Raw genomic sequence first — 56,355 nt, 5'->3', positions numbered from 1 at the left:
CCAGGACGGTGTCGGCGGGGGCGGGCGTGCCCGCCCAGTCGGCGGCCGTGCCGGCGCCGGCGACCCGGAGCGTGCCGGGGTGGTCGAGGACGGCGTCGCGGAGCTCGTCAACGGTGGTGGGCGTGACGGTCTTGACCGCTGGGGTGCTCACAGTCGCTCGATCACTCCGGCTTCCTCGAGGGGGTGGGGCTGGTACTTGCCGGGACGCTCGCCGCACAGCCGGGGCGTCGGGAAGAGCTTGCCGGGGTTGCAGCGCGAGCCCGGGTCGAAGGCGAGCCGCACGCGGTGCATGACCGCGAGGTCGTCCTCCGAGAACATCGCCGGCATCGAGCACGCCTTGTCGGTGCCGATGCCGTGCTCGCCCGAGAGCGACCCGCCGAGCTCGACGCACAGCTCGGCGATGTCGGTGGAGAGCTTCTCGGCGGCGTCGTGCTCGCCCGCGGCCTCCGAGTAGAGCACCAGCGGGTGCAGGTTGCCGTCGCCCGCGTGGAAGACGTTGGCGACGCGCAGGCCGGCGTCGCGGCCCATGTCGGCGATGCGCGTGAGCACCTCGGCCAGCCGTGTCCGAGGGACGACGCCGTCCTGGACGATGTAGTCGGGGCTGATCCGCCCGACCGCGGCGAACGCGGCCTTGCGCCCCTTCCACACCTTCTGGCGCTCCTCGGCCTCCTGCGGCACGTGCAGCCGCGTGGCGCCGTGGCGCTCGCAGATGGCCGTGAGCTGCTCGAACTCGGCCTCGACCTCGTCGGACGGCCCGTCCAGCTCGATGATCAGCGCCGCGGGGGAGTCGACGGTGAGGCCCGCGCCGGTGGCGGCCTCGGAGGCCTCCATCGCCAGCGAGTCCATCATCTCCACCGCGGCCGGGATGATCGCGGCGTCGACGATGTCGCCGACGGTGTCGCCCGCGGCCTCGATCGACGGGAAGTCGGCGAGGACGGTGCGCACCGACTGCGGGGTCTGCAGCAGCCGGACCGTGACCTTGGTGCAGACGCCGAGCGTCCCCTCCGAGCCGATGAACAGCCCGCGCAGATCCGGCCCGGCCTGCTCGCCGGTCGGCCCCCCGAGCGTCACCACCGAGCCGTCGGCGAGCACGACCTCCATCTCCAGCACGTGGTTGGTGGTGAAGCCGTACTTCAGGCAGTGCGCGCCGCCGGAGTTCTCCGCGACGTTGCCGCCGATGGTGCAGACCTGCTGGCTGGACGGGTCGGGCGCGTAGTAGAGCCCGTGCGGGGCGGCGGCCTTCGAGATCTCGAGGTTGTAGACGCCGGGCTCGAGCACCGCGCGCCGGTTCTCGACGTCGATCTCGAGGATGCGGCGCAGCTTCTGCAGCGAGATCACGACGCCGTCGGCGACGGGCATCGCGCCGCCCGACAGGCCGGTGCCCGCCCCGCGCGCCACGAACGGCATCCCGTACTTCGCGCACAGCCGGACCGCGCCCGCGACCTCCTCGGCGTCGCGGGGGAGCACGACGAGCGCCGGCACCTGCCGGAACCCGGTGAGGCCGTCGCACTCGTAGCTGCGCAGACCCACCTCGTCGGTGATCACGCCGTTCTCCGACAACAGATCCGTGAACTCCCGGACCATCTGGGCGTCGACCATCAGCCACCTCCCCGACTCGCTGTCCGACGATCCTCGCGCGCCGACCGCACGATCGCCACCAGACGTCCGGGGTCGGCGAGGTCGGCGACGACGTGCTCGGCGCCCGACGCGTGCAGCTCCGCGAGGGTGGCCCCGCCCGTGGCCACCCCGACCGCGATCGCGCCCGCCCGGTGCGCGGCCTCGACGTCGAGCGGGGTGTCGCCCACGACGACCAGCGTCGGCGAGCTCCCGTACCGGGCCGCGAGCGCGTCGCGGGCCTGCTCGACGACCCGGACCCGCTCGCCCGGTCCCTCGCCGTAGCCGCCGAGCGCGAGGTCGATCGGGCCGTCGGTGAGCCCGACGGCGGCGAGCTTGGCCCGGGCGCCGGCGCGGACGTTGCCGGTCGTGAGCGTCTGCACGACGCCCGGCTCGGCGGCGAGCGCGGCGATCGTCTCGGGGATGCCGGGCAGGGTGTGCGCGACGGCCGCGAGGTCGGGCTCGCGGCGTCCCCACTCGGCGCCGACCTCGGCGATCATGTCGTGGCCGAAGGCGTCGCCGCGCCCGCGCAGGGTCGTGGCGTGCTCGTCGGGCAGGGCATCGCGCAGCGCCTCGCCGATCAGCCAGTCGGTGCGCCCCGGCATGACGACCTGGTCCTCGGGCGCCGGGTGCCCGGTGACGGTGGTGAACGCCTGCTCGAGGACCTCGCGGCCCACGACGCCGCCGCGCAGCAGCGTCCCGTCGACGTCCCAGCAGACGGCCACCTCGGGCGGGGTCTCGGGCGGGGTCTCGGGCGGGGTCATCGCAGCTCCTCGTCCGGCAGTCCGGCCAGCTCCTCGCCCAGGCGCGCGGCCGCGGCCACGACCGCCGGGCCGGCGTCGGCGGCCTCGCCGGGCCCGAAGCGCGCCGCCGGGCCGGACACCGACACCGCGCACGGCGTGGGCGCGCCGGGCACGGGCGCCGCCACGCAGCGCACGCCGACCTCCTGCTCGCCCTCGTCGAGCACCCAGCCGCGCGTGCGGGCGACGTCGAGCTCGGCGCGCAGGCGGCCGGCGTCGGTGAGGGTGGCCGGGGTGCGTGCGGGCATGCCGGTGCGGACCAGCGCGGCCTCGACGTCGTCGGGCGACATCGCGGCCAGCAGCGCCTTGCCGACGCCCGTGGCGTGCAGGGGCACCCGGCGGCCGACCTCGGTGAACATGCGCATCGGGTGCGGCGACGAGGCCTGGGCGAGGTACACGGCGGCGTCGCCGTCGAGACCCGCGAGGTTCGCCGACTCGCCCGTCGTGGCCACCAGCTCGCGCAGCACCGGGCCGACGCCCTCGCCGAGCACGTGGCCCGCGACGTCGCCGAGACGCACGAGCCGCGGCCCGAGGGCGTAGCGCCGGCCCGCCTCGCGGCGCACGTGGCCCTGCACGACGAGCGTCGCGAGCAGGCGGTGGACGCTCGCGGCCGGCAGACCCGAGGCGGCGGCGAGCTCCGAGAGCGTCGCGCGCCCACCGGCGTCGGCGAGGTGGTCGAGCAGGTCGAGCGCCCGTGTCAGGGACTGCACCGACGGCATCGCGCTCCTCCTCCCCGGGTACGCCTGTGACATGGAGCGCAGCCACTCCATCATTCCGCATTGCGGAAGTCAACTTCCATGATGTAGAAAAGCGCCCAAGCACCATCGTCTCGTCTGAGGAGCGTTCAACCATGGCCACCGGTGTCGAGGTGTCGGGTTACACCGTCGATCGCCAGGAGGAGGTGCTCACCGACGACGCGCTCGCGTTCCTGGGCGAGCTGCACCGGCACGCGCAGCCCACCCGGCTGCAGCTGCTGGAGCGCCGCAAGGAGCGCCGCGAGGAGATCGCGCGCACCGGGACGCTGGACTTCCTGGCGGACACGAAGGACGTCCGCGACGGCGACTGGACCGTCGCCGAGGCGCCGGCCGATCTGCGCGACCGCCGCGTCGAGATGACGGGCCCCACCGACCGCAAGATGACCATCAACGCGCTGAACTCCGGCGCGAAGGTCTGGCTGGCCGACCTCGAGGACTCGCACAGCCCCACGTGGGAGCTCGTGGTCTCGGGCCAGGTCAACCTCATCGACGCCCAGTCCGGCGACGGCAAGCTGACCTACGACAGCCCCGAGGGCAAGCACTACGAGGTCACCGCCGACGAGCAGCCCACCGTCGTCGTGCGCCCCCGCGGGTGGCACCTCGACGAGAAGCACATCACGGTCGACGGCGAGAAGATCGCCGGCGGCCTCGTCGACTTCGGGCTCTACTTCTTCCACAACGCCCGCACGCTGGTCGAGCGCGGCAGCGGGCCGTACTACTACCTGCCGAAGATGGAGTCGCACCTCGAGGCGCGGCTCTGGAACGACGTCTTCGTCAAGGCCCAGGACCTGCTCGGCATCCCGCAGGGCAGCGTGCGTGCCACGGTGCTCATCGAGACGATCACCGCGGCGTTCGAGATGGACGAGATCCTCTACGAGCTGCGCGACCACGCCTCGGGCCTCAACGCCGGCCGGTGGGACTACCTGTTCTCGGTGATCAAGAACTTCCGGGCCCAGGGCCGCGACTTCGTGCTGCCCGACCGCAACTCGGTCGGCATGACGGTGCCGTTCATGCGCGCCTACTCCGAGCTGCTCGTGCGCACCTGCCACAAGCGCGGCGCGTTCGCGATCGGCGGGATGGCGGCGCAGATCCCGTCGCGCAAGGACCCCGAGGCCAACGACAAGGCCATGGCGAAGGTCCACGAGGACAAGGCCCGCGAGGCCGGCGACGGCTACGACGGCTCCTGGGTCGCGCACCCGGACCTGGTGGAGATCTGCCGCGAGGAGTTCACCAAGGTCCTCGGCGACCGGCCCAACCAGCTCGACAAGACCCGCGAGGACGTGTCGGTGGGCGCCGCCGAGCTGCTCGACGTGAAGTCGACGCCGGGCGACGAGACCGAGGAGGGCCTGCGCAACGACGTGTCGGTGGGCCTGCAGTACATCCAGTCCTGGCTCTCGGGCACCGGCGCGGCCGGCATCTTCAACATGATGGAGGACGCCGCCACCGCCGAGATCTCGCGCTCGCAGATCTGGCAGTGGCTGCACAACGACATCGAGCTCGACAACGGGCAGAAGGTCACGGCCGACTACGTCCGCCAGGTCGTCGGCGAGGAGCTCGACAAGATCAAGGACGCCGTCGGCGAGGAGACCTTCGAGAAGGGCCGCTGGCAGGAGGCGCGCGACGTGTTCGAGTCGGTGGCCCTGGCCGACGACTACGTCGAGTTCCTGACCCTCCCGGCCTACGAGCTGATCGACTGAGCCGGCCGACGTTCCGGGTCGCGGCCTACGACGACCCGGAGAGCGTGCGCTTCGTCGACGCCGTCCAGGCGTTCTACGTGGAGCGCTACGGCGGGGCCGACCGGACGCCGGTCGACCCCGCCGAGTTCGCGCCACCGCGCGGGCTGTTCCTGCTCGGGAGCCTGCCGGGCACGGGTCCCGTGTGCTGTGGGGGCTGGCGTCGCCACGACGCGTCGACGATCGACGTCGCCGACCGGGGCGTGCTGCGCCCGGGCGACGCCGAGATCAAGCGCATGTGGGTCGATCCCGCGCACCGACGGCGGGGGCTGGCCGGCACCCTGCTCGACGCGCTCGAGCGGGCCGCGGCGAGCGCGGGGTGCCCGCGCACCGTGCTCGAGACCGGCACCGAGCAGCCCGAGGCGCTGGCGTTCTACCGCGCCCGCGGCTACGTCGCGATCCCGCGGTTCGGCGTCTACCGCGACGAGCCGAACAGCCTCTGCTTCGCACGCGTGCTCGCCCGACGCTGATCCCCGGGTGGGTGCGGGCCGGCGGCGGTCGGGCGTTAGCGTCGGTCGACCGTCCGCCCGCCCGTTCCGGAGGCTCCCCGCGTGGCCCGTTCCCTGTCCGAATCCGTCGAGGCCGGATGGGCCGAGGCGCTCGAGCCGGTCGCCGACACCGTCGCGGCGATGGGCGACTTCCTGCGCGCCGAGGTCGCCGCGGGCCGCACGTACCTGCCGGCGGGCGCGAACGTGCTGCGGGCGTTCCAGCAGCCCTTCGCCGACGTGCGGGTGCTGGTGATGGGCCAGGACCCGTATCCGACGCCCGGCCACGCCGTCGGACTGTCGTTCTCGGTGGCCCCGGACGTGCGCCCGCTGCCGAAGAGCCTGCAGAACATCTTCCGTGAGTACCAGAGCGACCTCGGCCATCCCGCGCCGAGCACCGGTGACCTCACGCCGTGGGCCCGGGCGGGGGTCCTGATGCTCAACCGGGTGCTCACGGTGGAGCCCGGCGCGCCCGGCTCGCACCGGAACAAGGGCTGGGAGAAGGTCACCGAGGCCGCCGTGCAGGCGCTCGTGCTGCGCCCGGACCAGCCACTGGTCGCGGTGCTGTGGGGGAAGGACGCGCAGACGGTGAAGCCGCTGCTCGGGGACGAGGTGCCGACGGTCGAGTCGGCGCACCCGAGCCCCATGTCGGCCGACCGCGGGTTCTTCGGGTCGAAGCCGTTCAGCCGCGTCGACGAGTACCTCACCGAGCTCGGTGACGACCCGCTGGACTGGCGACTGCCCTAGACCCCGAGGGTCCGGCCGTCAGCGTCGTCCCCAGCGCCGCGTGGTGCGGCGGCCCGGGGGGCGCTGCGGCGCGAACATGCTCCACCCCTGCGGCGGGGTGGTCTCCGGACGGTGACGTCCGGCGCGGCGGCGGGCGAACACGAGGCGCCAGAGCTCGCCGAACCGGCGGCGCGGGCGCGGGGCGACGACCGGCAGGGACGGGCGGGCGACGACCGGCGCGGACGGAGACATCCGCTGGTCAGGAGCGGGCCGGTCGGGAGCAGGCCGGTCGGGGGCCGGCCGGTCGGGAGCGGGCGGCGGCACGGGGACCGGCCCCGTGGGCGCGATCGTGGCGGCGGCACTCGCCGTGGAGGCGGCACTCGCCGTGGAGGCGGCGCGGGCCTCGTCGTCCGTGAGCCGCTCGGAGGTGACACGGAGCGGGGCAGGGGTCTGTCCGGGAGCGTTCCGGTATCCCGGCTGGCTCACGCGGACCTCCGTTCGTCGCTCCACCCGACGTCGGCGACGACCCCCACCCTGACCGACGTACTGTGCAGATGCAAGAACATCTGCACCGCGGATCTGCACCGCAGAGCGCTGTTGCAGGACCGGGGGGAGACCGCATGCCCGAGTTCGTCGACGCGCACGCCGCGTTCGAGGACGACGTCGCGTGGCGCAAGAGCCGGCGCAGCAACCCGAAGGGGAACTGCGTCGAGGTGGCGCCGCTGCCGGACGGGGGAGTGGCCGTGCGCCACTCGCGACACCGTGACGGACCCGTGATCGTCTACACGCGCGCGGAGATGACCGCCTTCATCCTCGGGGCGAAGGACGGCGACTTCGACGACCTGTTGGCCGAGGGCGCCTAGCGTCGCCGGACGGCCCGGATGCGCCGTCCGGGCCATGGCCTGCTGCTACGGTCGTGCGCAGTTCGGGCGCGCTCCGGCGTGCTGCCGACGCCAGGCTGAGGGAGGTCCCGCCGTGGCACCGGAGGGGGAGGCCACGGCGTCGGACCCGGCGTCGGACCCGGGGACCGCGGAGGTCCGGAACATCCGTGACGTCCCCGGCGGCGGCCCGACGGTCCTGCGCATCGTGCTCGGTCAGCAGCTGCGCGCCCTGCGCGAGCGGGCCGGTGTCACGCGCGAGGCCGCGGGCGACCGCATCCGCGGCTCGCACGCGAAGATCAGTCGGCTGGAGAACGGGCGCACCGGGTTCAAGGAGCGCGACGTCGCCGACCTGCTCAGCCTCTACGGCGTCCACGACGTCGACGAGCGCGCGCAGATGTTCGCGCTGACGCAGCGCGCGAACGCCCCCGGGTGGTGGCACCGGTACTCCGACCTGCTCCCGCCCTGGTTCGAGACCTACGTGGGCCTCGAGCAGGCGGCCGCCCAGATCCGCACCTACGAGCCCCAGTTCGTCCCCGGGCTGCTGCAGACCGAGGCGATGGTGCGGCACGTGACCGCCCTCGGGCACGGGTCGATGTCCGACGAGGAGCTGGAGCGTCGCGTCGAGCTCCGCCTCCGTCGCCAGCGGGTGCTGGACGCCGAGGACCCCCCGACGTTGTGGGCGGTGGTCGACGAGGCGGCGCTGCGCCGCCTGACCGGCGGCGCCGAGGTGATGCGCGCCCAGGTCGACCACCTGCTGGAGGTCTCCGACCGTCGTCACGTGATCGTGCAGATGGTGCCGTTCCACCTCGGCGGCCACGCGGGCGCCGGCGGACCGTTCAGCATCCTGCGGTTCGCGCCCCGGTCCGAGGTGCCCGACGTGGTGTACCTCGAGCAGCTCACGAGCGCGCTGTACCTCGACAAGCGCAGCGACGTCGACGACTACCTCGCCACGATGGAGCTGCTCTGCGTGCAGGCGCTCCCGCCGCACGCCACGCGCGACGCCCTGGTCGCGCTGCGGGACGACCTCGGGGGTGGGCGGGGGACGAGCCGGGGACTCAGCCCCGGCTGACCTTGCCGGCCTTGAGGCAGGAGGTGCAGACGTTCATCCGCTTGCGGTTGCCACCGGCCACGCGGGCGTGCACGGTCTGCACGTTCGGGTTCCAGCGACGATTCGTCCGCACGTGCGAGTGCGACACCGACTTCCCGAACCCCGGGCCCTTCGCGCACACGTCACAGACGGCACTCACGGCTGAACTCCTCATTCGTCCTGGCGATGCGGCGCACTCCCACCGCGGACGGCGGTGCGCTCCTGTCGCCAGGGTAGCCGAGGCGTGACCGCCGCGATCCCGGCGGGGTGCGCCCGCGGCCGGCCGATGGGTCGCGCGGTGTCGCTGTCGGGGTGGGATGACATCGTGGTCCCCGTGGTGGGGATGGAGACGCCGCTGCCCACGGCCCTGGGCGACAAGACCGCGAAGCCGCTCGCCCGCCAGCTCGAGCTGCACACCGTGGGCGACCTGCTGCGCCACTACCCCCGTCGCTACATCGCGCACACCCAGGTGACGCACTCCTCCGACCGCGAGGACCAGCGGTTCCGCGACAAGGAGCACGTCACGCTGCTCGGCACCGTCCACAGCGTCTCCGGGCGGCGGATGCGCCACCGCAAGGGCCACATCACCGAGGCGACGGTGGCGGTCGGCGCCCAGCGCCTCACCTGCACCTTCTTCAACCAGCCCTACCGCGAGCGCGACCTGCAGCCCGGCACGCGCGCCCTGTTCTCCGGCGACCTCAGCCGCTACAAGGGCGGCTGGCAGCTCGCCGCTCCCGAGTTCATCGTGCTCGGCGCCGGTGTCAGCGCCGACCTGCCGGGGCTCATCCCGATCTACCCGGCCACCAAGAAGCTGCGCTCCTGGGTGGTGATGATGGCCGTGCGCCAGGTGCTCGACCTCCTCGACGACCCCGAGGACCCGCTGCCCGAGGTGCTGCGCGCCGCCCACGGGCTCGCGACGCTCGGCGACGCCCTGCGCCGGGTGCACCTGCCCGACACCTGGGAGGAGCAGAGGGCGGCCCGGCGGCGGCTGGTGTGGGACGAGGCGTTCGGCCTGCAGCTCGCGATGGCCGGGCGCCGGGCGAGCGCCACCAGCCGCCCGGCGCCCGCGTGCCCCCGCCGCGAGGAGGGCCTGGCCGCGGCGTTCGACGCCCGCCTCCCGTTCGCCCTCACCGGCGCCCAGATCACGGTCGGTGAGTCGCTCGCCGAGGTGCTCGCCGGCACGGAGCCGCTCAACCGCCTGCTGCAGGGCGACGTCGGCTCGGGCAAGACGATCGTCGCGCTGCGGGCGATGCTCCAGGTCGTCGACTCCGGACGGCAGGCGGTGCTCCTCGCCCCGACGGAGGTCCTCGCCGCGCAGCACGCCCGCTCGTTGCGCGCGATGCTCGGGTCGCTCGGACGGGCGGGCGAGCTCCCCGACGATCCCACGGCCGATCCCGACGGGCACGCCACGCGGGTCACGCTGCTCACCGGGTCGCTGGGCGCCAAGGCCCGTCGCGAGGCGCTGCTCGACGCCCAGTCCGGGGCCGCGGGCATCGTCGTCGGCACCCACGCGGTGATCCAGCAGGGCGTCGGCTTCGCCGATCTCGGGCTCGTCGTCGTCGACGAGCAGCACCGGTTCGGGGTGCACCAGCGTGACGAGCTGCGCTCGCGCCCGGGCACCACGACGCCGCACGTGCTGGTGATGACGGCGACGCCGATCCCGCGCACGGTCGCTCTCACCCTCTACGGCGACCTCGACACCTCGGTGCTCGACGAGCTCCCGGCCGGCCGGCAGCCGATCGCCACCACCGCGGTGCCCGCGGGCGTGAAGCCCCGCTGGCTCGAGCGGGCGTGGGAGCGCGTGCACGAGGAGGTCGCGGCGGGCCACCAGGTGTACGTCGTCTGCCCGCGCATCGGCGAGGAGGGCGGCGAGCCGGGCACCGAGGACGACGAGCCGGCCCGCGCCGCCGACGACCTGCTCGACCCCGAGGCGGACGCCGACGAGGAGCCCGGCCCCGAGGCGCGCCCGCCGCTCGCGGTGGCCGAGGTCGCGCCGATGCTCGCCGCGGGACCGCTCGCCGGGCTGCGGCTCGAGGTGCTGCACGGCCGGATGCCCACCGACGAGAAGGACGCCGTGATGCGCGCGTTCTCCGAGGGTCGGGTCGACGTGCTGGTGGCGACGACGGTCATCGAGGTCGGCGTGGACGTCCCGAACGCCACGATGATGATCATCCTGGACGCCGACCGGTTCGGTGTCTCGCAGCTCCACCAGCTGCGGGGGCGGGTGGGCCGCGGGTCGGCGTCCTCGTCGTGCCTGTTCGTCACCGAGGCGCTCGAGGGCTCGCCGGCCCTGACGCGCCTCGAGCGCCTCGCGGCGACGCCCGACGGCTTCGAGGTCTCGCGGCTCGACCTCGAGGTGCGCGACGAGGGCGACGTGCTCGGCGCGCAGCAGTCGGGGCGTCGCTCGGGGCTGCACATGCTCTCGGTGCTCAAGCACGCCGACCTCGTCGCGGAGGCCCGTGACGAGGCTCGCGAGGTGGTCGGCGCCGACCCCACGCTCGCCCGTCACCCGGGTCTCGCCGGGCTGGTGCGCTCAGTTGTCGACGAGGCCTCGGCGGCGTTCCTCGACCGGCTGTGACCCCCGTCCGCACCCACCCCGACCGGCCGCACTCCGGCGACCGGGGGTGAGTGGGGCCGTTCGTCGTCACCGTTTCGGGTGTACGTCGCGGCGAGCGGTCCCGGGTTCCGGGCGCAAACCGATGAGCGCGGTGCAACGACCGCAGAGCGCGCTGTGACGGCGTGGTGTGGCGTCGTGGGGTCACGGATCGGTTACGTTTCGGTGGTCGCTGAGCATCAGCCCGGCGGCGCGCTCGGCCGCAACGTCCGACTCCCCGTCCGGCGGCCTCCCCGGAGCGCACGACGTCCCAGGACGGGGCGGGTGACCGACGTCGAGCCGCAGCTCCCCAGCGGCCCGCCGTCCGCGGACCCGGGGTCGTCCCCACGAACCCCGGTCCGTCGAGCGCCGCCCGGCGGGCGATGGAGATCGCGCATGACGGCTGTGCTCCCCGAGATCGCGGACGCCCCCACCACGCGTCCGGCTGGACGTCACCGTGCCCCCGAGGACGCGACGACCGGCTCGATGGGCATCGTCCCCGAGGACCGTCGCGCCCGGTCGGCGCACGGTCGCCACGGTGGCCGACCGGTCACGGACACGGGTGCCCACCCGCTCTCGCGGGCCGCGAAGACCGCCGGGCTGTCGCTGGCCGCCCTCGGCGCGGTCGCCACCGCCGGCGGCATGGCCACGCACGGCCTGATCGGCGAGCAGGAGCCGCCGGCCACCGGCGAGACCGCGCTGTCCCCGCAGCTGGCCTCGGCGAACCTCGCCGTCGCCCCCGCGGCGCACCCCACCGACGCCGCGACCTCCTCGGTGCTGCCGGTCGTCTCGGGTGCCGCCTCCGCCTCGTCGATCAAGCACGACTCGCCCGACTCCCGCGCCGCCGCCCAGCGCACGGCGCAGCAGACGTCGGAGCGCCAGTCGGTGTCGCAGCAGGAGCGCCAGTCGGCGTCCTCGGACGAGCAGGCCTCGGCCTCGTCCGCCGGGTCGACCGTCGCGCGGCAGGCCATCTCCGCGGCGCGCGGCCAGCTGGGCGTCCCCTACGTGTGGGGCGGCACGAGCCCGGACGGCTTCGACTGCTCCGGCCTCACGCAGTTCGCCTTCGAGAAGGCCGGCATCGAGCTGCCGCGCACCTCGCGCGCCCAGGCCCAGGAGGGCCAGGAGGTCGACGCCGGCAGCATGAAGCCGGGCGACCTCATCTTCTTCAACAGCCCGGTCAGCCACGTCGGCATCTACATCGGCGACGGCAAGATGATCGAGGCGCCGCAGTCCGGTTCCGACGTCAAGATCTCGGACGTCGAGCGGCGCATGGACGACATGAACACCATCCGTCGTCTCGCCTGAGACCGGGACCGACCGCGAGGTGGAGAAGTCCGGGCCCGCCGCCCCGAACGGCGGGCCCGGACCATGCGGTGTGCGGAGGCTCCCCAGCTCCCACTCACCATGTCTGCGCACGTCGGATGCCCCGTCGACCGTCGGGCAAACCCCGATCCCGGGGTGATCGGTCGGTTTCCCGGGTCGACCGGTCATGCTCGACGTCGTGGCCCCGCACCTCCGACCGCTCGGCCTGCGCCGAACGGTCGTCACGGCGTTGGTGCTCCTGGTGGCCGGCTGTGCGCCTGTCCGCCTGGCCTCGGCACCCGATCCGTGCGCTCCGGCGGTCGTCGGCGGGGACGTGCTCACCCGGGACCTCGGCGGGACCTCCCTGCAGGTGACGGTCGCCGGTCCGGTCGGCGCGCCGACCGTCGTGCTGCTGCACGGCTTCCCGGAGACCGCGTCGACGTGGCGGGCGGTCGCGACCGACCTGGCCGCCGACCACCGCGTCGTGGTGCCCGACCTGCGCGGCGCCGGGTGCTCGGGCTTCGCCCCGCCGGGCACCGACGCCTACGCCACCGCCGACCTCGCCGCGGACCTCGCGGGCCTCGCCGTCGCCCTGGACCTCCGGCCCGGGACGGTCGTGGGCCACGATCTGGGCGCCATGACGGCCGTGGCCTGGGCGCGCGCCCACCCGGAGCAGGTCGCGTCGCTGGTGCTCTCGGGCGGCGGCGTGCCGGGCTTCGGGCTCGCCGAACGCGGGCCGCCGCACCTGCGGTCCTTCGGCGACGCGCCGCCCGGGGCCGTCGAGGCGGCGCAGCGGGGCCGGGTGCGGGAGTTCCTCGCCGGGTTCACCGGCTCGCCGGCCTTCCCGCTCGACGAGGCCGTCGCCGCCTACGCCCCGCCGGGCCGCCTCGACGCGGCGATGGGCCGGTACCGGGCGCTCGACCGCGACGCCGTCGCCCAGCGCGCCGACCCGCGCGCGCCGGCGATGCCCGTGCTCGTCGTCGCCGGCGGGGCGCCGGACCTGGCCGCCGACACGGTCACGGCGCTGCGCCCGGACCGCCGGGTCGTCGTCGTCCCGGACGCCGGGCACTACGTGCTCGTCGAGCAGCCGGCGGCGTTCGCCGACGCGGTCCGCGCCGCCGGGTGATCAACGGGGAGTTCGCGCGCGTAGAAGCAGCGAACCGCCCGTTCGCTCCGGCGCTCCGGGAGGTCAGGCGCGCAGGCGGTCGCGCAGGTCGCGGGCCCCGCGGGCGGCGGCGCGGCGCACGGCGTCGGCGGCCTGGGTGTACTCGGACCCGGGAGGCGTGACCCGCGGGGGCGCCGGGTCGACGGCGCGGGTCTCGCGGGCGGAAGGGCCGGCAGGGCCGGAAGCGGCCGACCCCGCGTCACCGGGGTACCCGGCCCGCCGGGCCTCGGCGAGACCCTCCGCGACGCGCTGGGCGTCCTCCCACGCCGCGGAGGCGCGGTCGACGGCGGCGGTGAACTCGGCGCGACGGGGCGGCGCGGGCTCGGTCTCGGTGGCCAGGAACTCGGCGTCGCCCAGGGCCTGCACGAAGCGGGCGGTGGCCGGCACCGTGACGTCGGCGAGCGCCGGGCGGGCGGCCACGGCGGCCCGGCTCGCCTCGAAGGCGGCGTACTCGGCCTGCAGCTCGCCGAAGCGCCGACGTGCGAGGTGCCACCGCGCCGCGTCGTGCTCGGCCATGCGGCCCGCCCGGCCCTGCGGGTGGCCGTGGACGACCGTGCGCACGCGGGTGACGCCACGGCGGACGGCGAGGACGGTCGCCGTGATCGCGGCGATCGCCGCGAGGACGAGGTCGGCCACCCCGGCCAGCAGGGCGACACCGATGCCCTCGAGGTCGCCGGCCGCGACCCAGACGGCCAGGAAGATCACCGGCGAGAGCAGCGCGAGCAGCGCCGCCAGGCCGAACAGCCAGGGGGCCGCCGAGCGCTTCTGTCGGTCCACGGTGTCCTCCTCCGGACTCTGCTCCTTGATACCGCACACCGACAACGTCCGTCGCGTCCGCGACGCTCCCGACACCGACGAACAGCGCGGTAACCTGCGCCGTCCCGGTCGCCCGAGTGTGGGGGTTCGATGTTCCGCAAGGTCCTCGTGGCGAATCGCGGCGAGATCGCCATCCGGGCGTTCCGCGCCGCCTACGAGCTCGGCGCCGCCACGGTGGCCGTCTTCCCGCACGAGGACCGCAACTCCGAGCACCGGCTCAAGGCCGACGAGGCGTACCAGATCGGCGAGGTCGGCCACCCCGTCCGCGCCTACCTCTCGGTCGAGGCGGTCATCGACGCGGCCCGCCGGTCGGGCGCGGACGCGATCTATCCCGGCTACGGCTTCATGTCCGAGAACCCGGGGCTCGCCACCGCCTGCGAGGAGGCCGGCATCACGTTCATCGGGCCGCCCCCGCGGGTGCTGGCGATGGCCGGCAACAAGCACAGGGCCGTCTCCGCGGCCCGCGAGGCCGGCGTCCCGGTGCTCGACTCGACCGACCCCTCCGACGACATGGACACGCTCCTCGCCGCGGCCGAGGAGATGACCTACCCGATCTTCGTCAAGGCGGTCGCGGGCGGCGGCGGGCGCGGGATGCGCCTGGTGAAGGAGCCCGCGGCGCTCCGGGAGTCGCTGCAGGCGGCCATGAACGAGGCGTCGAGCGCCTTCGGCGACGCGACGGTGATCCTCGAGCAGGCCGTGATCGACCCGCGGCACATCGAGGTGCAGATCCTCGCCGACGGCGCGGGCCACGTCATGCACCTGTTCGAGCGCGACTGCTCGGTGCAGCGCCGGCACCAGAAGGTCGTCGAGATCGCGCCCGCCCCGCACCTGTCGGCGGAGACCCGCGAGGCGATCTGCGCGGACGCCGTGAAGTTCGCCGAGCAGATCGGCTACGTCAACGCCGGCACCGTGGAGTTCCTGCTCGACGGCGACGGCCACCACCACTTCATCGAGATGAACCCCCGCATCCAGGTGGAGCACACGGTCACCGAGGAGGTCGCCGACGTCGACCTCGTCGCCTGCCAGATGCGCATCGCGTCGGGGGAGACCCTGGAGGACCTGGGCCTGTCGCAGGACTCGGTCGCGCTGCACGGCTTCGCGCTGCAGTGCCGGATCACCACCGAGGATCCGTCCAACGAGTTCCGCCCCGACATCGGGATGATCTCGGCCTACCGGTCGGCGTCGGGCTCGGGCGTGCGGCTCGACGGCGGCACGGCCTACGCCGGGGCCCAGATCAGCGCGCACTTCGACTCGCTGCTGGTCAAGGTCACCTGCCGCGGGCGCGACTTCACCACCGCGGTGCGCCGGGCCCGCCGCGCCCTGGCCGAGTTCCGGGTGCGCGGCGTCTCGACGAACATCCCGTTCCTCATGGCCCTGCTCGACGAGCCGGACTTCCGCGAGGGCCGGGTGACGACGTCGTTCATCGCCGAGCACCCGCACCTGCTCTCCGCCCGCGCCCCCGCCGACCGCGGGACGCGCCTGATGAGCTACCTCGCCGACGTCACCGTCAACAAGCCCAACGGCGGCAAGCCGGACCTCGCCGACCCGCGCGAGAAGCTGCCGATGGTGGACCTGGACGTGGCGCCGCCCGACGGGTCCAAGCAGCGCCTGGGCGAGCTCGGCCCGGAGGGCTTCGCCGCCTGGCTGCGCGAGCAGACCACCGTCGGGGTCACCGACACGACCTTCCGCGACGCCCACCAGTCGCTGCTCGCCACGCGCGTGCGCACCCGCGACCTGCTCGAGGTCGCCCCGCACGTCGCGCGCACCACCCCGGAGCTGCTGTCGCTGGAGTGCTGGGGCGGCGCGACCTACGACGTGGCGCTGCGCTTCCTCGCCGAGGACCCGTGGGAACGGCTGGGCCGGCTGCGCGAGGCGGTCCCGAACATCTGCCTGCAGATGCTGCTGCGCGGGCGCAACACGGTCGGCTACACGCCCTACCCGACCGAGGTCACCGACGCGTTCGTCGCCGAGGCCGCCCGCACCGGCATCGACATCTTCCGGATCTTCGACGCGCTCAACGACATCAGCCAGATGCGCCCGGCGATCGACGCGGTGCGCCAGTCCGGCGGGGCCGTGGCCGAGGTCGCCCTCTGCTACACCGGCGACCTCATGAACCCCGGCGAGAAGCTCTACACGCTGGACTACTACCTCGGTCTTGCCGAGCAGATCGTCGAGGCCGGCGCGCACGTCCTGGCCATCAAGGACATGGCCGGGCTGCTCCGCCCCCCGGCCGCACGCAAGCTCGTCACCGCGCTGCGCGAGCGGTTCGACCTGCCCGTGCACCTGCACACCCACGACACCGCGGGCGGCCAGCTCGCGACGCTCACCGCGGCGATCGACGCCGGGGTCGATGCCGTCGACGGCGCCGTCGCGTCGATGGCCGGGACGACCTCGCAGCCGTCGCTCTCGGCCCTGGTCGCCGCGACCGACCACTCCGAGCGCGAGACCGGCCTGTCGCTCGACGCCGTCAACGCGCTCGAGCCCTACTGGGAGGTCGTGCGCAAGGTCTACGCGCCGTTCGAGGCGGGGCTCGCCTCGCCGACCGGCCGCGTCTACCACCACGAGATCCCCGGTGGGCAGCTCTCCAACCTGCGCCAGCAGGCCGTCGCGCTCGGGCTGGGGGATCGGTTCGAGCAGATCGAGGACGCCTACGCCGCCGCCGACCGGATGCTCGGGCACCTCGTCAAGGTGACGCCCTCGTCCAAGGTCGTCGGCGACCTCGCGCTGCACTTCGTCGGCGCGGGGGTCGACCCCGCGGACTTCGAGGCCGACCCCACGAGGTTCGACATCCCCGACTCGGTCATCGGCTTCCTGCGCGGGGAGCTCGGCGACCCGCCCGGCGGCTGGCCCGAGCCGTTGCGCAGCAAGGCGCTCGAGGGCCGCCCTGTCGGATCGAGTACTGGGCGTCCCGGGCTCGCCGAGCTCACCGACGACGACCGCAAGGGCCTCGAGTCCGACCGCGCGGCCACGCTCAACGAGCTGCTCTTCCCCGGCCCGACCAAGGAGTTCCGCGAGCACCGCACCGCCTACGGCGACACCTCGGTGCTGCGCAGCCAGGAGTTCTTCTACGGCCTGGAGCCCGAGCTCGAGTACGCCGTCGACATCGACACCGGTGTGCAGCTGCTCATCGAGCTCGAGGCGATCAGCGAGCCCGACGAGCGCGCCCTGCGCACGGTCCTGATGTCGCTGAACGGCCAGCTGCGGCCCGTGCAGGTGCGCGACCGCTCGGTGGACACCGACGTCAAGGCGGTCGAGAAGGCGGACAAGAACGAGCCGGGCCACGTCGCCGCACCGTTCGCCGGTGTCGTGACGCTGCAGGTCTCGGAGGGCGACGAGGTCGCCGCCGGCGCCACCGTCGCGACGATCGAGGCCATGAAGATGGAGGCGTCGATCACCGCCCAGAAGGGCGGCACCGTCGAGCGCGTGGCCATCGGGTCGGTCCAGCAGGTCGAGGGCGGTGACCTCGTGGTGGTCCTCGCGTGACGCGGCTGATCGGCGGCGTCGCGGGCGGCCGGCGGATCGCCGTCCCGCCGACCGGCACGCGGCCCACGTCCGACCGGGTGCGCGAGGCCCTGTTCTCCATGCTCGAGGCGCGCGGGGCGCTCGAGGACGCCGAGGTCCTCGACCTCTTCGCCGGCTCCGGCGCGCTGGGGATCGAGGCGCTCTCGCGCGGGGCGTCCACCGCGGTCCTCGTCGAGCGCGACCCCCGCGCCTGCGCGGTGATCACCAGCAACGTGGGTGTCGCCGGTGTGCGGGGAGCGCTCGTGCGGCGCAGCGCGGTGCTCGCCTACCTGAGGCGGACCCCGGGTCCGGTGGACCTCGTCTTCGTCGACCCGCCCTACACCGACGCCGTGGACTACGTGGTCGCCCTCCTGCCGCGCTGGACCCGCACCGACGCGGTGGTGGTGGTCGAGCGCGACGGGCGGTCCCCGGCCCCGACCTGGCCCGAGGGTCTCGAGCCCGAGGATCCGCGGGTCTACGGCGAGACGACGCTGCACGTCGCCACCAGGACGTGAGGCTCCTCCTGGTGGTCGTGCTCGCCCTGCTGGTGGGGTGCACGGTCACGCCCGAGCGCGCGGCGCCGCCCGCCCCGGACCTCGGGCAGGCGCTGCGCTTCGCCGCCCTCGCCCCGCTCCCGGCGGAGGCGGCGGTGCTGCGGCTGGAGTCGCAGGGCGGGATCGACACGCTCGTCACGCTCACCGTGCGGCTCCCGGTGGCGGCCGTGGCGCCCTGGCTCCAGGCCTCGGGAGTGTCGTCGCTCGGCGCCCAGCAGCGGATCGCCAACCCCGACGGCGCGGTCGTCTACCGGACGGCCACCGCCGCCGGCACCGACGTCACGGTCCGGGCGTTCACGACCTGAGCGGGCCGCGCCCCGTGCCGCGAGGGCGCCCTCCGCTGCGTCCCACGCAGTCGGGGTGACCCTCGCTCCCCGCCTGATCGTCGGTCGCAGGCGCACGTCGGCGCAACGACGACACGATCGTCGGCGCACCGCCTCCCGGTGGTGGGGCGTACCGACTGCACCGCCCGGAGTCACTTCGGCCCGAACGTCGCCGACCCCGCATCGCGCACCTCCCGCCCGGGGACACCGGCCTCCCACGCGACGGGCCGACCCCCTCGACCCGCGCCCTGGCACCCCGGGAAGGACCCACCACCCATGACCGATGCGCTCATCGAATCGATCGACCTGCACGGGACCCTCGTCATCGGCGGACGGACCGTCCGCATCGACATCACGACCGACGAGCCCGCCGAGGACGCCGACCAGTTCGCCGACGTCGACGACGAGCTCGACGAGCTCGACGATGACGGCGTCGTCGACCTGGACGACGAGGACGCGGACGCGGATCTGGTCGAGGACGCCGACGCCGACGCCGACGCGGCGGAAGACGCCGCTGACGACGAGGACACGGCCGACGACACCGTTGAGGTCGGCGACGACGAGGTCGAGGACGAGCTCGACGAGGACGACGCCGTTGACGAGGACGACGCCGACGCCGAGGACGACGCCGTCGACGAGGACGACGAGGACGCCGAGGACGCCGAGGACGCCGAGGACGAGGACGCCGGCGACGCGTCCGCGGACACGACGTCCTCGCCGACGTCCCGGCGTCGTCGGGGGTCGGGTTCCGGCTCGCCGGAGTCGGCCCCGGCGCGGCCGCGGAAGCCGCGGTCGCCGAGCCGTCCCGAGACGGGGGAGACCGGGCGGGCCGCGGGCACGCGCCGGCGACGCACGACCGAGTCGGGGAGCTGAGGACCCCGCCCGGGCGGCCGGTCCCCGCACCGGCCGCCCGGGCCGTACTCTCAGGTGGCTACTCGACGGGGTGGCTACTCGGCGGGTGGCTACTCGGCGGGTGGCTCCTCGGCGGGCGGCTCGAGCCAGGACAGCATCGCGTGGTCGATGTGCACGTCCTCGTAGGTCACGTGCCGTTCGACCCGGTCCGGGAGATTGACCCGGTCGCTCCCCGACACCGAGGCGTCGATGCGGACCTCGGGGACCGCCTCGAACCGCAGCCGACGGGCCTGGACCCGGGCGCTGAACTCCACGTCCGGCTCGCGGTCCTCGCTCACGACGTCGCCCGGCGTGCGGGCCGCGCACGTGCCGTCGACGCGCGGCGGCGGGACCGTCCGCCACCCCCGCCCGACCCGTCCTCGGCCTCGGCGGAGGCGTCGGAGGAGTCGGAGGTGTCGGAGGAGCCGGACGCGCCGGAGGTGTCGCCGGTGCTGTCGCCGTCTTCCTCCGAGGACCCGCCGGTGACACTCTCGGCGGCGCCGGTGACGGCGCCGACCGCCTGTCCGCCGACCTGGGTCGCGTCGCCCACGGCCTCCCCGGCGCGGTCGGTGAGCTCGCCGGCGGCCTCGCCGACCTCGCCCGACAGCTGGCCGACGGCGTCCCCGGCCTGCCCCGCGACCTCACCGACGGCGTCGCCGGCCGCGCGCCCGAGCTGGCTCGTCGCCTCGCCGACGCCCGATCCGACCTCCTGCACGGCGTCCTGGGCGGCCCGCGCCACGGTCTCGAGGATCTGCGGGTTGCGGTCGATCGTGGTCAGGACGCGGTCGATGATCCCCGCGACCTCGTCGAGGCGGACCTTGAGCGTCGCCTCGGCCGAGACGCCGTCGATCTCCAGCGCGACGCGGCCGAGCTGGGCGTCGACACCGACGTTGAGCTTGAGCAGGTCGAGCACCTCGGCCTGCAGGGACACCCGCGCCCGGAGGTTCTCCACCTCGAGGCCGATGTGGTCCACCTCGAGCTTCGGCACGTCGAGGTAGACGTCCGGCCGGGACGCCCCCTCGTCGCTGCGGGACGTCCGGCCGCCCCGACGGCCGGTGCCGGGGTCGGGGCGCTCCTCGGCTGTGCTTCCCGACGCGGAGCCTCCCGACGTGGAGCCTCCCGACGAGGCCGATTTCGATGTCCGACGCTCACGGCGCGGAGTTCCTCCTGCGGTCATGGACCCTCCTCCTGGGTGTCGGAGGAGGGTGCTCGGCGATGACCTGCACGGAAACGGGCCCGGTCGGCCGTCGCGGGCCCTCCGGGCGCGACGCGTCGCTGGTCGGACCGGTCCAACCCCGTGCTCGGGCTAGGGCTCCAGCGCCGCGAGGAACGCGTCGACACCGTCGACCTCGACGTCGGGGAGCCGCCGGCGCCGCCAGGCCGCCGGGGTGAGCGAGGCGTGCACCTCGACGACGCCGTCGGCCCCGCGGATCTCCCCGGTCTCGCGGTAGCCCAGACGCTTCGACACCGCACGGGACGCGGCGTTCTCGCGGGCCGCGGCCGTCACCGCCCGCTGGACGCCGAGGTGTGCGAAGGCGAGCTCGAGCAGCATCGCCCGGCAGCGTCGCCCGAGCCCGCGGCCCTGGTCGGTGCGCGCGATCCACGCCCGCGTGTCGACCACCCGCTCGCCGGGCCACCGCGGCGCGCCCAGCCCGACGACGCCGACGGCGCGGCCGCCCGACACCACGGCGAAGGGCACGAGCCAGCCCGCGGGGGAGGGACGCACGCGCAGCGACCAGTGGAAGCGCAGGAAGCGGTCGACGGCGTCCGCGTCCCCGGTGGGCCAGGTGAGGAAGTGCTCCTCACCGTCGTCGACCACCCCGCCCGGCTCGCCGACGATCGCGGCCAGCTCGAAGAGCTCGACGTCGGTGGGCGGGACGAGCACGAGGCCCGCGTGCGCCAGCCGCAGGCCGAACTGCGGGTACACCGCCGCGAGGTCCGCGCGGAGCATCTCGTCGTCCACGCACCCGATCCTGCCGGTTCTGCCATGATCCGCACCCATGGCGATCGCGGTCTGCCCCGGCTCGTTCGACCCCGTCACGCTCGGGCACGCCGACGTCGTGGCGCGCGCGGCCGCGCTGTTCGACGAGGTGGTCGTGGCGGTGGCGATCAACCCCGCGAAGAAGGGCCTGTTCAGCGTCGACGAGCGGCGCGACCTGCTGGCGACGGCCCTGGACGGCCTGGACAACGTGCGCACCGACGCGTTCGAGGGGCTCGTCGTCGATTACTGCCGCAGCATCGGCGCCGCGACGATGGTCAAGGGCCTGCGGTCGGCCACCGACCTCGGGTTCGAGGAGCCGATGGCGCAGATGAACCGTCACCTCACCGGGGTCGACTCGGTCTTCCTCATCACCGACCCCGCCCACTCCTTCGTCTCCAGCTCGCTGGTGAAGGAGGTCGCGCGCGGGGGCGGCGACATCAGCGCGTTCCTGCACCCCGAGGTGCACCGGCGCCTGCTCGAACGCCTGGGCTGAGGCGGGGCCGGCCGCGACGACACGCCGGGCAGGCGGCTGAATTCCGGGCCGCCGGCCCCCGTGGCGGCAGACTCCACGACGTGTACCGCGTGTTCGAAGCTCTCGACGAGCTCGTGACCCTCTGCGAGGAGGCGCGCGGGCTGCCCATGACCACCAGCTGCGTGGTGCCCCGCGGCGACGTGCTCGAGCTGCTCGACGACGTCCGTGAGGCCATCCCCGGGGAGCTCGACGACGCGCAGGATGTCCTCGACCACCGCGACAAGATCATCGCGGAGGCGACCGAGGAGGCCGAGACGGCCCGGGCCGACGCCCGCACCGAGGCCGACCGGATGCTGGCCGAGGCGCGCGAGCAGGCCCAGCAGATGATCGCGGAGGCCGAGCACGAGGCCGAGCGCACCGTCGGACGCGGGCGCCGCGAGTACGCCGAGCTGACCGAGCGCGCCGAGGCCGAGGCCGAGCGCATGAGCGAGGCCGGGCGCCAGAACTACGAGCGCGCGGTGGCCGAGGGCCGCACCGAGCAGGCGCGTCTCGTCGACGCCCACGAGGTGACCCGCGCCGCCCACGTCGAGGCCGAGCGTCTCGTCGACGCGGCCACCGACGAGGCCGATCGCCGCCGCTCCGAGTGCGACCACTACGTCGACGGCACGCTCGCCGACTTCTCCGAGACGCTCGAGTCGGTGCTCGACACCGTCGGGCGCCACCGCCACCAGCTGCGCATGAGCACCCCCGCCGGCTCGGCGGGGAGTGGCCCGTCGCGCGGTCGCGAGGAGGACGAGCCCGAGGTGCGCGACGAGCCCCGCGAGGGCCGGCGCTTCCGGTGGAGCGAGCGGCTGGGCGCCTGATCGCCCTCGCGTAGACTCGTCGGTCGAGATGACAGGCGAGAAGAAGCACCCCGAATCCACCGTCGACGCCGCGAGCCCGTGGGTGGTCGACGTCGCGCGCGAGCTCCTGCGCCGGCCCGGCCAGATGAAGCCGCTGCGCCGGGACGTCGCCGCGCCCGAGGGGTTCGGGCTCGAGATGATCGGCGTGCCCGTGGGCGAGCCGATCCACCTCGACCTGCGCCTGGAGTCGGTGATGGAGGGCGTGCTCGCCTCCGGGACGGTGCAGACCGACGTCGTCGGCGAGTGCTCGCGGTGCCTCGAGTCGTTCACCGACCACGTCGACGTGGATCTCACCGAGCTCTACGCCTACCCGGACTCGGTCACCGACGACACGGCCGACGAGGACGAGGTCAGCCGGATCGTCGACGAGCGCATCGACCTCGAGCCTGCGGTCCGCGACGCGGTCCTGCTCGAGCTGCCGGTGACCCCGCTCTGCCGCGAGGACTGCCCCGGCGTCGAGTCTTCGGACCCGGAGGCGTGGGCCTTCGTCCCGGCCGGAGAGGCTCGTGAGACAATCGATCCTCGCTGGGCCGCGCTTCAGGAGAAGTACGGCGGCGCCGGCCGTAGTACCGAGAACTAGAGGAGAGCTGACCACCGTGGCCGTCCCGAAGCGCCGGATGTCGCGCGCGAACACCCACGCCCGCCGCTCGCAGTGGAAGGCGTCCGTGCCGCAGCTGGTGGCGTGCCAGAACAAGGCGTGCGCGAAGCCGAAGCCGCCGCACGTGGCGTGCCCGAACTGCGGCCAGTACGCCGGTCGCCGGGCCGTCACCCCGGCCTGAGGGCCGCGTACGCGGTGACGGCGATGAGCGCGGAGCCGGTGGAACCCCTGGTCGAGTCCGACACCTCGACGCTCGGTGAGGTCCTGCAGGTCGATCTCAGCCCCGAGCTGGTCGAGCTCGCCCTGACCCACCGCTCGTACGCCTACGAGCACGGTGGGCTGCCCACCAACGAGCGCCTCGAGTTCCTGGGTGACGCCGTGCTCGGCATCATCGTCACCGAGCGGCTCTACCGCGAGCACCCGGATCTGCCCGAGGGTCAGCTCGCGAAGCTGCGTGCCAGCGTCGTCAACATGCACGCGCTCGCCGGCGTGGCCCGCGAGCTGGGCCTCGGCGAACGCCTGTACCTGGGTCGCGGCGAGGAGCTCACCGGCGGCCGCGACAAGCCGAGCATCCTCGGCGACGCCGTCGAGGCCGTGCTCGGCGCGGTGCACCTCCAGCACGGCATCGAGACCTCGCGCACGCTCGTCGAGCGCCTGTTCGGCGAGCTGCTGCGCACGGCGCCGCTGCTGGGCGCCGGCCTCGACTGGAAGACCAGCCTCCAGGAGCTCACCGCGGCCCGGGATCTCGGCGTGCCCGAGTACCGGATGACCGACGAGGGTCCCGACCACCTCAAGGAGTTCACCGCGACGGTCGTCGTGGCGGGCGAGGAGCTGGGCAGCGGGATCGGGCGGACGAAGAAGGACGCCGAGCAGAAGGCCGCACGCACCGCCTACCAGCACCTCGAAGGCGGGGGCGAGCCCTCCAGCGGTGCCTGAGCTCCCCGAGGTCGAGGTCGTCCGGCGGGGTCTCGCCGACCACTTGACCGGCCGGCGGGTGAGCGACGTCGAGGTCTTCCACCCCCGCTCGGTTCGCCGCCAGGCCGGCGGCGCCGCGGAGCTGGTCGACCGACTGAAGGACCGCCGCCTGAACGCGGTGCGGCGGCGCGGCAAGTACCTGTGGATCGAGCTCGGCGATGCCGAGGCGGCGCTGCTCGCGCACCTCGGCATGAGCGGCCAGATGCTGGTCCAGCCCGCCGAGCGGCCCGACGAGAAGCACCTGCGCATCCGGGTGCGCTTCGACGACGACGGGCCTGAGCTACGCTTCGTCGACCAGCGGACCTTCGGCGGCCTCACCGTCACCGACGTCACGGGTCCCGAGGACCTGCCCGTGCCCGTGGCGCACATCGGGCGCGACCCGATGGACCCCGCGTTCGACGCCGAGGCCGCGGTCGGGGGCCTGCGCCGCCGGCGCACCGGTCTCAAGCGCGCGCTGCTGGACCAGACGCTGGTGTCGGGGATCGGCAACATCTACGCCGACGAGTCGCTGTGGCGCGCGAAGCTGCACTACGAGCGCCCCACCGCGACGCTGACGCGTCCCGAGGGCCGGCGCGTGCTGACGGCCGCGCGCGAGGTGATGGACGAGGCGCTGGCCGCCGGCGGCACCTCGTTCGACGCGCTCTACGTCGACGTGCACGGCGACTCCGGCTACTTCGACCGGGCGCTGGCCGTCTACGGGCAGGCCGACCGCCCGTGCCCCCGCTGCGGGACGCCGGTGGCGCGGGCGCCGTTCATGAACCGGTCGTCGTACTGGTGCCCGACCTGCCAGCCGCGTCCGCGTCGCCGGCACGCCTGATCAGGACGGCTCCGTCCGCACGACGTCGAGGTCGTGGAACGTCGGAGGTGCGTCGCAGAGGGCCCGCATCTTCTCGGCGAAGGCCGTGGTCACCGGGTGGTCGGAGTTGCGACGGGCGTCCTCGACACTGTCGAACGCCACGACCTGGAGGTAGGAGTCCGCGCGGTCCCGCTCCCGGCCGAGCACCATCCACCCGGCGGCCCGTTCGGCGCCGATGTCGGCCATCCAGCCGTCCATCAACGCGTCCATCTCGTCGTAGGACCGCGTGTTGAACTCGATGACCTGCACGAACGCTCCCGGTCCGGTCGCCTGCGGCGCGTCGCGCAGGCCACTGCGGAGCCCGCTGCGCAGCTCCTCGCCGTCGGTGTGGCCGTGCACGGCGACGGCGTGGGCGGCGCCGGCCTCGAGGACCTCGTCCGCCTCGCCGGTCAGGGTGAGCGAGCACCCGCTCTCGCTGGGCATCTCGCGGCAATCGAGCATCTTGCGCGGCATGACGGTTCTCCTCGGCTGGACACGAACGGCGGTCGGACCAGTGAAGACCCCTGCGGTGCGCGTCTCGATACGGAAGCTTCCGTAGGCCGGACGAGTGACCCGTGGCCGAACGGTGCTGGTGCGGGGCCGCGAAGCGGTCGACACTCGGTGACCCGCCGACGGGAGCCGAGCCATGACACCGGAGCGCGCGCTGTCCGCGGCCCTCGACCTCGCCGCGGGCGCGGCCGCCGTGCTCTCCGTGCGCGACCTGGACGCGGTCGTGTGGCCCCGGTTGGCGGCGCTGGTCGGGAGCGACGGCCTGGCCGTGACCGGGTTCGACGGCGCTGTGCTGTCCTGGCCGCCGGGCGGGGGGCCGGGCGGGCGCCACCAGATGGCCGCGGTGCTCGGGCACGGTCCCGCGCGGGCCCGCGTCGCGCTCGTCCGCGCCGACCGGGCGTTCACCGACCGCGAGCTCGCCCTGCTCGGCCTCGTACGCCCGCACCTCGCGGACGCCCTCTGGCGCGCCGCCCACGAGCCGGAGCCGTGCCCGCTCACCGCGCGGCAGCGCGCGGTCCTCGCCGGGGTGGCGCGGGGCGCCACGGACCGCGCGATCGCCCACGATCTCGGCATCAGTCGCCGGACCGTCGGCAAGCACCTCGAGAACGCCTACGCGGCTCTCGGCGTGCACGACCGCACGTCGGCGGCTCTGCTCGTGGGGACCCGGTAGCGGATCAGCCCTCGCCGCGCAGCGAGCGCCGGATCTCCTCGAGCTTGTCGCGGGCGTCGCTGTCGTGCTTCGCCTCGCGCTCGGCGCGGTCCTGGCCCTCGGGGCTCTCGGAGACCAGCTCCTCGTAGCCCGCGGCCGTGGTCGCCCGGCGCTCGATCGTCTCGCGGACGTGCTCGAACGTGGGGACGCCGTCCTCGGTGTATCCCGGCTCGGTCACGTCGTCGAGCGTAGCTCCCCCGGACCGCGAGCGGAGACGCATCGGGCCCCGCATCGCAGCGCGACGCGGGGCCCGGACGACGGAGCGGGGAGGCTCAGACGTTCTGCGAGGAACGCTCCATGAGCTGCTTGAACTCCTCGAGCGCCTTCTCGATCTTCTTCTGCGGGTCGGCGAACAGCTTTGCGACGGCGTCGCCCGCGGAGCCGCCGGGGGTCTGCACGTGGAGGCTGACCTCGACGCCGGTGGAGTCACCGTGGGGGTCGAAACGGACCGCACCGCCGGTCTCGACGTGGTTGTTGCTCTCCTCGAGCGACTTCCACGCGATCTTGCGGTCGGTCTCCTCGTCGATGATCTTGGCGTCCCACTCGACGGTCTTGCCGAGGGGGCCGTCGACGACCCAGTGCGTCACGTCCGCCGAGCCGTCCTTGGGGTCGACCGACCTCACGTCGTCCATGATCTGCGGCAGGTTGGTCAGCGGACGCCACCACTGGTAGCACTGGGCAGCCGGGGCGTTGATCTCGAGGTAGTGCGTTGCGGTTGCCATGTCACCCGGGTCACCGATGGTCCTCGCCCGTAAACGGTGGGTGACCGCACTGACCTCCGACGTTTCGGGTGGTCCGTCCCCCTGTCGGGCCCCGCGGGTAGCGTCCCGGCACACCGGCGGGGGAGGGACGTCCGCGTGCACCTGAAGAGCCTGACGCTCAAGGGCTTCAAGTCCTTCGCGTCCTCGACGACGCTGCGCTTCGAGCCGGGCATCACGTGCGTGGTCGGGCCCAACGGGTCGGGCAAGTCCAACGTGGTCGACGCGATCAGCTGGGTGCTCGGCGAGCAGGGGGCCAAGGCGCTGCGCGGCGGCAAGATGGAGGACGTCATCTTCGCCGGCACCTCGGGGCGCGCCCCGCTGGGCCGCGCCGAGGTCACGCTGACCATCGACAACTCCGACGGCGCGCTCCCCATCTCCTACGCCGAGGTGTCGATCACCCGGCGCGTGTTCCGCTCCGGCGCGGGCGAGTACGAGATCAACGGCAGCAGCTGCCGCCTGCTCGACGTCCAGGAGCTCCTCTCGGACTCCGGCATCGGCCGCGAGCTGCACGTGCTCGTCGGCCAGGGCCAGCTCGACGCGATCCTGCAGTCGCGGCCCGAGGAGCGGCGGGCGTTCATCGAGGAGGCCGCGGGCGTCCTCAAGCACCGCAAGCGCAAGGAGAAGGCGCTCCGCAAGCTCGAGGCGATGCAGGCGAACCTCACGCGCCTGTCCGACCTCACCACCGAGCTCCGTCGCCAGCTCAAGCCGCTGGGCCGGCAGGCCGAGATCGCCCGGCGCGCCCAGACCATCCAGGCCGACCTGCGCGACGCCCGCCTGCGCCTGGCCGCCGACGACCTGGTGACCCTGCGCGATCAGATCGAGCGCGAGCAGGCCGACGAGGACGCCGCCCGGGCCCGGCGCGACGAGACCGAGCGCGCGCTGGCCGAGGTGGGCGAGCGGGTCGCGGCGCTCGAGGCCGCGGTCGAGGCCGCGACGCCGGCGCACACCCGTGCCCAGGAGGGCTGGTACCGCCTCTCGGCGCTGCAGGAGCGCCTGCGCGGCACCGTCGCGCTCGCCGCCGAGCGCCACCGTCACGTCGCGACGGCCCAGGACGCGCCCACCGGCCCGGACCCCGACGACCTCGAGCGCCAGGCCGACGAGGCCGCGGGGCACGAGGCGACGCTCGAGGAGGAGGTCGCCGAGGCCCGCGCGATCCTCGAGGGCCATGCGGAGCAGCGCGAGACCGCCGAGGACGCGCTCACCACCGCCGAGCGCCGCCTCGCCGCGGCCACCCGCGCCGCCGCCGACCGCCGCGAGGGCGTGGCGCGCCTGGCCGGGCAGGTCGAGACGCTGCGCGGGCGCCTGGCCTCCTCCACCGAGGAGCTCACGCAGATCGCGTCGTCGCTCACCGAGGCCCACGAGCGCGCCGGGGCCGCCCGCGAGGAGCTCGCCGCGGCCGAGGAGGAGTCCGGTCCGGCGACGGCGGACCACGACGACGAGGCCCCCGGAGCCGTGGTCGACGACCCGGACGCCCCCGACCCCGAGGCCGCGCTCGACGCCGCCGTCGAGCGCCACGAGGCGGCGCGCGCCGAGGTCGACCGCGCCGGCGCGGCCCACCGCGACGCCGAGCGCGACCGCGCGCACTGGCAGGCCCGCACCGACGCCCTCGCGCTCGGCCTCACCCGGCGCGACGGCGCCGGCGCGCTGCTCGGCGCGTCCGACCGGGTGCCCGGGGTGCTCGGGTCGGTGGCCGCGCTGCTGCGGGTGACGCCGGGTCACGAGGACGCGGTCACCGCGGCGCTGGGCCTGGCCGCGGACGCGGTGGCGGTGACGGGCACCGACGCCGCCGCCGACGCGCTCGCCGAGCTGCACGCCGCGGAGGGAGGGCGGGCGGGGCTGCTGGTCGCCGGGAGACGAAGCGAAGCGGGGGTCGACCCGAGAATCGGGGGAGGGGCGGCCGAGGCGTCCCCGGGCGATCCGCCCGCCGGTGCCCGCTGGGCCGCCGACCTCGTCCGCGCCCCCGACGACCTCGCCGGCGCCGTCGCCCGCGTCCTCGCCGGCACGGTGGTCGTCGACGACCTCGCCGCCGCCCGCACGGTCGTCCGCGACCACCCCCACCTGCGGGCGGTGACGCGCGCCGGCGACCTCCTCGGCGCCGACTGGGCGGAGGGCGGCCCGTCGGGCAACCAGAGCCTGCTGGAGATGCAGGCGGCCGCGGACGAGGCGGGCGACCGGCTCGCCGCCGCCGACCGCCGCATCCGCGAGGTCGACGCCGGCCTCGAGGCCGCCAAGGAGGCCGAGTCGGCGGCACGCGCCGAGGTCGGCGTCGCCCGCCAGGTCCGCGACGACCGTCGTCGCGCCGACACCGAGGCCCGCCGGGCCGCCGACGCCCGCCGCGCCGCCGACGACGCCGCCCGCGCCGAGGCCGCTCGGCGCCTGGGCCGGCTCACCGAGACCGTGCGCGGCGCGGAGGCCGAGGCCCAGCGCCTCACCGAGCGTCAGGCGGCCGTCGAGAGGGCCCGTGACGAGCGGCGCGCCGAGCTCGACGAGCTCACCGAGCGCCTGGCGATGGCCCAGGACGAGGCCGCCGACGACGCGGCAGGCGCCGACGCCGACGACCACGCCGCCGAGCGCGACGCGGCGTCCGCCGCCCTGACGGCCGCCCGCTCGGTCGAGGTCGACGCCCGGCTCGCCCTGCGCACCGCCGAGGAGCGGCTGCGCGCGGTCACCGGGCGCGCCGAGGGTCTGCGCCGCCGCGCGGCGGGGAGCGCGAGCAGCGCGCGCGGGCGCAGGAGCGGGCCCGCGCCCGGGCCCGGGCCGCGGCGCTCACCGAGGAGGCGGTGCGGCACGGGCGCGACGCCCTGGAGCGGCTCGAGGTCTCGCTCGCCCGTGCGGCGGAGGCCCGCGACGCGGCGGCCTCGGTGCGCACGGCCCGTGCCGGCGAGCTCGAGACCGCCCGCGAGCGCCAGCGGGAGCTCCAGGCGGGCCTCGAACGTCTCACGAACGCGGTGCACCGCGACGAGGTCGTCCGCGCCGAGCAGCGCACCCGGCTGCAGCAGATGGAGTCCGGGATCGGCGAGCGCTTCGGCATCGGACTCGACGACCTGGTCGGCGAGTACGGCCCGGACGTGCCGATCCCGCCGCCCGCGGGCGAGGTGGCCGAGGTCGAGGCGGCCCGGGAGCGCGGCGAGCAGGTCGTCATGCCGCCGTCCGAGCCCTTCGACCGCGCCACGCAGCAGCGCCGGGCCACCCGTGCGGAGAAGGAGCTGGGCACACTCGGGAAGGTCAACCCGCTCGCCCTGGAGGAGTACGCGGCGCTCGAGGAGCGCTACCGGTTCCTGTCGACGCAGCTCGAGGACGTCAAGAACAGCCGACGCGACCTCCTCGAGGTCGTCTCGCAGGTCGACGCCACGATCCTCGACGTCTTCGCGGGCGCCTTCGCCGACGTCGCCCGCGAGTTCGAGGCCGTGTTCCCGGTGCTGTTCCCGGGCGGCGACGGCCGGCTCGTGCTCACCGATCCCGACGACCTGTTGGCCACCGGCGTCGAGGTCGAGGCCCGCCCGCCCGGCAAGAAGGTCAAGCGGCTCTCGCTGCTCTCCGGCGGGGAGAAGTCCCTGACGGCGGTCGCGATGCTCGTGGCGATCTTCCGCGCCCGACCCTCGCCGTTCTACGTGCTCGACGAGGTCGAGGCCGCGCTGGACGACGCCAACCTCCGCCGGCTGATCGGCCTGCTCGCCGAGCTCCGCCGCAGCTCCCAGCTGGTGATCATCACGCACCAGAAGCCGACGATGGAGATCGCCGACGCCCTGTACGGCGTGAGCATGCGCGGTGACGGCATCACCGCGGTCATCTCGCAGCGCCTGCGTGGGGCCGACGCCCCCGGCCCGTTCGCGGAGACTCCCACTCCGACCTGACCACGTTCTGTGCCTCGAGGTCGCACTGTGTAGTCGAAGACGCCCGGTTCGGGCGAGCGGGACGACGCCCCCGTGGGCTCCCCGCGGGCGCGAGGCGCCTCTACCGTGCTGGTCAGAGGGCTGACGACGGGGGGCGGACATGACGGCGGTGCGACACGGTCCAACCCACCCGGCCCACGCCGCCCCCGCCGGCGCCCCGGTGCTGTCGCCCGTCCCCGAACCCGTGCCGGACGGACCGAGCACCGGCCGGCACGCCCGTGTCGGGTCCGGCGTCCCGTCCGGTCCGCTCGTGCGCCTGCGGACCGTCGTCCCCGCACCCGAGCCGGCGCCGGAGCCCAGCGGCCGCCTGGTGATCGACAGCTCGTACTGCCGCCTCAGCCCGCACCTCGGCGCCCGCAAGGTCGCGGTGAGCGTCGACGGCCTGCCCTGGCGGTTCGCCTGGGGACGCACCCCGATCGACCTGCCGGCGGGACGCCACCTCGTGGAGATCGAGGTCGAGGGCGGGCGGAACGGCTGGGGCCATGTCGCCGACGCCGTGCCGGTCGCCGCCGGCCACACCGTCGAGGTGTTCTACCGGGCGCCCGCGCTGCCGCGGCTCGCCGGCTCGCTCGGCCCGGCCCGGCAGCGCACCGCCGGCCTCCCCGTGTGCGCGGCGCTCCTCGCCCTCGGGGGTCTGGCGGTGCTCGCGCTGCTCGTCGCCGCGCTCGTGCTGCTCGTCGCCTGACCGCGCCGCGGGGAGTCGCGGTCGTCCGCCCCGCGGCAAGTGACCCCGTGCTGGAGACGCTTCGGTTTTCGAAGCGTCCTCAGCGTGGGCGACGACCCTCGGGCCCGGGTGACCCGGCGGCGCGCCGCCACCACGCCCGGCTGGGAGACTGAGCGTCGTGTCGTTCCGGAGCTCGCCGTTGACCTCCCTGCCCGACCCGACCTCGCCCGACCATGTGTCGCACGCGGTGCTCGCGGCCGGGACCGGGACCCTGCCGCCCGGCGTTCTCGCCGCGATCGTGGCCGCGGCCGTGGTCGTGCTCCTGCTCATCGTCCTGGGCATCGGCCTCTACCTGCGCCGACGCCGGCGGGTCTCCCTGGCCGAGCAGGAGGAGGAGGCCGCCAAGCCGAGCAAGGGCACCTACCAGGCCGGCGGCGGGTTCAACTTCAGCGCGGGCAGCGGCACGTCCACCCTCGCCCCGCCCCGTCCCGAGCCGACGCCCGAGCCGACCCCCGAGCCGACCCCCGAGCCGACCCCCGAGCCGACCCCCGAGCCGACCCCCGAGCCGACGCCGGAACCCGCCGACCCCGGGCAACGCCTCGACACCGCGGGCCCCCAGGCCACGGCGCCGGAGGCCGCCCCGGACCTCGACACGGACACGGACACCGACACCGACACCGGCTCGACGGGCCCGGGTGTCACCGTCGAGCCCGGCGTCGCCGGCCCCCAGGCCACCGCGCCCCCGGAGGCCGCCGAGGCCGAGGCCGCCCAGCCGGAGACCCTCGAGCCCGAGACCGTCGGGCCCGTGGCCGTCGAGCCGGCCACGGCCGAGCCCGAGACCGCCGAACCGTCCACCACCACCGCGGACACCACCACCGCGGACACCACCACCGCGGACACCACCACCGCGGACACCACCGAGACCGTCGCGCCGCCCACCGGTGCGACGGTCGCCCCGGCGGCGCCGACCGAGGAGATCCCGTCGGCGGAGGGTCGGCTGGAGCGCCTGCGCGGGCGGCTGGGCCGGTCGCGCTCGACGCTCGGGCAGGGCCTGCTCGGTCTGCTCGGCGCGGGCGACCTGGACGAGGACTCGTGGGAGGAGGTCGAGGACACGCTGCTCATGGCCGACCTCGGCTCGTCGACCACGCAGGAGATCGTCGCCAAGCTGCGCGAGCGCATCGCGTCTCGGGGCGTCCGGACCCCCGACCAGGCCCGCGAGCTGCTCCGCGAGGTCCTCATCGAGTCCCTGGGCCCGGACATGGAGCGCTCGGTGCGCGCGCTGTCCCACGACGGGCGGCCCGCCGTGGTGCTCGTGGCCGGGGTCAACGGCACGGGGAAGACCACGACGACCGGCAAGCTCGCCCGGGTCCTCGTCGGCAGCGGGCACGTCGTGCTCCTCGGCGCCGCCGACACGTTCCGCGCCGCCGCGGCCGAGCAGCTCGCGACCTGGGGCGAGCGCGCCGGTGCGGAGACCGTGCGTGGCAAGGAGGGCGCCGACCCCGCCAGCGTCGCCTTCGACGCCGTCAAGCGCGGCACCGACTCCGGGGTCGACGCCGTCCTGCTGGACACCGCGGGCCGCCTGCACACCAAGACCGGGCTGATGGACGAGCTGGGCAAGGTCAAGCGGGTCGTCGAGCGCCAGGCCGAGGTCGACGAGGTCCTGCTCGTCCTCGACGCGACCACCGGCCAGAACGGGCTGACCCAGGCGCGGGTGTTCGGCGAGGTCGTCGACGTCACCGGCGTCGTGCTGACCAAGCTCGACGGCACCGCGAAGGGCGGCATCGTGTTCCAGGTGCAGCGTGAGCTGGGCGTCCCGGTCAAGCTCGTCGGCCTCGGCGAGGGCCCGGACGACCTCGCGCCCTTCGAGCCCGAGGCGTTCGTGGACGCGCTCCTGCGCTGACGGTCCCCGCCCCTAGCCTCCGGGGGCATGACCGGCATCGCACGCCTGCAGCTGACCGTCCTCGACACCCCCGAGCCGATGGCGCTCGCGCGCTTCTACTCGCGGCTCGTGGGGCTCCCCGTCGCCGAGTCCGAGACCGACCACGACTGGGTGGAGCTCGACGGCGGCGGCGGGCCGTCCCTCGCCTTCCAGCTCGCCCCGGAGAAGAAGGCCCCGGCGTGGCCGCAGGAGGGCGCGCTCCAGTCCCACCTCGACCTCGAGGTCGACGATCTCGACGCGGGCGAGGCGGCCGTGCTCGAGGCGGGTGCGACGAAGCACGAGCACCAGCCGGGGGAGTCGTTCCGCGTCTTCCTCGACCCCGAGGGCAACCCGTTCTGCCTCGTCCGGAGCGCGCAGTAGACCGGTCGGGGACGTCGTGATCGCGGAGCGTCATGACCGAGGTCTCACCGGGACCCGTCACGACGCCCGGGAAACATGAACGTCACATCGAACGGACCCGTGTTAACTGCGGTGAAACGGAACGCGCCGCTGCGCGAAACACGCGCTCTCCATTCTCGCTCTTCGAAACCGGTCTCACCGCGACGAAGGGAATCTGCTGACCGTGGAACTCGACAGCGGAACGATCGCCTGGATGTTGACCAGCACGGCGCTGGTCCTGCTCATGACGCCGGGCCTGGCGCTGTTCTACGGCGGCCAGGCTCGCTCGAAGAGCGTCCTCAACATGATGATGATGGTGTTCAGCACGACCGCCACCGTGGGCGTGCTGTGGGTCATCTTCGGCTACTCGATGTCGTTCGGCGACGACGTGGGTGGCGGCCTCCTCGGCAACCCCGGCCAGTACTTCATGCTCTCGAGCCTGCTGTCCGAGACGGTGCAGACCGACGGCCTGCCCGACATCGCCTTCGTGGCCTTCCAGGCCATGTTCGCGATCCTGACGGTCGGCCTCATCGCCGGTGCCGCCGCGGACCGCATGAAGTTCAACTCGTGGATGGTCTTCTCCATCCTCTGGGCGACGCTGGTCTACTTCCCGGTCGCGCACTGGGTGTTCGACCTCGACGCCGGCTGGATCGCCAACGGCATCGGCGCGGTGGACTTCGCCGGTGGTACGGCCGTCCACATCAACGCCGGTACCGCCGCCCTGGTGCTCTGCATCGTGCTGGGCAGGCGCCGTGGCTGGCCGCGTGAGGCCATGCGCCCGCACAACCTGACGATGGTCATGCTCGGCGCCGGTCTGCTGTGGTTCGGCTGGTTCGGCTTCAACGCCGGCTCGGCCGCCGTGGCGAACTACTCCGCCGCCTACGCGTTCCTGAACACCGTGGTCGCCACCTGCACCGCCATCTGCGGCTGGCTGATCATCGAGCAGATTCGCGACGGCAAGGCCACCTCCCTCGGCGCCGCCTCGGGCATCGTCGCCGGCCTCGTCGCCATCACCCCGGCCTGTGCCGCGGTGACCCCGCTCGGCGCCATGGCCATCGGCTTCATCGCCGGCATCGGCTGCGCCTACGCCGTCGGCCTCAAGTACAAGCTGGGCTTCGACGACTCGTTCGACGTGGTGGGCGTCCACCTCGTCGGCGGTCTGCTCGGCACGCTGCTCATCGGCTTCTTCGCCTGGGACGGCTCCCCGGCCGAGGCCACGGGCGTCTTCTACGGCGGCGGCTGGGGCCAGCTCGGCATCCAGGCCATCGCCGCGATCGCCGTGATCGCCTACTCGGGCATCGTCACCGCGATCATCGCTCTGATCATCAAGGCGGTCATGGGCCTGCGCGTCGAGGACGACAGCGAGGCCGCGGGCGTCGACGAGGGCGAGCACGCCGAGTCGGGCTACGACTTCTCGAGCCTGCGCAGCGGTGGCAGCTTCGGGTCGTCGCACTCCACACTGTCCGCCCCGACGCAGGTCACCGCGACTGCCGGTAAGGAGGGCTGAACGAGATGAAGATGGTGACGGCGATCATCAAGCCGTTCGTGCTGGAGGACGTCAAGGGGGCCCTCGAGCAGCTGGGGGTCCTGGGTATGACCGTCAGCGAGGTCCAGGGCTACGGCCGCCAGAAGGGCCACACCGAGGTCTACCGGGGTGCCGAGTACTCCGTGGACTTCGTCCCGAAGGTCCGCATCGAGGTCGTCACCGACGACACCGCCGCGGAGAAGGTCGTCGACGCGATCGCCGAGACCGCCCGCACCGGCAAGATCGGTGACGGGAAGGTCTGGGTGACCCCGGTCGAGACCGTGGTGCGCGTGCGCACCGGCGAGCGCGGGGCCGACGCCCTGTAACCGCCGGACGACGACGCCGGGCCCCCGCCACGGGGACCCGGCGTCGTCGTCACCCGCGTGCTCGGTGGGACCCGCCCGTTTCCCGGTGCGGGGCACGAACGGAGGCCGCCGTCGAGCGCGCCGGAGAGGACGTGGGGGCGGATGGCGACGGACGCGCAGCGGAGCGGGACCGGACCCTCGGGCACCGACGCGCGGATCGGCACCCCGAGCGGCCACGGCGACGCCTCGGACCTGGTCCGGGCGCGGGACGCGCTGCTCGACCCGCCGCCGGGGGCGCGGCGCCTGGGACCGGGCGCGCTGCGCGAGGCGTTCGTGGAACTGCACGACTTCTGGCTCTCCTCGCGCGCCGCGTCGGTGGGCGTGGGGGAGGGCTCGGCGCTGGTGGCGGTCGGTGCCCTCGGGCGCCGGGAGCTCGCGCCGCACTCCGATCTCGACCTCGTGCTGGTGCACGACGGGCGCGGCCGGCGGGGGGACAAGGAGCGCATCTCCCGCGTCGCGGACGCGCTCTGGTACCCGCTCTGGGACGCCGGGATCGGGCTGGACCACTCGGTGCGCACGGTGGGCGAGGCCATCGAGGTCGCCACCACCGACCTGCGGGTGGCGCTGGGCCTGCTCGAGGTCCGCCACCTCGCGGGCGACCCGGACCTCGCCGAGCGCCTGGCCGCCACGGCCCGTCAGGCGTGGCGCGCGGGCATCCGGAACCGCTTCGACGACCTCGTCGCGACCACGGCGACGCGCTGGGAGCGCTCGGGCGAGGTCGCGCACCGCATCGAGCCCGACCTCAAGAACGGCCACGGGGGTCTGCGCGACATCCAGCTGCTCGACGCGCTCTCCGCGGCGCAGCTGGTGGACCGACCCACCGTCGACGTCCAGGACGCGCGGCGCCTGATGCTCGACCTGCGCGTGGAGCTGCACCGCCGGGCCGGCCGGGCCCGCGACGTGATGCAGGCGGAGGACGCCCACGAGGTCGTGTCGGCCGCCGCGGGCGATCTCGGCGTCACCGACCGATTCGACCTCGCGCGCGCCCTGTCCGGCGCGGCGCGCACCGTCGTCTTCGCCACGGACACCGCCCTGCGCTCGGCGCGCTCCGCGCTGCCGCGCCGGGGTCTGGCCGCGCTGCGCCGCCCGCCGGCGCGCCGGCCGCTCGACGACGGGGTGGTCGAGCACGCGGGTGAGGTGGTCCTCGCCCGCGACGCGCAGGTCTCGCGCGACCCGGCCCTGGTGCTCCGCCTCGCGGCGACGGCGGCGCGCACCCAGCTGCCGATCGCCGCGGGCACCCTGCACCGCCTCGCGGACGCCGCGCCGGAGCTGCGCGAGCCGTGGCCGCGCGCAGCGCTGAGCGAGCTCCTGGCCCTGCTCGGCGCCGGCGAGGGCACCGTCGACGTCATCGAGGCCCTGGACCGCACCGGGCTGTGGGGCCGGCTGTTCCCCGAGTGGGGCGCGGTGCGCGACCTGCCCCCGCGGGACCGCTCGCACGTCTGGACCGTCGACCGCCACCTCGTCGAGGTCACCCGCCGCGCCGCGGAGCTGACGACGCAGGTGTCACGCCCCGACCTCCTGCTGCTCGGCGCGCTGGTGCACGACATCGGCAAGGGCCGCGACGAGGACCACTCCGAGGTCGGCGAGCGCCTCGCCCGCCACATCGGGCGGCGCCTCGGCCTGTGGCCCGCGGACGTGGAGACGCTCGCCGCGATGGTGCGTCACCACCTGCTCCTGCCGCACACCGCCTCGCGCCGCGACCCGGAGGACCCGGCGACCGTCGAGCGCGTCGTCGAGACCCTGGGCGCCGACCCCGTCCTGCTCGAGCTGCTGCACGCCCTCGCCGAGGCCGACTCGCTCGGCACCGGCCCGGGGGTCTGGACGTCGTGGCGGGCGACGCTGATGGGCGACCTGGTGCGCCGCTGCCGTGTCGTCATGTCCGGGGGACCGGTGCCCGGGCCGTCGCCGCTGTCCGACGAGGCGATCGCCCTGGCCCACGCGGTGTCCGACAGCGGGCGCCCGGAGGTCTCGATCTCCGGGGAGGGCGACCTGACGACGATCACCATGACCGTCGCCGCGCCGGACCGACCGGGCCTGCTCTCGCGCGCCGCCGGCGTGCTGGCGCTGCACTCCCTGCAGGTGCACACCGCCGACCTCGGGGAGCACGACGGCGTCGCGGTCGACGCGTTCACCGTCTCGCCGCGCTTCGGGCGCCTGCCTGAGGCGTCGCTGCTGCGCGAGGACCTCGTCCGCGTGCTGCGGGGCTCGCTCGACCTGCCCGCCCGCCTCGAGGCCAAGGAGCGCGACTACGACCGGCCGGGCCCCGCGCCCGCACCGAGCCGGGTCGTGTGGTTCGACGACGAGGCGACGGGCGCGGTGGTGCTCGAGCTGCGCACCAGCGACCGCATCGGCCTGCTGCACCGCGTGGCCGCGGTGCTCGAGGAGCAGGAGCTCGACGTCCGGTGGGCGCGGGTGTCGACGCTGGGCACCTCGGTGCTCGACGCGTTCTGCCTCGAGACCGCGGAGCACCAGGGCCTCGACACGGAGCGCCGCCGCAAGGTGGAGGAGGTCGTGCTGGCCGCCGCCGCGACCGGGCCCTCGACCCGGCCCTCGACCCCCACGCCGCCCGCGGGCTGAGCCCGGGATCGGCTGGCAGCGGTCGGACCGTCCCGGGCCGCCGGTTAGGGTTGTGACGAGGACGCCGGGTCGCACAACGGGCCGCGGCGCGCGATTCCGGGAGTGGGTCCAACCGTGTTCGACACCCTGTCCGACCGTCTCACGTCGGTCCTGTCCGACCTGCGCGGCAAGGGCCGGCTCTCCGAGAACGACATCGACACCACGTCGCGCGAGATCCGCATCGCGCTGCTCGAGGCCGACGTCGCGCTGCCGGTGGTGCGCGCGTTCGTGCGGAAGGTCAAGGAGCGGGCCCTCGGCGCCGAGGTCTCCGAGGCGCTGAACCCCGCCCAGCAGGTCGTCAAGATCGTCAACGAGGAGCTCGTCGGCATCCTCGGCGGGGAGACCCGCCGGCTGCGGTTCGCCAAGAACCCGCCGACGGTGATCATGCTCGCCGGCCTGCAGGGCTCCGGTAAGACGACGCTCGCGGGCAAGCTCGCGCACTGGCTCAAGGGCCAGGGCCACACCCCGATGCTCGCGGCCTGCGACCTCCAGCGCCCGAACGCGGTGAACCAGCTCCAGATCGTTGGCGAGCGCGCCGGCGTCGAGGTGTTCGCCCCCGAGCCCGGCAACGGCGTCGGCGACCCCGTGGACGTCGCCCGCCGGGCCGTCGCCGACGCGAAGAGCCGCCAGTACGACGTGCTCGTCGTCGATACCGCGGGCCGTCTCGGTGTCGACGAGGAGCTGATGCGCCAGGCCGCGGACATCCGCGACGCCGTCACCCCGGACGAGATCCTGTTCGTCCTCGACGCGATGGTCGGTCAGGACGCGGTCACGACCGCCGAGTCCTTCCGCGACGGGGTCGGGTTCTCCGGCGTCGTGCTCACCAAGCTCGACGGCGACGCCCGTGGTGGCGCCGCACTGTCGGTCCGCGAGGTGACCGGGCAGCCGATCCTCTTCGCCTCCAACGGCGAGAAGCTCGACGAGTTCGACGTCTTCCACCCCGACCGGATGGCCTCGCGCATCCTCGGCATGGGCGACGTGCTCACCCTCATCGAGCAGGCCGAGCAGGCCTTCGAGGAGGGCCAGGCCGAGGCCGCCGCCGCGAAGATGGGCTCCGGCGAGCTCACCCTCGAGGACTTCCTCGAGCAGATGATGGCCGTCCGCAAGATGGGCCCGATCGCGAACGTCCTGGGGATGCTCCCCGGCGCCGCGCAGATGAAGGACCAGCTCTCCGGGCTCGACGAGAAGCACCTCGACCGTGTCCAGGCGATCATCCGCGGCATGACCCCGGCCGAGCGGGCCGACCCGAAGATCATCAACGGGTCGCGCAGGCTGCGCATCGCCAACGGCTCCGGCGTCGGCGTCACCGACGTCAACCAGCTCGTGGAGCGGTTCTTCGAGGCCCGCAAGATGATGAAGAACATGGCCGGCCAGTTCGGCCTGCCCGGCATGGGTGGCGGCCGCAAGGGCAAGCGCCAGGCGGCGAAGGCGGGCAAGCAGGTCCGCAAGGGCCCGAAGTCGATGCCCGCGATCGCCGGCATCGCCTCGGAGAGCGCCGGTCAGTCGGCGGACCGCGGCGAGCGCTCCGTCGGCAGCTACCAGACCCCGGGCCTCAACCAGCTCCCGCCGGCCCTGGCGGGCATGAACGAGCTCCCGGCGGGCTTCGACCCGGGCGCGCTGAGCTTCCCCGGCGCGGGCGGTGGCGAGGGCTCGCGCAGCTCGAAGAAGGGCAACAAGAAGAAGCGCAAGTAGTTCAGCGCTGCTGCGCGGCGAGCCAGCGCTCCCGCCGGCGGTTCGAGGCGCGCGCCAGCCAGGCGTCCTGGACGATCTCGGTGAGCTCGTCGCGCGAGAGCCGCGGCAGGTCCACCGCGCGCAGCAGCACCGAGAGGTGCCCGTCGAAGTGGGGCGTGGTGAAGAACGGGCTGGACGGGTCGCGCACGAGGGCGTCCTTGTCCTCCTCCGACTCGACCCAGAACATGATCACGTCGGTGTACCTCTCACCGGTCACGGGGTCGGCGGCGTCGGGCCGGGGCGTCCGGAAGAACACGAACGACTTCCCGCCGACCTGGTAGACGGCGTTGCCCTTCGGTCCCTCGACCACCGTCACGTGGGGCACGCCGAGGGCCAGGGCGTGCACGTCGTCGACGCCGGGGGAGTCGCTCACGGCGTCGCCAGCCGGGCGGCGATGTCGTCGACGAGCCGGCCCAGGAGCAGTCCCAGCGTCCGCTGGTCCTCGGCGGACCACTCGGCCATCGCGTCGGTGAAGAACCCGAACACCGTCTGCACGTAGCGGTCGGCGGCGGCCGCGCCCTCGTCGGTCAGCTCGACGAGTCGGGCGCGCTGGTCGTCGGGGTCGGTGACGCGGTGGACCATGCCGCGCTGCTCCAGGCCGGTGACCGTCCGCGTCACGTGCGGCCCGGCCACCTGCTGGTTCTCGGCGATCTCGCCGATCCGCATCGGTCGGGCCGCGAGACGCAGCGCCGTGAGCACCCCGATGCCGGGCCGGTCGAGTGCGGCCCCGGCCGCCCGCTGGGCGTCCTCGATCACCGGGCTGCGGGTGAGCACGGCGGAGAGCCGGGTCAGGCGGGGCAGCAGCTCGCCGAGCAGATCGGACTCCGGGGGCACGAGAGCTCCTCGTCAGATACCTACGTTAGGTATATGATTGGCCAGGATCGAACGAGGTCGAGGACGTCGTCCGTCGCGAGAAAGATACCAAACGTAGGTAAAGGAGTGTGTCATGCCGACATCACGGGTGCTCGTCTCCGGGGCTGGACGACGACGGCGACGGGGTCGACGTGACGTTCACCGGCGGCGGCCGCCGACGCTTCGACCTCGTCGTCGGGACCGACGGGCTGCACTCGGCCACCCGCGCGCTCGCGTTCGGGCCCGAGGAGCAGTTCCACCGCTACCTCGGATACTGCTTCGCCGGCTGGACGATGCCGAACTCCTTCGGCATGTCCCACGAGGGCACCCTCTGGAGCGTGCCCGGCCGCGGCGCGGTGATCTACGCCGTCGGCGACACCGACCAGGTGCACGGCTTCCTCAGCTTCACCCGCGAGACTCCGCCGTTCGAGGCCTTCCGCGACCCGCGCACCCAGCGCGACCTCGTCGCCGCGCGGTTCGCCGGGGACGACGTGTGGGAGGTGCCGGCCCTCGTCGCCGGGATGCGGGCGGCGGACGACGTGTTCTTCGACGTCGTGAGCCAGATCCGCATGCCGCACTGGTCGACGGGCCGGGTCGGGCTGGTCGGCGACGCGGCCCACGCGCCGTCGTTCCTGTCCGGGCAGGGCTCCAGCCTGGCGCTCGTCGGCGCGTACGTGCTCGCCGGGGAGCTCGCGGCGGCCCCGACGCCCCGCGAGGGCTTCGCGCGCTACGAGCGCAGGCTGCGCGACTTCGTGACGCGGAACCAGGCGCTGGCCGACGGCGGGCAGACCGTGATCGTCCCGCGTACCGAGGAGGACATCGTCCGGCGCGACGCGGCGCTGCGGGGCTCGGGGAGCCTCGTCGCGGACGGGGGCCGCCCGGAGCACTCCGCCCTCGCGCTGCCGACCTACGCGGCGGCCTGAGCGTCGCTACCCTCCCCGGCATGTCGTCGCCGACCTCTCCGGGACCCCTGCACCTGCGCGGCGTGCTGCTCGACGGCACCGCCGAGGGCGAACGGGTCGGCGAGCTGTGGGTCACCGCCGAGGGCCGGATCAGCCTCGACCCGGTGCCCGACGCGCCGACGGTGGCCGACGGGGCCTGGATCCTGCCGGGTCTCGTCGACGCCCACTGCCACGTCGGTATCGGGCCCGACGGCCCCGTCGACCTCGAGGAGGCCCGCGCGCAGGGGCACACCGACGCCGCCTCCGGGGCGCTGCTCCTGCGCGACTGCGGCACCCCGGTCGACACCCGCCCGCTGGACGACGACCCGCGGATGCCCGAGATCGTCCGGGCCGGCCGCCACCTCGCCCGGCCCAAGCGCTACATCCGGGGCCTGCCGATCGAGGCGGACTCCCCGGAGGAGCTGCCGGCGCTGGTCGCCGAGCAGGCCCGCTCCAACCCGTGGGTGAAGCTCGTCGGCGACTGGATCGAGCGCGAGGAGGGCGACCTCGCCCCGCTGTGGCCCGAGGACGTCCTGAAGGCGGCCATGGACGCCGCGCACGCCGAGGGCGCACGGGTCACGGCCCACGTGTTCGGGGAGGACGCGCTGCCCGGGCTGATCGGGGCCGGCATCGACGGCATCGAGCACGGCACCGGTCTCACCGACACCACGATCGCGATGATGGTCGAGCGCGGGACGGTGCTGGTGCCGACGCTGATCAACGTCGAGAACTTCCCGGCCTTCGCCGACGCGGCCGGCGAGAAGTTCCCGCGCTACGGCACGCACATGCGCGAGCTGCACGCCCGCGCCTCGGCCACGGTCGCGTCGGCGATCGAGGCCGGCGTGCCCGTCTTCGCCGGCACCGACGCCGGCGGCGGGATCGTGCACGGCCGCATCGTCGACGAGATCGCGGCCCTGGCGCAGGTGGGTCTCGGTCCCGCCCGCGCGCTCGAGGCGGCCTGCGGTGCCGCGCGCGACTGGCTGCGTCGTCCGGGCCTCGTGGACGGCGCGCCCGCCGACCTCGTCGTCGTCGACCGCGACCCGCGCGTCGACACCGACGCCCTCCGCGAGCCGTCGCTGGTGCTGCGGGCGGGCACGAGCCTCAGGTGAGCGAGCTGCGAGCGGGCAGCCGCCGCGACAGCAGGATCGCGACGACGAGGACGCCGCCGACGACGAGCAGCGCGTCGGAGAACGCCCCGCCCGCGCCGTCGTGCAGCGGGTTCCACGAGCCGGTCCCGGCGCTGGTGCGGGCCGCGAGCACCGTGCCGAGCACCGCGGCGCCCGTGCCGCCGCCGAGGAAGAACGCGCCCTGGTAGAGGCCGAGGCCGACGCCCGCGTGCTCGGTGGGCACGGCGGCGGCCACGGCGTTGATCAGCGGTGACGTGATCGACGCGAGGCCGACCCCGAGCGCGAACGTCACCCCGGACAGGAGCACGGCCGACCCGCCGGCCGCCGTCGAGAGCGTCAGCGCGGCCGCGGCGAGGATGCCCAGGCCGATGCCCACCAGCCGGCGCGGGCCGAGGCGGTCGGAGAGCCGCCCGGCGGGCGAGGAGAGCAGGGCGACGGCGAGCGCCCCGGGCAGCAGCACGAGTCCCACCTGCCCGACACCGAGCCCGTTGACCGTCGCGACGAGCAGCGGCACCAGCAGGATCGTGCCGAGGTAGCCGAACATCCCGAGGAACCCGACGCCCACGGCGTTGACGAACGGGCCGTGGGTGAGCAGGGCCGGCGGCACGAACGGCCGCGGCGTGCGGCGGATGCGGACGACGAACCCGGCCGCGAGCAGCACGGCCGCGAGCGCCGCGCCCCAGGACGACGCCGCCCCGAAGCCCACCTGCTGGCCGCGCGTGAGCCCGAAGAGCCCGAGGCCCACGGCCGCCCCGAGCAGGACGCCGCCGATCAGGTCGATCTGGCGCCACGTGGCGTCGGCGTCCGGGCGCCCGTCGGGCAGGACCCGCGGCGCGAGGAAGAGCAGCGGCGTGATCAGCAACGCGGCACCGAGGAACGGCCACCGCCACCCGGCGACCTCGGCGACGAACCCCGCGAGCGGCGGGCCGAGCGCCTGCCCCGCACCGACGCCGGTGCCGACGATCCCGAAGCCGAACCCCCGGCGTCCCGGCGGCAGCGCCCGGGCGATGGCCACCGAGCCCAGCGCCGGCACCGCCGCGCTGCCCCCGCCCTGCAGGACGCGGCCGACGAGGTGCCAGCCGATGTCGGGCGCGAGCCCGGCGAGCAGCGAGCCGGCGATGAACACCGCGAGCCCGAACGCGAACACCCGCCGGACCCCGAAGACGTCGGCGACCCGGCCGTAGAGCGGGGTCGTCACCGCGAACGTCAGCGAGAACGCCGTGACGACCCAGGCGAGGCCGCCGGGGGAGGCCACGAAGTCCCGGCCGATCTCCGGTACCAGGACCAGCACCATGCTGTTGGCGAGCACGGCGACGGTGACCGAGACCAGCAGCACCCCGAGCAGCAGGCCGACGCGGACCGGCGGGTCCGCACCCTCGGGCGGGGAGGGCTCGACCGTCGCCGGTCGTTGATCGGTCATGGGCACAGCCTGCGCCCTCGATCACGCTCCAGGTCAAGGGACCGTCCGTCCTAGGCTGCGGGGTGTGAGCGCGACCCTCGACCTCAACGCCGACCTCGCCGAGGGCTTCGGGATCTGGTCGCTGACCGACGACGACGCCCTGCTCGACGTCGTGACCTCGGCGAACGTGGCCTGCGGGTTCCACGCCGGCGACCCCGCGACCATGCGCCGGGTCTGCGCGCGGGCGGTGGAGCGGGGCGTGGTGATCGGCGCCCAGGTCTCCTACCGCGACCTCGCGGGCTTCGGGCGCCGCTTCGTCGACGCCGATCCCGCGGAGCTGACCGCCGACCTGCTCTACCAGGTCGGCGCGCTGCGGGAGTTCGCCCGCACCGCCGGGGGAGAGGTCGCGTACCTCAAGCCGCACGGCGCGCTCTACAACGCCGTCGTGCACCACGACGCCCAGGCCCGTGCCGTCGTCGAGGCGGCGCGGCAGGCCGGCCTGCCGGTGCTGGGCCTGCCCGGCTCGCGGCTGCTCGCGCGGGCGGCGGAGGCGGGCCTCACCACGCACGCCGAGGCGTTCGGCGACCGCGGCTACACCCCGGAAGGGACGCTGGTGCCCCGCTCCGAGCCCGGCGCGCTGCTGCCCGACAACGACGCCGTCGTCGAGCGCGCCCGGCGACTGGCCGCCGACGGGGTGATCGTCGCCGTCGACGGCACCGAGCTGCCCACGGCCGCGGTGTCCCTGTGCCTGCACGGCGACAGCCCCGGTGCCGTCGCCTCGGCCCGCCGCGTCGCCGACGCCCTGCGCGAGGCCGGGGTCACCCTCGCGCCGTTCGCCTGAGTGGCCGTCTGGCACAATTCACGGGTCACCGTGGCCGCCTCACGCAGGCGGTCCTCATGCACGAGCGGGCACGCCGTCCCCGAGGTCCCCACCCCGGCCGGGCGGCCCCGAGCACCACCGACCGAGGAGCACTCAGAGCAGTGGCTGTCAAGATCAAGCTGGCCCGCATGGGCAAGATCCGCGAGCCCCACTACCGCATCGTGGTCGCGGACGCCAAGAACCGCCGGGACGGTCGCGTCATCGAGCAGATCGGTGAGTACCACCCGAAGAGCGAGCCGAGCGACATCAAGATCAACTCTGAGCGCGCGCAGTACTGGCTCGGGGTCGGGGCCATCCCCACCGAGCCGGTGCACAGCCTGCTGAAGGTCACCGGCGACTGGCAGAAGTTCAAGGGCCTCCCCGGCGCCGAGGGCAAGCTGAAGCCGCAGCCGCAGAAGGTCGACAAGCAGGCCCGCTTCAACGAGGAGCTGGCCAAGGTTTCCGGCTCCGCGGAGTGAGCGAGCTCGCCGAGGCGCTCGAGCACCTCGTGCGCGGGATCGTCGCCCACCCCGATGACGTCGCCGTCGACCTCGTCACCAACCGCCGCGGCCGCACCCTCGAGGTCCGGGTCCACCCCGACGACCTCGGCAAGGTGATCGGTCGCAACGGCCGCACCGCCACCGCGCTGCGCACCGTCGTGAGCGGCATCGGTGGCCGTGGCGTGCGGGTCGACGTGGTCGACACCGATCGCTGACGCGCCGACGATGAAGGACGCCGCGTCCGACGACCGCGTCGTCGGACGGGTCGTCAAGGCCCACGGCCTGCGCGGCGAGCTCGTCGTCGAGCCCCGCACCGATCACGTCGACGCCCGGTTCACCCCGGGTGTCGTGCTCTCGGTGCGGGGCCGACGTGTGTCCGGGGCCGGGCAGCTGACGGTGATCGCCGCCCGCCGCCACGGGGAGCGGCTGCTGGTCACGGTCGAGGAGATCACCGACCGCGACACCGCCGAGGCCCTGCGGACCGCGGAGCTCACCGCGCCGCCGCTGGCCGAGGAGCCCGACGACCCCGACGAGTTCCACGACCACCAGCTCGAGGGCCTCGCCGTGGTGCTCGCCGACGACACGCCCGTCGGCACCGTCACCGACGTGCTCCACGGCGCGGGCGGCGAGCTGCTGGCCGTCCGGCGCCCCGACGGCGGCGAGGTGCTGATCCCGTTCGTCGCCGCGATCGTCACCCAGGTCGACGTCCCGGGCGGGCGGCTCGTCCTCGATCCCCCCGAGGGCCTGCTCGAGGAGTGAGGCCCGGCCCACACTGGGTGTGTGGGGGACACCGGGGGGAACCGGGCGCCGTTGATCGGTGCCGACGAGCTGGAGACACCGACCTGGGCGGTCGGCCTCGAGGCCACGGCGCGGGCGGGGATCGTCACCGTCGCGCACTCGGTGCCGCGCACGGCCGCGGTGCTCGTGCGCTGGGCCTGGCAGGCCTCGCGCGGCGCGACGCTGCTCGCGGCCGTCGTGCACCTCGCCTCCGGCGTCGTCGGCGCGTTCGGGCTGCTGGCGACCGCCGACGTGTTCACCCAGCTCCTCGCAGCCGGGCCGACGCCCGAGCGCGTGGTCGACGCGCTGCCCGCCCTCGCCGTGGTCGCCGGTGCGCTGATGCTCGGGGGTCTGCTCGAGTCGGCGGTCGGCGCGGTCACGGCCGAGCTCGTGCCGCGCATCGAGCAGCGCGCCCAGACCGAGCTCTACACCGCGCTCGTCGGCGTGGACCTCGTCGCCTTCGACGACGCCGACTTCACCTCGTTGCTCGAGCGCGCCGAGCACTCCCTGGGGCGGATCCGCCGCGGCGCCGAGACGGTGGGTGACCTGGTCAGCGGCCTGGTCGCCGTCGTCGCCGCGGTCGTCGCGGCCGGTCTGGTCCACCCGGTCCTCGCGCCGGTCGTGCTGCTCGCCGGCCTGCCACAGGCGTGGGCCGCCGTGTCGGGCGTGCGTCTGATGTTCGCGTCGGTCCTGCGCACCACCTCCCAGACACGCCGTCTCGCGGTCGTCGGCGACCTCATCGCGGGCCGCGACAACGCCGCCGAGGTCCGCGCGTTCACGGTGGGCGGCGTGCTCGCCGCCGAGCACGAGCGTCTCGCGACGGAGCTGGCCCGGGAGGGCATCAGGGTCGAGCAGCGCCGCAACCTGCTGGTCACGGCCGGTCGCGGTGCCTCCGGGCTCGCCACCGCGCTCGGCTACGGGGTCGTCGGCCTCCTGCTCTACGCGGGCGGGCTCCCGCTGCCGCTGGCCGGCACGGCGGTCGTCGCGATGCGATCGGCCCGCACGGCGGTGGTGACCGCCGTGTACGGCGCGAACCTGCTGTTCGAGGCCGGGCTCTTCGTGGAGCTCTACACCCGGTGCCTGGACGAGGCGCGATCGCGGCGGCGCGAGACGGCCGGCCCGGCGCCCGGCCCGCCCGAGGTCGTCGAGCTCGACGGGGTGTCCTTCCGCTACCCCGGGCAGGACGAGTCGGCGCTCACCGACGTCTCGCTCACCCTGCACCGCGGCGAGGTGGTGGCGCTGGTCGGGGAGAACGGGTCGGGGAAGTCGACACTGGCGAAGCTGCTGGTCGGGCTCTACCTGCCGACCGCGGGACGGGTCCGCTGGAACGGCCGGGACCTGCGCGGGACCGACGCGGCGGACGCGCTCGAGCACGTCGCCCTGGTCCAGCAGGACCCCGTCCGGTGGCCGGTGCGCGCCGACGTCAACGTGCGCATCGGGCGGCTCGACCGCGACGATCCCGGCGACCGTGCCTACGGCGACGCCGTGGCTCGTTCCGGCGCCGCCGACGTCCTCGCCGACCTGCCCCGCGGTCCGGCCACCGTGCTCTCCCGCGCGTTCCAGGGCGGCCGCGACCTCTCCGGCGGCCAGTGGCAGCGGATGGCCGTCGCCCGCGGCCTCTACCGCGACGCCCCGCTCGTCGTCGCGGACGAGCCCACCGCCGCGCTCGATGCCCGCGCCGAGGACGCCGTGTTCACCGCGCTGCGCGAGCTGTCCGCGGGCGGCGACCGCCTCACGGTGCTCGTCACCCACCGTCTGGCCAACGTCCGCACCGCCGACCGCATCGTCGTCCTCGACGCCGGCCGGGTGGTCGCGCAGGGCACCCACGACGAGCTCATGGCCGCGGGCGGCCTCTACCGGGACCTGTTCTCACTGCAGAGCCGGGCCTACGGCGAGACGGCCTGACCGCTCACTCCTCCTCGGTCGGCACCCCGACCGCGAGCACGCCCGGGAGCTCGGAGAGCTCGCCGGACAGCGGTGCGAGCGAGCCCCGTCCCGCGAGCGACAGGGTCACCGAGGCGACGCGGGTGGTGCCCTCGACGCCGTCGGAGGAGTCCTCGCGGTCGACGTGCATCCCCGCCACCGAGAACCCCCGCTCGGTGCAGATCGACAGCACCGCGCGCAGCACCCCGCGTCCGTCGGCGTAGGAGAGGTGCAGGTCGCGGGGCACGGTCGACGAGCGCGTGATCATCCGCGCCAGCGGCCGGTAGCCGCGGGTCACGAGGTAGTGCACGGCCGTGCCCGCCACCGCGAGCAGCGGTAGGCCTGCGCCGCACGCGGTGCCCACCGCGGCCGCCGCCCAGACCGTGGCCGCCGTCGTCAGACCGCGGACCGCGTCGCGGCGCACGAAGATCAGGCCGCCGCCGATGAACCCGATCCCGGAGACGATCTGGGCCGCGACCCGCGAAGGGTCCAGGTCGATGTCGGGGGAGGAGAGCAGGTCGTCGAAGCCGTACTTCGAGATCAGCATGAATGCGGCCGACCCGACCCCGACCAGCGTGTGCGTGCGCAGTCCGGCGCTCTTCGCCGCCAGCTCGCGCTCCAGCCCGATGAGCGTGCAGAGCACGACGGCCAGCCCCAGTGGCGCGAGCAGGCGCCACTGGTCGGGATACGACAGGAACTGCTCCACCCCTCGGGACCCCCTTCGCGACCGGCAGGGGCAGGATCGTGCCCGATGCGCATCGACGTCGTCACGATCTTCCCGGGCTACCTCGCCCCGCTCGACGAGGCGCTCGTCGGTCGGGCGCGCCGTGCGGGCCGTCTCGACGTCCGGGTGCACGACCTGCGCCGGTGGGCCACGGGCGTGCACCAGGCCGTCGACGACTCCCCGTACGGCGGGGGGCCGGGGATGCTGATGACCGCGCCGGTGTGGGGGGCGGCGCTCGACGAGGTCACGACCTCCGGCTCCTCCGGTGACGGCGTGCCCCGGCTGCTCGTGCCGACCCCGGCGGGCGAGCCCCTGAGCCAGCGCCGCGCCGCCGGGTGGGCCACCGAGCCGTGGCTCGTCATCGCCTGTGGCCGCTACGAGGGGATCGACGCCCGCGTGCTCACCGACGCCGCCCGGCGGATGCCCGTCGAGGAGGTCTCGCTGGGCGACTACGTGCTCGCCGGCGGCGAGGTCGCGGCCCTGGTCGTCGTCGAGGCCGTGTCCCGGCTGGTGCCCGGCGTGCTCGGCAACCCGGCGTCGGCGGAGCTCGACAGTTTCGCGGAAGGTACTGGCGGCCTCCTCGAGGCTCCCGCCTACACCCGCCCCGAGACGTGGCGCGACCTCCCGATCCCGCCGGTGCTGCGCAGCGGCGACCACGGCGCCGTGGCCCGGTGGCGCCGCGACCGCTCGCTCGAGCGCACGGCGGCGACGCGACCCGATCTGCTCGACGCGCTGCTGGCCCGCGACGGGGCCGCGGCGTTCGACGCGCGGGACCGCGAGGTCCTGACGGCCTGCGGCTACGACCCGGTCCACGGCGCGCGACCAGCCGCATGGCAGACTGGGGAGGTTGCCACGGACGGCGCACGACCTGATCGAGGTCGGTGAGCCGCCGGCCGTCGGCCCGAGAACCGATCCACCTCGGCTGCACGGACACCCGCCCCACGGGTTCCGGCGCCCGCCTGTGAGACGACCGCGAGGACGCTGACGATGAACGCCCTGGACGAACTCGACGCCAAGTCGCTGCGCTCCGACATCCCGGACTTCCGCGCCGGGGACACCGTGAAGGTGCACGTCCGGGTCATCGAGGGTTCACGCTCTCGTGTACAGGTCTTCCAGGGTGTCGTCATCCGCCGTCACGGCGGCGGGCTGCGCGAGACGTTCACCGTCCGCAAGGTCTCCTTCGGCGTCGGGGTGGAGCGCACCTTCCCGGTGCACACCCCGAACATCGATCACATCGAGGTCGTCACCCGCGGTGACGTCCGCCGGGCGAAGCTCTACTACCTCCGTGATCTCCGGGGCAAGGCTGCGAAGATCCGCGAGAAGCGCGAGACGACGCCGGCCGGCTGAGCCGGCCGCCTCGGTCTCCTAACCTGAGTCGCGTGCGCCCCCAGGAGCCCTCCCTCCCGCCGTACCGGAACACCGGCACGGGTGGCGAGACGACCCGTGCCGGACGGCACGCCGGGCGTGACGACCCCGCCGACCACGAAGACCCGTACGGCGACGTCCCGGCGCCGCCCGCGTCGTCCGGATCCGGCGTCCAGGCGCCCTACGGCTCCTCGGGGTGGAGCGGGTCGGACAGCTACGTGTCGGGTCCCTCCGGCTTCTCCGGTGCTCCCTCCGGGTTCTCCGGCGCCGACGGGCTCGGCCCCCGGCCGGAGGGCTACCCCGGTTACGGCGGCAACGGGTCGTCGGTGTCCTATGGGTACGGCAACTCCTCCGGCAACGGCGACGCCCTCGGCCCGCCGGTGGCGAACGGGAACGGCGCGTACGGCAACGGCACGCACGGGTTCGGGACCTACGGCAACGGCTCGTCCGGCAACGGGGCGTACGGGAGCGGTTCGTACGGGAACGGGACCTACGGCCACGGGTCGAACGGGGCTCCCGATCAGGGCGCGCCCCTGCCCCCGGGGCCGGCAGGCCCCTCCTGGGGCTCGTCGCCCCCGCAGGCGCCGTACGGCACGCCGCCCCCTGACGCTCGCCCCGCGGGCCCGCCGGGGCCCTCCGCGGGAGGGCCGCCGCCCCCCGGCTTCGGCGCCCGCCCGGTGTCGCCGCCCCCCGGCGCGCCCCGGCCCGCGCCCGCCCCGCCCGCCCCGTCCCCGGGTGTGCCGTCGCCGAGCGCGGAGCCCGCGCCGTCCGCACCCTCGGAGAGCGCGCCGACCACGTCGTCGCCGTCCGACAGCGGCCTCGCGGGCGCCGACACCGGCCTCGCGGGTGCCGACGGCTTCGCCTCCCGCCCGCCCCGCCCGTCATCGCGCGACACGGGCAACTCGACGGCGACGACGGAGGTCACCCGCGGCGCGGGCGCCAGTCCCGGCCGGCACCGCCGCGCGGGGACGGGCCCCGGTCGCGACGGCGACGAGCCCGAGGACGGCGACGACGGCGCCGGCAGCGGCCCCGGCCGCCGCGGCGCGGACACCGGCGGCAAGAAGGGCAAGAAGCCCAAGCGCAAGGGCTCGTTCTGGCGCGAGCTGCCGCTGCTGATCGTCGTCGCGGTGGTGCTGACGTTCGTCATCCAGACCTTCCTGGCCCGCATCTACGTCATCCCGTCGGCGTCGATGGAACGCACGCTGCACGGCTGCAACGGCTGCAACAACGACCGCGTCGCCGTCGACAAGATCACCTACCGCTTCTCCGAGCCGTCGCCCGGCGACGTCGTCGTGTTCCGCGGGCCGCCGACCTGGGGCGACAACGGCGAGTCCGGGGGCGGCGATGGCCAGCGCTCCGAGAACGTCCTCGTCCGGGGGCTGCAGAGCGGGCTCTCGCTGGTCGGGCTGGCCCCGCCGGACGAGAAGGACTTCGTCAAGCGCGTCGTCGCCACCGGCGGTCAGACCGTGGCCTGCTGCGACCCGCAGAACCGCGTCACCGTCGACGGGCAGCCGCTCGACGAGCCGTACATCTACTACCAGCCGAACCTCGGCCGCACCCAGGCCGACTTCGCGCCCGTGCAGGTGCCCCAGGGGCAGCTGTGGGTCATGGGCGACAACCGCAACAACTCGGCGGACGCCCGAGTGCACGGCCCGATCGGCGTCACCGACGTCATCGGCAAGGCCCGCGTGATCGTCCTGCCCGTCGGCCGCTGGGGCGGCGTGCCGGACACCGATCCACAGGCCCAGGTCTCCGCCCTCGGCGCCCCGACCTGGACGTCCGGAGCCCCTCTGGCGGCCGGGGTGCTCGGCGCGGTCCCGCTGGTGTGGGTGTCCCGTCGGCTGCGGTCGCGCTACCGACAGGGCGATGCCGACGATCCACCCCTCGACGCCCCGGGACGGGCGACACCGCCCCGCCTCCCGGACCGGTGACCGCGGGGTACGACGCGGGCCGCCGACGCGCCGCGGGCACCGGCCGGCGTCCCGCCCGCCGGCGGGTGGCGCTCCCCCCGCGGACCGGTGTGCAGCCGCCCCGCGCGATCGTGCGCCGCAGCACCGAGAGCTGGGCGCTGCAGTCGGCGCTCGAGCGTCACGGTCTCGGGCCGGTCGTCGGGGTCGACGAGGCCGGGCGTGGTGCCTGCGCCGGCCCGCTGGCGGTGGCCGCGTGCATCCTGCGTCCCGGCGACGCGCGGAAGTTCGAGGGGCTCACCGACTCGAAGCTCCTGACCCACGAGGAGCGCGAGCACTTCGCCCGGGTGATCGAGCGGCGCGCCGTCGACTGGCACGTGGTGCTCATCGACCCGCCGGAGGTGGACCGCCGGGGCGTCCACGTCGCCAACATCGACGGGATGCGCCGGGCCGTGGCCCGGCTCGAGACGCGGCCCGGCTACGTGCTCACCGACGGATTCCCCGTCTCCGGTTTCGGCGTGCCCGCGCTCGCCGTGCCCAAGGGTGACCTCGCGGCCGCGTGCGTGGCGGCGGCCTCGGTCCTGGCCAAGGTGACGCGGGACCGGCTGATGGCCGACCTCCACGAGCGCCGTCCGGAGTACCGCTTCGACCTGCACAAGGGCTACTGCACGCCGACGCACAGCGCAGCGCTGGCGGAGCACGGGCCCAGCGACGACCACCGGTTCAGCTTCGTCAACGTCGCCGCTGCCGCGCGGGGCCGGAGCCCGGGCGGACGCCCGGGCGGCGTGCGACACAATGGAGCCGTGACCGTGGACGAGGCGTCCGCCGAGAACGGGGAGGCCGACGAGCTCGTGGAGTTCGACAGCGGGCCGGGCGGGCTCGACGAGACGGACGTCGTGGACGAGGCCATGCCGGAGGGGGGAGAGCCGCGATGAGCGCAGAGGATCTCGAGAAGTACGAGACCGACATGGAGCTCTCGCTCTACCGCGAGTACCGCGACATCGTCGCGCAGTTCTCGTACGTCGTGGAGACCGAGCGCCGCTTCTACCTGGCGAACACGGTCGACGTCGCGGTGCGCAACGCCGACGGCGAGGTGTACTTCGAGGTCACGATGTCCGACGCCTGGGTCTGGGACATGTACCGGCCCGCGCGCTTCGTCAAGAACGTGCGCGTGGTGACGTTCAAGGACGTCAACGTCGAGGAGCTGGAGAAGCCCGACCTCCGCCTCGACGAGGGGCCGTTCAGCGGCTGACGCTGCTCCGCCCGGGCGCTGACCGGCCTCAGCACCGCAGCGCTCCGTCCACACCCCCGCCGGTCGTCCCCAGGCGCGACGCCGAGGCTCCCGCCCGGACGGTCGCGCCCCGCACTCTCGATCCCGCCGCCGGAGCGCCCGGACGGCGTGGACGAGGGAGCCGGCCATGGCCACCACGCGCGGGAGACCGGAGCGGGAGACGCTGGGACGGCGCGGGGAGGATCTCGCGGCCGACCACCTCGTGGCCCGCGGGCTGGTCGTGCTCGACCGCAACTGGCGCTGCCGCGAGGGCGAGCTCGACGTCGTCGCCGCGACGGGTGACCGCCTCGTCGTCGCCGAGGTGAAGACGCGCTCGGGCACGGGCTACGGCACGGCCGAGGCGGTGACGCACGCCAAGGCCGCCCGCATCCGGCGCCTCGCGCAGCGCTGGCTGGCCGAGAGGCACGCCGCCGGCGGCTCCGGGTTCGCCGAGGTGCGCTTCGACGTCGTCGCGGTCCTCCTGGCCCCGGGCGCGGCGCCCCAGCTCGAGCACTACGAGGGGGCGTTCTGACGTGGCGCTCGCGTGCGCGTGGTCGATCGGGCTGCGCGGGGTCGACGGCGAGGTCGTCGAGATCGAGGCCGACATCGGCCAGGGCCTGCCCGGGGTGTCGCTGGTGGGGCTCCCGGACGCGGCGCTGGCGGAGTCACGCGACCGCGTGCGCGCGGCGGTCGTGAACTCCGGGGAGACGTGGCCGGCGCGGCGCATCACGCTGGCCCTGTCCCCGGCGACCCTGCCGAAGCAGGGCAGCGGGTACGACCTGGCGCTGGCCTGCTCGGTGCTCGCGGCGGCGGGCGCGGTGCCGCTCGCCCGGCTGCGCGGAGTGGTGCTGCTCGGCGAGCTGGCGCTCGACGGGCGGGTGCGCGGCGTGCGCGGGGTCCTGCCGGCCCTGCTCGCGGCCCGGCGCCTCGGGGTGGAGCGCGTGGTGGTGCCGGCGGCCGCGGCCGTCGAGGCAGGCCTCGTGGAGGGCCTGGAGGTGTTCGGGGCCGAGCACCTGTCCGACGTGCTGGCCTGGCTGCGCGGTAAGCCCGGGACGCTCGGCGCGGTCCGGGCCGGCGCGCGTCCCCGCGGCGGGGCCCCCTCGGACGACCTCGCCGACGTCGTCGGGCAGCTCGCGGCCCGCCGTGCGGTGGAGATCGCGGCGGCCGGGGGCCACCACCTGCTCATGGTCGGTCCGCCCGGCTCGGGCAAGACGATGCTGGCGCGCCGGATGACGGGGCTCCTGCCGGACCTCGACGTGGACGCCGCGCTCCAGGTGGCGGCGGTGCGCTCGCTCGCGGGGGCGCTCGATCCCCAGGAGGCCCTGCCCGCCGCGCCGCCCTTCGTCGCCCCGCACCACTCGGTCTCGTCGGCCGCACTCGTCGGCGGGGGCAGCGGCCTGGCGCGGCCGGGCGCGGTGTCGCTGGCCCACCGCGGCGTCCTGTTCCTGGACGAGATCTACGAGTTCGCCCCGCACGTGCTGGAGATGCTGCGCACCCCGCTCGAGGACGGCGAGGTCCGCCTGGCGCGCACCGACGGCGTCGTCCGCTATCCCGCCCGCTTCCAGCTGGTGATGGCGGCCAACCCGTGCCCGTGCGCCCCGCCCCGGGACACCGACTGCACCTGCTCGAGCCTCACCAAGCGCCGCTACGTGGCGCGCCTGTCGGGCCCCATGCTCGACCGCGTCGACCTGCGGGTGTCGTTGCGGGCCGTCGAGGGGCTGTCCTGGGCCGGCGGGCCCACCGAGGGGCTCGAGGAGGTCCCGGAGGACACCGCGGCCGTCCGGGCGCGGGTCCTCGCGGCCCGGGCGGCGGCCCGCGAACGGTGGCGCGACGCGGGGTGGCCCACCAACGCCGAGGTGCCCGGGCCCGAGCTGCGCCGGCGCGGGCGGCTCCCGCACGACGCCACCGCGGTCCTCGAGCGCCAGCTGCGCTCCGGGGCGATGACCGCCCGCGGGGCGGACCGCGCGCTCCGGGTCGCCTGGACGATCAGCGACCTGCGCGGCGCAGCCGGGCCGGAGATGTCCGACGTCGTCGAGGCGATCGGGTTCAAGGGCTTCGTGAACGACCCCGACGGCGAGCCGGGCGGGTGGGCCGTCGCATGAGCACGACGACGGCGACGGACGCCGCGGTGGTCTCCCCGGTGCCGCCCGAGGTCCTGCGGGCCCGCGCGTACCTGTCCCGGGTCGCGGAGCCGCCCGCACCGGCCCTCGGCGCCCTCGTCGAGGCGGTCGGGCCGGTCGACGCGGCGCAGCTGGTCCGCGAGGGCACCGCGCACGGCCCCCACGCGCTGCCCTCGGCGGTGGCCGCCGAGACCGCGGCCCGGCGGGGCACCGACCGCGCCGCGGCCGACCTCGCGCTGCTCGCCGCCCGTGGCGGGCGGCTGATCGTCCCCGAGGACCCGGAGTGGCCCGCGGCGGCGCTCGCGGGCCTCGGGGTGGCCGCCGGTCCGGACGGGACGGTCGGGCTCGAGGGCGCGCCCGTGCGCGACGGGCTGGCGGTGCCCCTGGCGTTGTGGGCGTGCGGCCCGCGGCGTCTCGACGACGCGCCCCGGAGCTGGGTCGGCATGGTCGGGGCCCGTGCGGCCAGCGAGTACGGCCTGTGGGTCGCGCGCGACTGGTCGGCGGAGCTCGC

General features: G+C 74.8%; 56 protein-coding genes and 3 pseudogenes (2 of these 59 running past the window's edge). 42 read left to right on the top strand and 17 right to left on the bottom strand.

The window, feature by feature from the left end; all coding sequences use genetic code 11:
* The 4 genes in view from OG774_RS10945 to OG774_RS10930 are tightly spaced (each overlapping or abutting the next) and all read right to left on the bottom strand, a layout consistent with a single transcriptional unit that may run on beyond the window.
* Positions 1–151, bottom strand: partial view of an FAD-binding oxidoreductase gene (locus OG774_RS10945; RefSeq protein WP_328309316.1) — the 5' portion only. 1,013 nt of this gene lie to the left of the window's left edge; the window shows 151 of its 1,164 coding nt (coding positions 1–151); it begins with the start codon at positions 149–151; its stop codon lies beyond the left edge, outside the window.
* Entirely contained in the window at positions 148–1,599 is a 1,452-nt protein-coding gene (locus OG774_RS10940; protein WP_328309315.1) for an FAD-binding oxidoreductase, read from the bottom strand. The genes OG774_RS10945 and OG774_RS10940 overlap by 4 nt, the downstream gene beginning before the upstream one ends.
* Entirely contained in the window at positions 1,599–2,378 is a 780-nt protein-coding gene (locus OG774_RS10935) for an HAD family hydrolase (RefSeq protein WP_328309313.1), read from the bottom strand. The genes OG774_RS10940 and OG774_RS10935 overlap by 1 nt, the downstream gene beginning before the upstream one ends.
* Positions 2,375–3,133 (bottom strand): IclR family transcriptional regulator, encoded by a 759-nt coding sequence (locus OG774_RS10930; RefSeq protein ID WP_328309311.1) that lies wholly within the window; start codon positions 3,131–3,133, stop codon positions 2,375–2,377. The genes OG774_RS10935 and OG774_RS10930 overlap by 4 nt, the downstream gene beginning before the upstream one ends.
* 131 nt (positions 3,134–3,264) lie before the next feature.
* Here OG774_RS10930 and aceB point away from each other — a divergent pair, with 131 nt between their 5' ends.
* The 3 genes from aceB (at position 3,265) to OG774_RS10915 (ending at position 6,134) form a co-directional block, all read left to right on the top strand.
* The gene (aceB, locus tag OG774_RS10925; RefSeq protein ID WP_328309309.1) at positions 3,265–4,866 is read left to right on the top strand and encodes a malate synthase A; all 1,602 of its coding nucleotides are present in this window, start codon (positions 3,265–3,267) and stop codon (positions 4,864–4,866) included.
* A 44-nt stretch (positions 4,867–4,910) separates the two neighbouring features.
* Positions 4,911–5,372, top strand: a complete 462-nt coding sequence (locus OG774_RS10920) for a GNAT family N-acetyltransferase (RefSeq protein WP_328309307.1) — start codon at positions 4,911–4,913, stop codon at positions 5,370–5,372.
* An 81-nt stretch (positions 5,373–5,453) separates the two neighbouring features.
* Positions 5,454–6,134 (top strand): uracil-DNA glycosylase, encoded by a 681-nt coding sequence (locus OG774_RS10915; RefSeq protein ID WP_328309305.1) that lies wholly within the window; start codon positions 5,454–5,456, stop codon positions 6,132–6,134.
* A gap of 18 nt (positions 6,135–6,152) precedes the next feature.
* Here the strand turns inward: OG774_RS10915 and OG774_RS10910 are convergent, their stop codons facing one another.
* Positions 6,153–6,599 (bottom strand): hypothetical protein, encoded by a 447-nt coding sequence (locus OG774_RS10910; protein ID WP_328309303.1) that lies wholly within the window; start codon positions 6,597–6,599, stop codon positions 6,153–6,155.
* 134 nt (positions 6,600–6,733) lie between these two features.
* Between OG774_RS10910 and OG774_RS10905 the strand changes: the two genes are divergently transcribed.
* Both OG774_RS10905 and OG774_RS10900 read left to right on the top strand, forming a co-directional pair.
* Positions 6,734–6,976 carry a DUF397 domain-containing protein gene (locus OG774_RS10905; RefSeq protein ID WP_328309301.1) on the top strand — a complete coding sequence of 81 codons (243 nt, stop codon included), beginning with the start codon at positions 6,734–6,736 and terminating at the stop codon, positions 6,974–6,976.
* 112 nt (positions 6,977–7,088) lie between these two features.
* A complete protein-coding gene (locus OG774_RS10900) occupies positions 7,089–8,063 on the top strand; it encodes a helix-turn-helix domain-containing protein (protein WP_328309299.1) in 975 nt (324 codons plus the stop codon).
* On the opposite strand, the gene rpmB is transcribed toward OG774_RS10900, so the two are convergent.
* Entirely contained in the window at positions 8,050–8,241 is a 192-nt protein-coding gene (gene rpmB / locus OG774_RS10895; RefSeq protein ID WP_274189554.1) for a 50S ribosomal protein L28, read from the bottom strand. The genes OG774_RS10900 and rpmB overlap by 14 nt on opposite strands.
* 183 nt (positions 8,242–8,424) lie before the next feature.
* Here rpmB and recG point away from each other — a divergent pair, with 183 nt between their 5' ends.
* From recG to OG774_RS10880, 3 genes are all read left to right on the top strand, one after another.
* Positions 8,425–10,659 (top strand): ATP-dependent DNA helicase RecG, encoded by a 2,235-nt coding sequence (recG, locus tag OG774_RS10890; RefSeq protein WP_328310904.1) that lies wholly within the window; start codon positions 8,425–8,427, stop codon positions 10,657–10,659.
* A 411-nt stretch (positions 10,660–11,070) separates the two neighbouring features.
* Positions 11,071–11,979, top strand: coding sequence for a C40 family peptidase (locus OG774_RS10885; RefSeq protein WP_328309297.1), 909 nt, complete (start codon positions 11,071–11,073; stop codon positions 11,977–11,979).
* A 196-nt stretch (positions 11,980–12,175) separates the two neighbouring features.
* Positions 12,176–13,102, top strand: coding sequence for an alpha/beta hydrolase (locus tag OG774_RS10880; protein WP_328309295.1), 927 nt, complete (start codon positions 12,176–12,178; stop codon positions 13,100–13,102).
* A 63-nt stretch (positions 13,103–13,165) separates the two neighbouring features.
* On the opposite strand, the gene OG774_RS10875 is transcribed toward OG774_RS10880, so the two are convergent.
* Positions 13,166–13,918, bottom strand: a complete 753-nt coding sequence (locus tag OG774_RS10875) for a hypothetical protein (RefSeq protein ID WP_328309294.1) — start codon at positions 13,916–13,918, stop codon at positions 13,166–13,168.
* A gap of 129 nt (positions 13,919–14,047) precedes the next feature.
* Between OG774_RS10875 and OG774_RS10870 the strand changes: the two genes are divergently transcribed.
* The 4 genes from OG774_RS10870 to OG774_RS10855 all read left to right on the top strand — a co-directional run bounded on the left by OG774_RS10870 (position 14,048) and on the right by OG774_RS10855 (position 19,208).
* Positions 14,048–17,440, top strand: coding sequence for a pyruvate carboxylase (locus tag OG774_RS10870; RefSeq protein ID WP_328309292.1), 3,393 nt, complete (start codon positions 14,048–14,050; stop codon positions 17,438–17,440).
* Positions 17,437–17,973 (top strand): 16S rRNA (guanine(966)-N(2))-methyltransferase RsmD, encoded by a 537-nt coding sequence (rsmD, locus tag OG774_RS10865; protein WP_328309290.1) that lies wholly within the window; start codon positions 17,437–17,439, stop codon positions 17,971–17,973. The genes OG774_RS10870 and rsmD overlap by 4 nt, the downstream gene beginning before the upstream one ends.
* Complete coding sequence (locus OG774_RS10860) at positions 17,970–18,317, top strand: hypothetical protein (RefSeq protein ID WP_328309288.1); 348 nt, start codon at positions 17,970–17,972, stop codon at positions 18,315–18,317. The genes rsmD and OG774_RS10860 overlap by 4 nt, the downstream gene beginning before the upstream one ends.
* Positions 18,318–18,611: 294 nt before the next feature.
* On the top strand, positions 18,612–19,208 hold the full coding sequence (locus OG774_RS10855) for a hypothetical protein (protein WP_328309286.1): 597 nt from the start codon (positions 18,612–18,614) through the stop codon (positions 19,206–19,208).
* 89 nt (positions 19,209–19,297) lie between these two features.
* Here the strand turns inward: OG774_RS10855 and OG774_RS10850 are convergent, their stop codons facing one another.
* The 3 genes from OG774_RS10850 to OG774_RS10840 all read right to left on the bottom strand — a co-directional run bounded on the left by OG774_RS10850 (position 19,298) and on the right by OG774_RS10840 (position 21,189).
* Entirely contained in the window at positions 19,298–19,525 is a 228-nt protein-coding gene (locus OG774_RS10850; RefSeq protein ID WP_328309284.1) for a hypothetical protein, read from the bottom strand.
* Positions 19,522–20,214 (bottom strand): hypothetical protein, encoded by a 693-nt coding sequence (locus OG774_RS10845; RefSeq protein ID WP_328309282.1) that lies wholly within the window; start codon positions 20,212–20,214, stop codon positions 19,522–19,524. The genes OG774_RS10850 and OG774_RS10845 overlap by 4 nt, the downstream gene beginning before the upstream one ends.
* Before the next feature lie 318 nt (positions 20,215–20,532).
* Positions 20,533–21,189: a GNAT family N-acetyltransferase gene (locus OG774_RS10840; protein WP_328309280.1), complete on the bottom strand. Its 657-nt coding sequence runs from the start codon at positions 21,187–21,189 to the stop codon at positions 20,533–20,535.
* 37 nt (positions 21,190–21,226) lie between these two features.
* On the opposite strand from OG774_RS10840, the gene coaD reads away from it, so the two are divergent.
* From coaD to mutM, 6 genes are all read left to right on the top strand, one after another.
* On the top strand, positions 21,227–21,700 hold the full coding sequence (gene coaD, locus OG774_RS10835) for a pantetheine-phosphate adenylyltransferase (RefSeq protein WP_274193381.1): 474 nt from the start codon (positions 21,227–21,229) through the stop codon (positions 21,698–21,700).
* An 80-nt stretch (positions 21,701–21,780) separates the two neighbouring features.
* On the top strand, positions 21,781–22,542 hold the full coding sequence (locus tag OG774_RS10830; RefSeq protein ID WP_328309277.1) for a DivIVA domain-containing protein: 762 nt from the start codon (positions 21,781–21,783) through the stop codon (positions 22,540–22,542).
* Positions 22,543–22,570: 28 nt separating this feature from the next.
* Entirely contained in the window at positions 22,571–23,161 is a 591-nt protein-coding gene (locus tag OG774_RS10825; protein WP_328309276.1) for a YceD family protein, read from the top strand.
* A gap of 16 nt (positions 23,162–23,177) precedes the next feature.
* A complete protein-coding gene (gene rpmF, locus OG774_RS10820) occupies positions 23,178–23,360 on the top strand; it encodes a 50S ribosomal protein L32 (protein WP_274189568.1) in 183 nt (60 codons plus the stop codon).
* 23 nt (positions 23,361–23,383) lie between these two features.
* Positions 23,384–24,115 (top strand): ribonuclease III, encoded by a 732-nt coding sequence (gene rnc, locus OG774_RS10815; protein ID WP_328309274.1) that lies wholly within the window; start codon positions 23,384–23,386, stop codon positions 24,113–24,115.
* Positions 24,108–24,971 carry a bifunctional DNA-formamidopyrimidine glycosylase/DNA-(apurinic or apyrimidinic site) lyase gene (gene mutM / locus OG774_RS10810; RefSeq protein ID WP_328309272.1) on the top strand — a complete coding sequence of 288 codons (864 nt, stop codon included), beginning with the start codon at positions 24,108–24,110 and terminating at the stop codon, positions 24,969–24,971. Before rnc ends, mutM begins: the two co-directional genes overlap by 8 nt.
* On the opposite strand, the gene OG774_RS10805 is transcribed toward mutM, so the two are convergent.
* Positions 24,972–25,463 (bottom strand): DUF1059 domain-containing protein, encoded by a 492-nt coding sequence (locus OG774_RS10805; RefSeq protein ID WP_328309270.1) that lies wholly within the window; start codon positions 25,461–25,463, stop codon positions 24,972–24,974.
* A 172-nt stretch (positions 25,464–25,635) separates the two neighbouring features.
* On the opposite strand from OG774_RS10805, the gene OG774_RS10800 reads away from it, so the two are divergent.
* A complete protein-coding gene (locus OG774_RS10800; protein ID WP_328309268.1) occupies positions 25,636–26,169 on the top strand; it encodes a helix-turn-helix transcriptional regulator in 534 nt (177 codons plus the stop codon).
* Positions 26,170–26,173: 4 nt separating this feature from the next.
* Here the strand turns inward: OG774_RS10800 and OG774_RS10795 are convergent, their stop codons facing one another.
* Together OG774_RS10795 and OG774_RS10790 are read right to left on the bottom strand one after the other, a co-directional pair.
* On the bottom strand, positions 26,174–26,386 hold the full coding sequence (locus OG774_RS10795; protein WP_328309266.1) for a hypothetical protein: 213 nt from the start codon (positions 26,384–26,386) through the stop codon (positions 26,174–26,176).
* Positions 26,387–26,480: 94 nt separating this feature from the next.
* Entirely contained in the window at positions 26,481–26,930 is a 450-nt protein-coding gene (locus OG774_RS10790) for an SRPBCC family protein (protein WP_328309264.1), read from the bottom strand.
* A gap of 135 nt (positions 26,931–27,065) precedes the next feature.
* Between OG774_RS10790 and smc the strand changes: the two are divergent.
* From smc to ffh, 8 genes and pseudogenes are all read left to right on the top strand, one after another.
* Positions 27,066–30,823: pseudogene (gene smc, locus OG774_RS10785) on the top strand (chromosome segregation protein SMC).
* 148 nt (positions 30,824–30,971) lie between these two features.
* Entirely contained in the window at positions 30,972–31,547 is a 576-nt protein-coding gene (locus OG774_RS10780; protein WP_328309262.1) for a hypothetical protein, read from the top strand.
* Positions 31,548–31,704: 157 nt separating this feature from the next.
* Positions 31,705–33,426 carry a signal recognition particle-docking protein FtsY gene (gene ftsY / locus OG774_RS10775; protein WP_442873972.1) on the top strand — a complete coding sequence of 574 codons (1,722 nt, stop codon included), beginning with the start codon at positions 31,705–31,707 and terminating at the stop codon, positions 33,424–33,426.
* A 27-nt stretch (positions 33,427–33,453) separates the two neighbouring features.
* Positions 33,454–33,825, top strand: a complete 372-nt coding sequence (locus OG774_RS10770) for a VOC family protein (protein ID WP_328309260.1) — start codon at positions 33,454–33,456, stop codon at positions 33,823–33,825.
* Positions 33,826–34,057: 232 nt separating this feature from the next.
* Positions 34,058–35,350: an ammonium transporter gene (locus OG774_RS10765; protein WP_328309258.1), complete on the top strand. Its 1,293-nt coding sequence runs from the start codon at positions 34,058–34,060 to the stop codon at positions 35,348–35,350.
* A 5-nt stretch (positions 35,351–35,355) separates the two neighbouring features.
* Positions 35,356–35,694 (top strand): P-II family nitrogen regulator, encoded by a 339-nt coding sequence (locus tag OG774_RS10760; RefSeq protein WP_133824904.1) that lies wholly within the window; start codon positions 35,356–35,358, stop codon positions 35,692–35,694.
* Positions 35,695–35,835: 141 nt separating this feature from the next.
* Positions 35,836–38,310 (top strand): [protein-PII] uridylyltransferase, encoded by a 2,475-nt coding sequence (locus tag OG774_RS10755; RefSeq protein ID WP_328309253.1) that lies wholly within the window; start codon positions 35,836–35,838, stop codon positions 38,308–38,310.
* Positions 38,311–38,424: 114 nt separating this feature from the next.
* Positions 38,425–40,041 (top strand): signal recognition particle protein, encoded by a 1,617-nt coding sequence (ffh, locus tag OG774_RS10750; protein ID WP_328309251.1) that lies wholly within the window; start codon positions 38,425–38,427, stop codon positions 40,039–40,041.
* A gap of 1 nt (position 40,042) precedes the next feature.
* Here the strand turns inward: ffh and OG774_RS10745 are convergent, their stop codons facing one another.
* Entirely contained in the window at positions 40,043–40,453 is a 411-nt protein-coding gene (locus OG774_RS10745; RefSeq protein WP_328309249.1) for an MmcQ/YjbR family DNA-binding protein, read from the bottom strand.
* Positions 40,450–40,914, bottom strand: a complete 465-nt coding sequence (locus OG774_RS10740) for a MarR family winged helix-turn-helix transcriptional regulator (protein WP_328309247.1) — start codon at positions 40,912–40,914, stop codon at positions 40,450–40,452. The genes OG774_RS10745 and OG774_RS10740 overlap by 4 nt, the downstream gene beginning before the upstream one ends.
* Positions 40,915–41,021: 107 nt before the next feature.
* Here OG774_RS10740 and OG774_RS10735 point away from each other — a divergent pair, with 107 nt between their 5' ends.
* A complete protein-coding gene (locus OG774_RS10735) occupies positions 41,022–41,855 on the top strand; it encodes an FAD-dependent monooxygenase (RefSeq protein ID WP_328309244.1) in 834 nt (277 codons plus the stop codon).
* Between the two features lie 20 nt (positions 41,856–41,875).
* Entirely contained in the window at positions 41,876–42,982 is a 1,107-nt protein-coding gene (locus OG774_RS10730; protein WP_328309242.1) for an amidohydrolase family protein, read from the top strand.
* Here the strand turns inward: OG774_RS10730 and OG774_RS10725 are convergent.
* Positions 42,975–44,420, bottom strand: a complete 1,446-nt coding sequence (locus OG774_RS10725; protein WP_328309240.1) for an MFS transporter — start codon at positions 44,418–44,420, stop codon at positions 42,975–42,977. The two genes, OG774_RS10730 and OG774_RS10725, sit on opposite strands and share 8 nt — an antisense overlap.
* A gap of 64 nt (positions 44,421–44,484) precedes the next feature.
* On the opposite strand from OG774_RS10725, the gene OG774_RS10720 reads away from it, so the two are divergent.
* The 5 genes and pseudogenes from OG774_RS10720 to OG774_RS10700 all read left to right on the top strand — a co-directional run bounded on the left by OG774_RS10720 (position 44,485) and on the right by OG774_RS10700 (position 48,440).
* Positions 44,485–45,240, top strand: a complete 756-nt coding sequence (locus OG774_RS10720) for a LamB/YcsF family protein (protein WP_328309238.1) — start codon at positions 44,485–44,487, stop codon at positions 45,238–45,240.
* 140 nt (positions 45,241–45,380) lie between these two features.
* Positions 45,381–45,713, top strand: a pseudogene (gene rpsP / locus OG774_RS10715) (30S ribosomal protein S16); the annotation flags it as partial.
* 20 nt (positions 45,714–45,733) lie between these two features.
* Positions 45,734–45,973, top strand: coding sequence for an RNA-binding protein (locus OG774_RS10710; protein WP_274189061.1), 240 nt, complete (start codon positions 45,734–45,736; stop codon positions 45,971–45,973).
* A gap of 10 nt (positions 45,974–45,983) precedes the next feature.
* A complete protein-coding gene (rimM, locus tag OG774_RS10705; RefSeq protein WP_328309237.1) occupies positions 45,984–46,517 on the top strand; it encodes a ribosome maturation factor RimM in 534 nt (177 codons plus the stop codon).
* 21 nt (positions 46,518–46,538) lie between these two features.
* A complete protein-coding gene (locus tag OG774_RS10700) occupies positions 46,539–48,440 on the top strand; it encodes an ABC transporter ATP-binding protein (protein WP_328309236.1) in 1,902 nt (633 codons plus the stop codon).
* Between the two features lie 4 nt (positions 48,441–48,444).
* Here the strand turns inward: OG774_RS10700 and OG774_RS10695 are convergent, their stop codons facing one another.
* On the bottom strand, positions 48,445–49,164 hold the full coding sequence (locus tag OG774_RS10695) for an MgtC/SapB family protein (RefSeq protein ID WP_328309234.1): 720 nt from the start codon (positions 49,162–49,164) through the stop codon (positions 48,445–48,447).
* A gap of 45 nt (positions 49,165–49,209) precedes the next feature.
* On the opposite strand from OG774_RS10695, the gene trmD reads away from it, so the two are divergent.
* The 8 genes and pseudogenes from trmD to dprA all read left to right on the top strand — a co-directional run.
* The gene (trmD, locus tag OG774_RS10690; protein ID WP_328309232.1) at positions 49,210–50,067 is read left to right on the top strand and encodes a tRNA (guanosine(37)-N1)-methyltransferase TrmD; all 858 of its coding nucleotides are present in this window, start codon (positions 49,210–49,212) and stop codon (positions 50,065–50,067) included.
* 102 nt (positions 50,068–50,169) lie between these two features.
* Positions 50,170–50,529 carry a 50S ribosomal protein L19 gene (gene rplS, locus OG774_RS10685; protein ID WP_274193403.1) on the top strand — a complete coding sequence of 120 codons (360 nt, stop codon included), beginning with the start codon at positions 50,170–50,172 and terminating at the stop codon, positions 50,527–50,529.
* Positions 50,530–51,536: 1,007 nt separating this feature from the next.
* Positions 51,537–52,478, top strand: a pseudogene (gene lepB / locus OG774_RS29815) (signal peptidase I); the annotation flags it as partial.
* A gap of 89 nt (positions 52,479–52,567) precedes the next feature.
* Entirely contained in the window at positions 52,568–53,389 is an 822-nt protein-coding gene (locus OG774_RS10675) for a ribonuclease HII (protein ID WP_328310900.1), read from the top strand.
* Entirely contained in the window at positions 53,386–53,706 is a 321-nt protein-coding gene (locus OG774_RS10670) for a DUF2469 domain-containing protein (protein WP_274189066.1), read from the top strand. The genes OG774_RS10675 and OG774_RS10670 overlap by 4 nt, the downstream gene beginning before the upstream one ends.
* 166 nt (positions 53,707–53,872) lie before the next feature.
* On the top strand, positions 53,873–54,256 hold the full coding sequence (locus tag OG774_RS10665) for a YraN family protein (RefSeq protein WP_328309228.1): 384 nt from the start codon (positions 53,873–53,875) through the stop codon (positions 54,254–54,256).
* Position 54,257: 1 nt separating this feature from the next.
* Positions 54,258–55,826 carry a YifB family Mg chelatase-like AAA ATPase gene (locus OG774_RS10660; RefSeq protein ID WP_328309226.1) on the top strand — a complete coding sequence of 523 codons (1,569 nt, stop codon included), beginning with the start codon at positions 54,258–54,260 and terminating at the stop codon, positions 55,824–55,826.
* Positions 55,823–56,355, top strand: the 5' portion of a protein-coding gene (gene dprA / locus OG774_RS10655) for a DNA-processing protein DprA (RefSeq protein WP_328309224.1). Its footprint extends 688 nt past the window's final position; 533 of the gene's 1,221 nt are visible here — the first part of the coding sequence; its start codon is at positions 55,823–55,825; its stop codon lies beyond the right edge, outside the window. The genes OG774_RS10660 and dprA overlap by 4 nt, the downstream gene beginning before the upstream one ends.

The organism is Actinomycetospora sp. NBC_00405 (genome assembly GCF_036044095.1).
GTDB lineage: Bacteria > Actinomycetota > Actinomycetes > Mycobacteriales > Pseudonocardiaceae > Actinomycetospora > Actinomycetospora callitridis.
This window is presented reverse-complemented; position numbering and strand designations above follow the sequence as displayed.

What these genes read in the sequence shown, in the direction of transcription:
- OG774_RS10725 (WP_328309240.1), bottom strand. Translation starts at nt 44,420, where the DNA reads ATGACCGATCAACGACCGGCGACGGTCGAGCCCTCCCCGCCCGAGGGT.
- rplS (WP_274193403.1), top strand. Translation starts at nt 50,170, where the DNA reads ATGAACGCCCTGGACGAACTCGACGCCAAGTCGCTGCGCTCCGACATC.
- OG774_RS10930 (WP_328309311.1), bottom strand. Translation starts at nt 3,133, where the DNA reads ATGCCGTCGGTGCAGTCCCTGACACGGGCGCTCGACCTGCTCGACCAC.
- aceB (WP_328309309.1), top strand. Translation starts at nt 3,265, where the DNA reads ATGGCCACCGGTGTCGAGGTGTCGGGTTACACCGTCGATCGCCAGGAG.
- OG774_RS10885 (WP_328309297.1), top strand. Translation starts at nt 11,071, where the DNA reads ATGACGGCTGTGCTCCCCGAGATCGCGGACGCCCCCACCACGCGTCCG.
- OG774_RS10765 (WP_328309258.1), top strand. Translation starts at nt 34,058, where the DNA reads ATGTTGACCAGCACGGCGCTGGTCCTGCTCATGACGCCGGGCCTGGCG.
- trmD (WP_328309232.1), top strand. Translation starts at nt 49,210, where the DNA reads ATGCGCATCGACGTCGTCACGATCTTCCCGGGCTACCTCGCCCCGCTC.
- OG774_RS10940 (WP_328309315.1), bottom strand. Translation starts at nt 1,599, where the DNA reads ATGGTCGACGCCCAGATGGTCCGGGAGTTCACGGATCTGTTGTCGGAG.
- recG (WP_328310904.1), top strand. Translation starts at nt 8,425, where the DNA reads ATGGAGACGCCGCTGCCCACGGCCCTGGGCGACAAGACCGCGAAGCCG.
- OG774_RS10790 (WP_328309264.1), bottom strand. Translation starts at nt 26,930, where the DNA reads ATGGCAACCGCAACGCACTACCTCGAGATCAACGCCCCGGCTGCCCAG.
- OG774_RS10855 (WP_328309286.1), top strand. Translation starts at nt 18,612, where the DNA reads ATGACCGATGCGCTCATCGAATCGATCGACCTGCACGGGACCCTCGTC.
- OG774_RS10755 (WP_328309253.1), top strand. Translation starts at nt 35,836, where the DNA reads ATGGCGACGGACGCGCAGCGGAGCGGGACCGGACCCTCGGGCACCGAC.
- coaD (WP_274193381.1), top strand. Translation starts at nt 21,227, where the DNA reads ATGGCGATCGCGGTCTGCCCCGGCTCGTTCGACCCCGTCACGCTCGGG.
- OG774_RS10825 (WP_328309276.1), top strand. Translation starts at nt 22,571, where the DNA reads ATGACAGGCGAGAAGAAGCACCCCGAATCCACCGTCGACGCCGCGAGC.
- OG774_RS10670 (WP_274189066.1), top strand. Translation starts at nt 53,386, where the DNA reads ATGAGCGCAGAGGATCTCGAGAAGTACGAGACCGACATGGAGCTCTCG.
- OG774_RS10870 (WP_328309292.1), top strand. Translation starts at nt 14,048, where the DNA reads ATGTTCCGCAAGGTCCTCGTGGCGAATCGCGGCGAGATCGCCATCCGG.
- rnc (WP_328309274.1), top strand. Translation starts at nt 23,384, where the DNA reads ATGAGCGCGGAGCCGGTGGAACCCCTGGTCGAGTCCGACACCTCGACG.
- OG774_RS10800 (WP_328309268.1), top strand. Translation starts at nt 25,636, where the DNA reads ATGACACCGGAGCGCGCGCTGTCCGCGGCCCTCGACCTCGCCGCGGGC.
- OG774_RS10730 (WP_328309242.1), top strand. Translation starts at nt 41,876, where the DNA reads ATGTCGTCGCCGACCTCTCCGGGACCCCTGCACCTGCGCGGCGTGCTG.
- OG774_RS10770 (WP_328309260.1), top strand. Translation starts at nt 33,454, where the DNA reads ATGACCGGCATCGCACGCCTGCAGCTGACCGTCCTCGACACCCCCGAG.
- OG774_RS10935 (WP_328309313.1), bottom strand. Translation starts at nt 2,378, where the DNA reads ATGACCCCGCCCGAGACCCCGCCCGAGACCCCGCCCGAGGTGGCCGTC.
- OG774_RS10805 (WP_328309270.1), bottom strand. Translation starts at nt 25,463, where the DNA reads ATGCCGCGCAAGATGCTCGATTGCCGCGAGATGCCCAGCGAGAGCGGG.
- OG774_RS10760 (WP_133824904.1), top strand. Translation starts at nt 35,356, where the DNA reads ATGAAGATGGTGACGGCGATCATCAAGCCGTTCGTGCTGGAGGACGTC.
- rimM (WP_328309237.1), top strand. Translation starts at nt 45,984, where the DNA reads ATGAAGGACGCCGCGTCCGACGACCGCGTCGTCGGACGGGTCGTCAAG.
- OG774_RS10665 (WP_328309228.1), top strand. Translation starts at nt 53,873, where the DNA reads ATGGCCACCACGCGCGGGAGACCGGAGCGGGAGACGCTGGGACGGCGC.
- OG774_RS10905 (WP_328309301.1), top strand. Translation starts at nt 6,734, where the DNA reads ATGCCCGAGTTCGTCGACGCGCACGCCGCGTTCGAGGACGACGTCGCG.